Annotated in this window: 37 protein-coding genes; 19 read left to right on the forward strand and 18 right to left on the reverse strand. The window is 61.0% G+C overall.

Going from position 1 to position 44,652, the window contains the following annotated elements; genetic code table 11:
* Positions 1-1,026 precede the first annotated feature (1,026 nt).
* The 4 genes from J3361_RS25640 (at position 1,027) to J3361_RS25655 (ending at position 9,248) form a co-directional block, all read left to right on the forward strand.
* Positions 1,027-2,742, forward strand: coding sequence for a type I secretion system permease/ATPase (locus J3361_RS25640; RefSeq protein ID WP_207966896.1), 1,716 nt, complete (start codon positions 1,027-1,029; stop codon positions 2,740-2,742).
* A 19-nt stretch (positions 2,743-2,761) separates the two neighbouring features.
* Positions 2,762-4,072: an HlyD family type I secretion periplasmic adaptor subunit gene (locus J3361_RS25645; protein ID WP_243459019.1), complete on the forward strand. Its 1,311-nt coding sequence runs from the start codon at positions 2,762-2,764 to the stop codon at positions 4,070-4,072.
* 1 nt (position 4,073) lies between these two features.
* On the forward strand, positions 4,074-5,414 hold the full coding sequence (locus J3361_RS25650) for a TolC family protein (protein ID WP_207966898.1): 1,341 nt from the start codon (positions 4,074-4,076) through the stop codon (positions 5,412-5,414).
* A gap of 90 nt (positions 5,415-5,504) precedes the next feature.
* On the forward strand, positions 5,505-9,248 hold the full coding sequence (locus J3361_RS25655; protein ID WP_207966899.1) for a M10 family metallopeptidase: 3,744 nt from the start codon (positions 5,505-5,507) through the stop codon (positions 9,246-9,248).
* A 35-nt stretch (positions 9,249-9,283) separates the two neighbouring features.
* On the opposite strand, the gene J3361_RS25660 is transcribed toward J3361_RS25655, so the two are convergent.
* The 12 genes from J3361_RS25660 to J3361_RS25715 all read right to left on the reverse strand — a co-directional run bounded on the left by J3361_RS25660 (position 9,284) and on the right by J3361_RS25715 (position 18,527).
* Positions 9,284-10,108 carry a DUF4198 domain-containing protein gene (locus J3361_RS25660; RefSeq protein ID WP_207966900.1) on the reverse strand — a complete coding sequence of 275 codons (825 nt, stop codon included), beginning with the start codon at positions 10,106-10,108 and terminating at the stop codon, positions 9,284-9,286.
* A 7-nt stretch (positions 10,109-10,115) separates the two neighbouring features.
* A complete protein-coding gene (locus tag J3361_RS25665; RefSeq protein WP_207966901.1) occupies positions 10,116-10,439 on the reverse strand; it encodes a hypothetical protein in 324 nt (107 codons plus the stop codon).
* Positions 10,440-10,461: 22 nt separating this feature from the next.
* Entirely contained in the window at positions 10,462-11,250 is a 789-nt protein-coding gene (locus J3361_RS25670) for a zinc ABC transporter substrate-binding protein (RefSeq protein ID WP_243459024.1), read from the reverse strand.
* A gap of 182 nt (positions 11,251-11,432) precedes the next feature.
* Positions 11,433-12,338 carry a metal ABC transporter permease gene (locus J3361_RS25675; RefSeq protein ID WP_207966903.1) on the reverse strand — a complete coding sequence of 302 codons (906 nt, stop codon included), beginning with the start codon at positions 12,336-12,338 and terminating at the stop codon, positions 11,433-11,435.
* Positions 12,335-13,015 carry a metal ABC transporter ATP-binding protein gene (locus J3361_RS25680; RefSeq protein ID WP_243459020.1) on the reverse strand — a complete coding sequence of 227 codons (681 nt, stop codon included), beginning with the start codon at positions 13,013-13,015 and terminating at the stop codon, positions 12,335-12,337. The genes J3361_RS25675 and J3361_RS25680 overlap by 4 nt, the downstream gene beginning before the upstream one ends.
* A 14-nt stretch (positions 13,016-13,029) precedes the next feature.
* The gene (locus J3361_RS25685) at positions 13,030-13,962 is read right to left on the reverse strand and encodes a zinc ABC transporter substrate-binding protein (protein WP_207966905.1); all 933 of its coding nucleotides are present in this window, start codon (positions 13,960-13,962) and stop codon (positions 13,030-13,032) included.
* A complete protein-coding gene (locus J3361_RS25690; protein ID WP_207966906.1) occupies positions 13,959-14,693 on the reverse strand; it encodes a hypothetical protein in 735 nt (244 codons plus the stop codon). The genes J3361_RS25685 and J3361_RS25690 overlap by 4 nt, the downstream gene beginning before the upstream one ends.
* The gene (locus J3361_RS25695) at positions 14,693-15,181 is read right to left on the reverse strand and encodes a DUF2214 family protein (RefSeq protein ID WP_207966907.1); all 489 of its coding nucleotides are present in this window, start codon (positions 15,179-15,181) and stop codon (positions 14,693-14,695) included. Before J3361_RS25695 ends, J3361_RS25690 begins: the two co-directional genes overlap by 1 nt.
* A 36-nt stretch (positions 15,182-15,217) precedes the next feature.
* Positions 15,218-15,700 carry a DUF6644 family protein gene (locus J3361_RS25700; protein WP_207966908.1) on the reverse strand — a complete coding sequence of 161 codons (483 nt, stop codon included), beginning with the start codon at positions 15,698-15,700 and terminating at the stop codon, positions 15,218-15,220.
* Positions 15,701-15,721: 21 nt separating this feature from the next.
* A complete protein-coding gene (locus tag J3361_RS25705) occupies positions 15,722-17,218 on the reverse strand; it encodes an alpha/beta hydrolase domain-containing protein (protein ID WP_243459021.1) in 1,497 nt (498 codons plus the stop codon).
* Positions 17,219-17,308: 90 nt separating this feature from the next.
* On the reverse strand, positions 17,309-18,073 hold the full coding sequence (locus tag J3361_RS25710) for a hypothetical protein (RefSeq protein WP_207966910.1): 765 nt from the start codon (positions 18,071-18,073) through the stop codon (positions 17,309-17,311).
* Positions 18,074-18,143: 70 nt separating this feature from the next.
* Complete coding sequence (locus tag J3361_RS25715) at positions 18,144-18,527, reverse strand: DUF6152 family protein (protein WP_207966911.1); 384 nt, start codon at positions 18,525-18,527, stop codon at positions 18,144-18,146.
* A 236-nt stretch (positions 18,528-18,763) separates the two neighbouring features.
* On the opposite strand from J3361_RS25715, the gene J3361_RS25720 reads away from it, so the two are divergent.
* From J3361_RS25720 to J3361_RS25735, 4 genes are all read left to right on the forward strand, one after another.
* Positions 18,764-20,101, forward strand: coding sequence for a hypothetical protein (locus tag J3361_RS25720; RefSeq protein WP_207966912.1), 1,338 nt, complete (start codon positions 18,764-18,766; stop codon positions 20,099-20,101).
* 67 nt (positions 20,102-20,168) lie between these two features.
* Complete coding sequence (locus J3361_RS25725) at positions 20,169-21,053, forward strand: hypothetical protein (RefSeq protein ID WP_207966913.1); 885 nt, start codon at positions 20,169-20,171, stop codon at positions 21,051-21,053.
* The gene (locus tag J3361_RS25730; RefSeq protein ID WP_207966914.1) at positions 21,050-21,424 is read left to right on the forward strand and encodes a DUF6152 family protein; all 375 of its coding nucleotides are present in this window, start codon (positions 21,050-21,052) and stop codon (positions 21,422-21,424) included. The genes J3361_RS25725 and J3361_RS25730 overlap by 4 nt, the downstream gene beginning before the upstream one ends.
* Positions 21,425-21,429: 5 nt before the next feature.
* A complete protein-coding gene (locus tag J3361_RS25735; RefSeq protein WP_207966915.1) occupies positions 21,430-22,923 on the forward strand; it encodes an alpha/beta hydrolase domain-containing protein in 1,494 nt (497 codons plus the stop codon).
* Between the two features lie 38 nt (positions 22,924-22,961).
* Here J3361_RS25735 and J3361_RS25740 read toward each other — a convergent pair whose 3' ends face one another.
* From J3361_RS25740 to J3361_RS25750, 3 genes are all read right to left on the reverse strand, one after another.
* Positions 22,962-23,525 (reverse strand): cytochrome b, encoded by a 564-nt coding sequence (locus J3361_RS25740; protein ID WP_207966916.1) that lies wholly within the window; start codon positions 23,523-23,525, stop codon positions 22,962-22,964.
* A 99-nt stretch (positions 23,526-23,624) separates the two neighbouring features.
* Positions 23,625-25,085, reverse strand: coding sequence for an aldehyde dehydrogenase family protein (locus J3361_RS25745; protein ID WP_207966917.1), 1,461 nt, complete (start codon positions 25,083-25,085; stop codon positions 23,625-23,627).
* A gap of 39 nt (positions 25,086-25,124) precedes the next feature.
* Complete coding sequence (locus tag J3361_RS25750) at positions 25,125-26,498, reverse strand: aspartate aminotransferase family protein (RefSeq protein WP_207966918.1); 1,374 nt, start codon at positions 26,496-26,498, stop codon at positions 25,125-25,127.
* A 214-nt stretch (positions 26,499-26,712) separates the two neighbouring features.
* Between J3361_RS25750 and J3361_RS25755 the strand changes: the two genes are divergently transcribed.
* The 4 genes from J3361_RS25755 to J3361_RS25770 all read left to right on the forward strand — a co-directional run bounded on the left by J3361_RS25755 (position 26,713) and on the right by J3361_RS25770 (position 31,090).
* Positions 26,713-27,681 (forward strand): helix-turn-helix domain-containing protein, encoded by a 969-nt coding sequence (locus J3361_RS25755; RefSeq protein WP_207966919.1) that lies wholly within the window; start codon positions 26,713-26,715, stop codon positions 27,679-27,681.
* 29 nt (positions 27,682-27,710) lie between these two features.
* Positions 27,711-28,451, forward strand: a complete 741-nt coding sequence (locus J3361_RS25760; RefSeq protein ID WP_207966920.1) for an IclR family transcriptional regulator C-terminal domain-containing protein — start codon at positions 27,711-27,713, stop codon at positions 28,449-28,451.
* Between the two features lie 359 nt (positions 28,452-28,810).
* Positions 28,811-30,259: an APC family permease gene (locus J3361_RS25765; RefSeq protein ID WP_207966921.1), complete on the forward strand. Its 1,449-nt coding sequence runs from the start codon at positions 28,811-28,813 to the stop codon at positions 30,257-30,259.
* Between the two features lie 120 nt (positions 30,260-30,379).
* Positions 30,380-31,090 carry a haloacid dehalogenase type II gene (locus J3361_RS25770; protein ID WP_207966922.1) on the forward strand — a complete coding sequence of 237 codons (711 nt, stop codon included), beginning with the start codon at positions 30,380-30,382 and terminating at the stop codon, positions 31,088-31,090.
* Positions 31,091-31,164: 74 nt separating this feature from the next.
* Here J3361_RS25770 and J3361_RS25775 read toward each other — a convergent pair whose 3' ends face one another.
* Entirely contained in the window at positions 31,165-31,767 is a 603-nt protein-coding gene (locus J3361_RS25775) for a helix-turn-helix domain-containing protein (RefSeq protein WP_207966923.1), read from the reverse strand.
* Between the two features lie 163 nt (positions 31,768-31,930).
* Here J3361_RS25775 and J3361_RS25780 point away from each other — a divergent pair, with 163 nt between their 5' ends.
* Positions 31,931-32,626, forward strand: coding sequence for a B3/4 domain-containing protein (locus J3361_RS25780; protein ID WP_207966931.1), 696 nt, complete (start codon positions 31,931-31,933; stop codon positions 32,624-32,626).
* A 98-nt stretch (positions 32,627-32,724) separates the two neighbouring features.
* Complete coding sequence (locus J3361_RS25785; protein ID WP_207966924.1) at positions 32,725-33,279, forward strand: hypothetical protein; 555 nt, start codon at positions 32,725-32,727, stop codon at positions 33,277-33,279.
* A 12-nt stretch (positions 33,280-33,291) separates the two neighbouring features.
* Here the strand turns inward: J3361_RS25785 and J3361_RS25790 are convergent, their stop codons facing one another.
* Positions 33,292-34,206: a LysR family transcriptional regulator gene (locus tag J3361_RS25790; RefSeq protein ID WP_243459022.1), complete on the reverse strand. Its 915-nt coding sequence runs from the start codon at positions 34,204-34,206 to the stop codon at positions 33,292-33,294.
* Positions 34,207-34,463: 257 nt separating this feature from the next.
* On the opposite strand from J3361_RS25790, the gene J3361_RS25795 reads away from it, so the two are divergent.
* The 4 genes from J3361_RS25795 (at position 34,464) to pgm (ending at position 40,891) form a co-directional block, all read left to right on the forward strand.
* Positions 34,464-35,489 carry a zinc-dependent alcohol dehydrogenase family protein gene (locus J3361_RS25795; protein WP_207966925.1) on the forward strand — a complete coding sequence of 342 codons (1,026 nt, stop codon included), beginning with the start codon at positions 34,464-34,466 and terminating at the stop codon, positions 35,487-35,489.
* A gap of 679 nt (positions 35,490-36,168) precedes the next feature.
* Positions 36,169-37,659: a hypothetical protein gene (locus J3361_RS25800; protein WP_207966926.1), complete on the forward strand. Its 1,491-nt coding sequence runs from the start codon at positions 36,169-36,171 to the stop codon at positions 37,657-37,659.
* A gap of 96 nt (positions 37,660-37,755) precedes the next feature.
* Positions 37,756-39,153: a PLP-dependent aminotransferase family protein gene (locus J3361_RS25805; protein ID WP_207966927.1), complete on the forward strand. Its 1,398-nt coding sequence runs from the start codon at positions 37,756-37,758 to the stop codon at positions 39,151-39,153.
* 91 nt (positions 39,154-39,244) lie between these two features.
* Entirely contained in the window at positions 39,245-40,891 is a 1,647-nt protein-coding gene (gene pgm / locus J3361_RS25810) for a phosphoglucomutase (alpha-D-glucose-1,6-bisphosphate-dependent) (RefSeq protein WP_207966928.1), read from the forward strand.
* Between the two features lie 149 nt (positions 40,892-41,040).
* Here pgm and J3361_RS25815 read toward each other — a convergent pair whose 3' ends face one another.
* Positions 41,041-41,736, reverse strand: a complete 696-nt coding sequence (locus J3361_RS25815; RefSeq protein WP_207966929.1) for a pirin family protein — start codon at positions 41,734-41,736, stop codon at positions 41,041-41,043.
* 237 nt (positions 41,737-41,973) lie between these two features.
* Between J3361_RS25815 and J3361_RS25820 the strand changes: the two genes are divergently transcribed.
* Complete coding sequence (locus J3361_RS25820; RefSeq protein WP_207966930.1) at positions 41,974-44,442, forward strand: UvrD-helicase domain-containing protein; 2,469 nt, start codon at positions 41,974-41,976, stop codon at positions 44,440-44,442.
* The last annotated feature ends 210 nt before the right edge of the window (positions 44,443-44,652 follow it).

The following is a 44,652-nucleotide window of genomic DNA, read 5'->3' on the forward strand; positions in this document are numbered from 1 at the left end:
GGCTCGGCATGCCCTCACTCCGGCATTGCTCCGTGGGCCCGCCGCGAAGGGCCATCCATGGCCCAGCGCGGCTATCCCGGCATCCATGCCGGGATGCCCACTGCGCAATGCCTGCGTTCGGCCAGCGTGGTTAACGGGGCGCTCAGATCAAGATCAAGATCAAAGTCCAAAGCAAGAGCAAGAGCGGGGCAGAGGCAGGCATCTATGTAGCTGGGCTACCGATATCGCGAGCAAGCTCGCTCCCACACTGGTTTTTCGACAGTCACAAAATACACATGCGCCGCAGAACCCTGCGGGAGCGGGCTTGCTCGCGAAGAGGCCGGCACATCCAACATCACCGCGAACTGACACACCGCCTTCGCGAGCAAGCCCACACACTGGATTTATGAGAGTCACCAAATACACATGCACCGCAGAACCCTGTGGGAGCGAGCCTGCTCGCGAAGAGGCCGGCCCATCCAACATCACTGCAAGCTGACACACCGCCTTCGCGAGCAAGCCCACACACTGGATTTTCGACAGTCACAAAATACACATGCACCGCAGAACCCTGTGGGAGAGGGCTTGCTCGCGAAGAGGCCGGCACATCCAACATCACCGCAAACTGACACACCGCCTTCGCGAGCAAGCCCACACACTGGATTTTCGACAATCACAAAATACACATACGCCGCAGAACCCTGTGGGAGCGAGCCTGCTCGCGAAGAGGCCGGCCCATCCAACATCACTGCGAACTGACATACCGCCTTCGCGTGCAAGCTCGCTCCCACAGGACAAACGCAGTCCCATCAAGAACCAGGTCGGCTATCAGGCCGCCTCAGGGAGGACATTGATCTCGGGCGCCCACGCCGCACGGCCTACCCGCCAATTTTCCCTTAAGAACCGCACAAGCATGCCGATACAACGCGGTAGATCCGATTGCGCGGGCGCCCGAGCGGCATTCCGCCGAAAGATATCCCAGGCGTTCACACGCCTATGCCATGTGATTTTCAGGTTTGACCAGAATCGGACCTCAGGTGATAAACCATGTCAGCCCACACCAGGACCGAACTGGAAGGCGCCCTTGCCGTCTGTAAGGGCAGTTTTCTTTCCGTTGGTTTTTTCAGTTTTTTCGTGAACTTGCTGATGTTGGTTCCGTCGTTCTACATGCTGCAGGTGTATGACCGCGCGGTAGGCAGCGCTAGCTTGTCGACACTGTTGATGCTGACGCTGATCATGCTGCTATTGATGATCACCATGGGGGGCTTGGAGTGGGTCCGTTCGCGGATCATGGTGCGGATCAGTACGCGTCTGGATACGCTGCTGAGCCAGCGTCTGTTCGATGCCAGTTTCAAGCAGGCGCTCAATACCAGCGGCCTGAATGCCACGGCCCAGCCCTTGAGCGACCTGAATGGCTTGCGCCAGTTCCTGACCGGCAATGGCCTGTTCGCGTTTTTCGATGCGCCGTGGATTCCGATCTACCTCGCGGTCATGTTCATGTTCCATCCCTGGTACGGCTGGATGGGGATCGTCAGTGCCGCGTTGCTGGGGACGCTGGCCTTCGCCAACGAAAAGCTCACCCATGCGCCGCTGCAGGCGGCCAACCGTGAACAGATGGCCGCCACCGCGTTCACCCACAAAAGCTTGCGCAATGCCGAAGTGGTGGAATCCATGGGCATGCTTGCCAGCCTGCGCCAGCACTGGAGCGGGCGAACCCATAAGATTCTCGCCCTGCAAAGCCTGGCCAGCGACCGCGCCGCGACCATGACCTCGGTGTCCAGGACGTTCCGGCAAATCGTTCAGTCGCTGGTGCTGGGCCTGGGCGCCTATTTGACGATCAATCACGAGATTTCGTCCGGGCTGATGATTGCCGGCTCGATTTTGCTGGGGCGTGCGTTGGCGCCCATCGATCAGTTGATCGGCGTATGGAAAGGCTTCCTGGGGGCCCGTTCGCAATACGCCCGGCTGCACGAATTGCTGCTCAAGGTTGCCGCCGAGCCTGAGCGCATGCCGTTGCCGGCACCTGAAGGGGCAATTCGTGTCGAGGGCCTCTCGGCGGGAGCCCCGGACGCGCGCAAACCGATTATTCGCGGTGTCAACTTCCAGGTGAGCGCAGGCGAGGTGGTGGGCATCATTGGTTCCAGCGGTGCGGGGAAGTCGACTCTGGCCAGGGCGTTGCTGGGCGTTTGGCCCAGCCTGGCCGGCACCGTGCGCCTGGACGGGGCGGACATCAGCCAATGGCGTCGGGAGGAGTTGGGCCAGTACATCGGTTATCTGCCCCAGGACATCGAGCTTTTCGAAGGCTCGATCAGCCAGAACATTTCCCGCTTCGGCCCGGTGAACGCATCGGCCGTTGTCGGCGCCGCGCGCATGGCGGGTGTACATGAGTTGATTCTGCAACTGCCCGAGGGCTACGACACCTTGATCGGTGCCAATGGCGGTGGATTGTCCGGCGGCCAGCGACAGCGTATCGGCCTGGCCCGCGCCTTGTACGGCGAGCCGCGCCTGGTGGTGCTCGATGAGCCGAACTCCAACCTGGATGATGCCGGCGAAAAAATGCTCGCCGAGGCGCTGCAAAAGCTCAGGCAGAGCAGGGCCACGGTATTTGTCATTACCCATCGATCCGGGGTGCTGGCGCAGGTAGACAAGCTGCTGGTGCTCAATCATGGCGAACTGAGTCTGTTCGGGCCGCGGGACCAAGTCCTGGCACGCCTGCGAGACGCAACACCCGCAGCCCGCCAAGCCGCCGCGATTCAACCGTAGGAAACGGATGAGCCATTTCATGCAAAACACTCAGCACTCATCCGCCGCGTTGCCCGTCGATGACCGGCCGATACGCCGCGTCGGCTACCTCATGCTGCTGGTCACCTTCGGCCTGTTCGGCGGCTGGGCGGCATTGGCCCCGCTCGACAGCTCGGCACTCGCGCCAGGCGTGGTCACAGTCAAAAGTTACCGCAAGACGGTGCAGCATCTGGAAGGTGGCATTGTGCGCGAACTGCGGGTGCACGACGGGGATTTGGTGAAAACCGGTGATGTGTTGCTGGTGCTCGACAATACCCAGGCACGTTCGGAAATGGAAACGACCCGCAGCCAGTTGATCGCCGCGCTCCAATTGCAGGCCCGGTTGGAGGCTGAACGTGATGCGCTGCCCGAACCTGCGGCGGTGCCGACCCTGGACCCTGCTGACCCGCGCGTGCAAGAGGCCCGCGACAGTGAAGCGCGAATTTTCCAGACTCGGCGGACCTCGTTGCAAGGCGAAATCGGCTTGCAAGAGACGACCATCGGACAAATCGAGGAACAGATTCGCGGATTCAAGGCCATCATCGCCAGCAAGCAGATGTTGGCCGCCTCCTATCAAGAAGAAATAGTCGATTTGCGGGCATTGCTTGCCGAAGGCTACGTGGACAAACAGCGCCTGCGCGAGCAGGAGCGCAGCCTCGCTCGCCTGCAAACCGAAATCGCTGAAAGCCAGTCCGAGATCGCCCAAGCGCGGGTCCATGTCGACGAGGCAAAGCTGAAGATTCTGCAGTTGAAAAAGGCCTTCGCCAGCGAAGTCGCCGGCCTGCTGGGCGATGCGCGGACCAAGGTGTACGAATTGCGCGAGCGATTGGCAACCCTGCAGGACCGCGATCAGCGTACCGATATTCTCGCGCCCGAGTCCGGTATGGTCATGGGCATGACCGTCCACACCCTGGGTGCCGTGGTCAGCCCGGGCACTGCGCTGCTGGACATCGTCCCGGCCAACGAGGAACTGATCGTCGAGGCCCAAGTGTCGCCGATGGACATCGACCGTATTGTCCTGGGCAAGTTGGCGGACATTCGCTTCAGCGCATTCAAGAGCAGCACCACGCCCGTCATCGAGGGGCGGTTGGTGCAGATTTCCGCTGACCGCCTGATCAACAAGGACACCGGCGCAGCCTATTACCTGGCACGCGTGGCCCTGACGGACAAAGGGCGCCAGACGCTGGGCAACCTTACCCTGGTGCCGGGCATGCCGGTCGAAGTGCTGGTCAATACGGGCGCGCGGACGCTGTTGCAATATTTGATACAGCCAGCGAGCAACGTGTTCGCTCGTTCGTTGATCGAGGACTGAGATGAAGTGCTTGATCATGATGTGCCTGGCCCTCATGCCGTTGGGCGTTCTTGCTGACGACACTTATGTCGATCTGTGGCAATTGCACCAGGAAGCGCAGGGGGCCGATCCGCGCATCCTGCGGGCACAAGCCCTGACTCGGAGTGACGAGGGCAAGGAACGCGCTGCCCTTGGCCAGTTGCTGCCGCAGCTCAATGCCAGCAGCAGCGTCAACCGCAGCCGGCGCGACGATGACCTAAACCGTATTCAGTACAACGGCAAGCGTATGGCCGTGGTGCTTAATCAAGTGATCTACGATCCGCAAGTCTGGCGCAGTTATCAGAAGTACATCGAGTTGACCCGGCAGAGCGGCTACGAGTCGGACGATACCCGGGTGCAGGCCAGCATTGATCTGTCCGAGCGCTACTTTGCCGTGCTTGCAGCGGAGGACGAATTGTCGTTGGTGCGCAGCGAGCTGGAGGCGACGGAGCGTAACCTCAAGCGCGTCAACGCCTTGTACGCCCGGCAAATGGCGATGGTCACCGACGCACTGGATCTTGAGGCGCGGGTGGATGCGCTCAAGGCTGACGAGATCGAAGCCGGCAACAAGGTCCTGGTCAGTCGTGAAGCCATTTCCGAACTGGTGGGGCGCGATGTCAGCGAGCGATTCAAGCGCATTGGCGACAATCCAGCCTTCAGTCTGCCGGCGCAAGCGCAAGACTATTGGGTGCAGGCGGCGCTGGACAACAACCCGGCGCTGCACGCCCGCGAACACAGCGTCCGCGCCGCCGAGGCGGCCATCGCTGAAAACAAGGCGGGGCATCTGCCTCGGCTGGGGCTGAACTTGACGGCGCAACGCAGTGATATCGGCTATGAAGGCGCCGTGACGCCGCGCTCGGACAACCTCGTAGCCTCCCTGGACTTGCAAATGCCGCTCTACAGCGGCGGTTCTACCCGGGCACGGGTATCGAGTTCCGAAAGTGACAAGGAAGTCGCCCAGCAAGAACTGGAAGCCTTGCGACGCCAGGTCATCAAGGAAACCCGCACGGCTTATCTTGGCATGACGGCCGAACTCAGTCGGATCAAAGCAACGCGTCGCGCGCTGGAATCGGCTGAAAAGTCACGGGTAGCCACGGAAAAAGCCTTCGGCTACGGCGTCAAGAATGCGGTCGATGTGCTCGATAGCATCAAGGAAGAGTTTCGTGCGCGGCGTGATTTCTATCAGTCCCAATACAAGTTCGTGACCAGTTTGCTGGTATTGCATCGCTGGAGTGGACGATTGGGAGATGGCGACATCCGCAAGGCCAATGAGTGGCTGGTTGCGCCATCGTCGGTGGATTACGAAAGCAAAAATAGTGGCTAAGTGATGTCAAGGCTGCTGTTCTCATGCAAAATAACCCCTATGTAGCGACCGCATCCAGGAAGGTCCGCAGATAGCCCACAGGAAACACATATGCCCAGTCCATTAGGTTACTCATCCATTTCGTACGCAAAGCTGACCGGTAACGCACAGGTCAATAGCTTGCTTTACGGCACCTATTGGGCGGGCAGCTCGAGCACCACGTCCTTGACGTACAGCTTCCTGACCATGAGTTCATATTTCGCCAGCAACTACAGCAGTGAAAATGAATATGAGTACGGCTACGTCCTCTCGACGGCGCAAAAAAATGGCATCGTCAGCGCGCTAGGTGCATGGAGTTCGGTTGCGAACATCAAATTCCAACAGGTGAGCGAGACGGCCAGCAACGTCGGTGACTTGCGATTCGGCGGTTACCTCTACATGGACTACGACACCGCTGCCTGGGGCTATTTCCCAGGCAACACCCCCAGCGCGGGTGATGTCTGGCTGGGGCCCATCACGAACAATCCGGCTCCCGGCAAAGGCACTTACGACTACCTAGTCTTTATGCATGAGATCGGCCACGCCCTGGGTCTCAAGCACCCGTTCTCGACAAGCGCGTCGAATTCCAGCGTGCTGGCCGCTCAGTTCGACGACGTCCGCTACACGATCATGAGTTACAACACCGCATACGCGTATGAGCCCACCACGCCCATGTTGCTGGACATTGCCGCTATCCAGAGTCTCTATGGCGCTAACACTCAGTGGCAGACCGGTAATAACACCTACAGTTGGGCTGTCGGCCAATCGGTTTTCGAGACGATCTGGGACGCAGGCGGCGTTGACACGATCGACGCAAGCAATCAGTTAGCCGCGGTACGCATCAATCTGAATGAAGGCCAGTTCAGCAAGATCGGCCAAGCATTTCTGAAACACGACACCCAGACGGCCTTCAATGAAGGATTGGCAATCGCCTACGGTGCCAAGATTGAAAACGCAGTCGGTTCGGCCAATGACGACACGTTGATCGGCAATGCATTGGCCAACGTTCTGAATGGCCGTGCCGGCAAGGATACGATGATCGGCGGCGCGGGCAACGACACTTACGTCGTTGATAACGTCGGTGACCGGGTGCAGGAAAGCAGCACCTCGGCCAGCGAAATCGATGCTGTTATCTCATCCGTCAGCTACGTCCTGGGTGCCAACATCGAGACCTTGACGCTGAGTGCAAGCGCCAATCTCAACGGCACGGGCAACACATTGAACAACCGCATCAACGGTAACGCCGGCGCCAACACCCTGGATGGCGGCGGCGGTATCGATACCTTGGTTGGCGGGGCAGGCAATGACACTTACGTGGTCGACAACCTTAAGGATGTCGTCAGCGAAACCAGTGCCCTGGCCAGCGAAATCGACACCGTGCGTTCTTCAGTGAACTGGACGCTGGGTGCCAACCTGGAGAACCTGGTCCTGGCCGGTTCCGCCCACGTTAACGGCGTTGGCAATGCCCTGAACAATGTGCTGACCGGCAACGCCGGCAATAACGTGTTGAACGGTGGAGCCGGGCGGGACACGCTGATCGGTGGTGGGGGGAATGACACCTATGTGCTCGATCGGGTCGATGAACTGGCCTTGGTGCAGGAAGGCGTCAACCAGGGCCAGGATGGCTTGATCCTCACTTACGCCGCGAGTACGTCGAGCAGCGTCCTTAACCTGAACCAGACCAATCTGCGCAACGTCGAAAATATCGTCCTGAACGGCACTGGTGCGTTCACGGTGGTTGGCAACGACTTGAGTAACAGCGTGTTAGGCAACGCCTCCGTGAATAGCCTTCAGGGCGGGGCGGGCAACGATGTACTCGATGGTGGCGCGGGTGCCGACACCTTGATTGGCGGTCTTGGTAATGACACCTACGTGGTCGACAACCTCAAGGATATCGTCAGAGAAACCAGCACCCTGGCCGCTGAAATCGACACCGTACGTTCCTCACTGAATTGGAGCCTGGGTGCCAACCTGGAAAACCTTACGCTGACCGGCAGCGCTCTTAATGGCAGCGGCAACGCCCTGAACAACGTGCTGACCGGCAACTCCGGCAACAATGTGCTGAGCGGTGGGGCAGGCAGCGATACGTTGAACGGCAGCAGCGGTATCGACACCCTTGTTGGCGGCACTGGCAACGACACCTACGTGGTCGACAATCTCAAGGATATTGTCAGCGAAACCAGCACCCTGGCCGGCGAAATCGATACTGTGCGCTCCTCGGTGACCTGGACCTTGGGAGCGAATCTGGAAAACCTGATCCTGACCGGCTCGGCCCTGCTCAACGGTACTGGCAACGCCCGGGGCAACGTGCTGATCGGCAACGCCGGCAATAATGTACTCAATGGTGGCGCAGGCAGCGACACACTGGATGGCGGCAGCGGTATCGATACGCTTGTTGGCGGTACCGGTAACGACACTTATATGGTCGACAACCTCAAGGACATCGTCAGTGAGACCACTGTCCTGGGCAGTGAAATCGACACCGTACGCGCCTCGTTGAACTGGGCCCTGGGCGCCAACCTGGAAAACCTTATCCTGACCGGTTCCGCTCATCTCAATGGCACCGGCAATGCCCTGAACAACGTGCTGACCGGCAACGCCGGCAATAACGTGCTAAACGGTGGAGCCGGGCGGGACACGCTGATCGGCGGTGCCGGGAATGACACCTATGTGCTTGATCGGGCCGATGAGCTGGCATTGGTACAAGAAGGTATCGATCCGGGCCGCGACAGCCTGACCCTCACCTATGCCGCGAGTTCGTCGAGCAGCGTCGTCAACCTGAACCTGAGCAATCTGCGCAACGTCGAAAACGTCGTCCTCAGGGGCACCGGGGTATTCACGGTGGTTGGCAACGACCTGAGCAACAGCCTGGTGGGCAACGCCTCCGTGAATAACCTTCAGGGCGGGGCGGGCAACGATGCCCTTGATGGTGGTGCGGGTGCCGATACCTTAATTGGCGGTCTTGGCAACGACACCTACGTGGTCGACAACCTCAAGGACGTTGTCAGTGAGACCAGCACCTTGGCTGGCGAAATCGATACCGTGCGTTCCTCCTTGAATTGGAGTCTGGGCGCCAATCTCGAGAACCTTACGCTGACTGGCAGCGCCCACCTCAATGGCAGCGGCAACGCCCTGAACAACGTGCTGATCGGCAACACCGGCAACAACGTATTGAGTGGCGGCGCAGGCAACGACACCCTGGACGGCAGCAGCGGTATAGATACGCTTGTTGGCGGTACCGGCAACGACACTTATGTGATCGACAACCTCAGCGATGTCATCAGCGAAACCACCGTCCTGGGCAGCGAAATCGATACGGTGCGCTCTTCGGTGGGCTGGATCCTGGGAGCCAACCTGGAGAATCTCACGCTGACGGGGACTGGCTTTATAGGTATCGGTAACAGCCTGAACAACGTGCTGATCGGCAACGCCGGGCGTAACGTGCTGGACGGTGGCGCGGGCAACGACATACTGAGCGGCGGCCTGGGAACTGACAGCCTCACCGGCGGAGCAGGAGGCGACCGGTTTGTGTTCAACACGCTGGGTGAGTTGGGCATAGGGGCTACCCGTGACACCATTTCCGACTTCAGTAGCCTGCAGGGCGACAAGCTGGACCTGTCGAAACTCGATGCCAATCTCCTCACCGCGTTTGCCGACACGTTCAGCTTCATCGGTTCGAATGGCTTCACCGCAGCAGGACAACTGCGCTTCGTCGACCAGGTGCTGTACGGCAACGTCAATGGCGATTTGGGCACGGATTTTGAAATCCAACTGACGGGTGTCAATACCCTCAACGCCAATGATCTGATCGCTTGATTGGGCGGTGCCTGGCCCTGTGGCTCGGCACCTGGTCACTTCATGTCCCTGGCCTGCACCCACAGCACCGCATCCTGCGACAGGGGCTTGCCTTTGTGGGTTTTCGTCGCGCCGATGTCGAGCGCCGCAATGCCCCACCAGCCGGCCCGGGGCAGGCCAATCGTCACGATGCCTTGGGCGTCCGAGTACGTGCTCTGGGCTTTGAATGAAGCCTGGGGCGCCGTGACATAGTCCTGCTGGCCGAAGGCATTCTTCTCGAGATCAACGGAGTGGTTGACGTACTCGATCTCGACTTCTGCGAACGGCACCGGCTTGCCATCGGCCAGCACCACGGCGCGGAACACACCGCCGGTCCAGTTGGCATAAGGTTTGTTCAAGGGCTGGATCTCAACCGGCAGCCCTTGTGGTTCGGCCCAGTTGCTGGGGACGCCGCCGACGTTCACGATCAATTTGGTGAACTGTTGGATGTACATGTCTTCCTCGGTTTCCAGGTAGGGCTCCGGTTCGAGTACGAAGATATGGTCACCCAGTGAGCGCACCACCTCTCGCGGAATCGAAGCACGATAGGCCGTCGTTCGGTTGTCGCGACTCTGCCACTCGACGGGGCGCAAGTATTGGCGCAGGTCGATTTTTTCCGCGCCATGGGTGCTCATGTGGCTGAAGGCCCGAGGTGCATCCATGGTCATGGTGGGGCCGCCGGAAAACGGGTGGGTGAACACCAGGGCGAACTCGAGTTTTTCCGCGCGCTGCAGCGCGGTCTCTTCGAGGTAGATCATCTGGAAATGCGCCTGAGCAGCGCCGGTCAAACCGGTGAATGTCGTAGCGGCCAGGGCTTGGAGCAGCTTTCGTTTGAACGTCATGGTCGTTTCACCTTGAAATGTCGGAAGACTGAATGGTGATCTCATGGCCGGCTCCGCCAAGGAATACCACCGAGTAGTTTCCGGCCGGGGGCTGGAACGTGTAACTGTTGTCCTTGCCGACCTCACCTTGGAGCAACACCTTGTTGCTCGGGTCCTGGACATGGATTTGTCTGCCGGCGGCCGGACTGCCATCGGTGAAGCCCGCCTCGCACTTCACTCGGTTATCGCCCTCGATGTAGCAATCGAAGACGGGGCCGTGGGCGAAGGCTGCCTGGCAGACCAGCAGGGCGCCTGCCATCGGAATCCGCAGCGCTGAATCTATGAGTTTCATAACGTCTCGCCGTCAAGATCGATCAGTGGGGAGGCGACTGACTACTGTCGTTGTCAGTCGCGGCGAAGGCTGCCAACAAAGCTTCCAGGTTGGAGCCCAGGAGTGCTTCGTATCCGTTGGTTTTGTCGGCGAGTATTCCGGGGTTGCCCGTATCGAGTATCAGCAGCCGTGCGCCGCCGTCCTCGATGGCCTTGGCGATCCTGGCATCCGGTGCCCATTTGTGGACCACCACGCGGATGTCCCGCTCGCGCAGGTATTGGGTCAGTGCGGCGCGGTCGGCGTCGCTCCAGTCGATGTCCTGTCGAACGAACCAACCGTCGACAAAGACGCCGAACTCGCCGAACAGGTAGGTGAACTCATTGGCCAGCGACAGCACGCGCAGATCCGGTACCGCCGTCACCCGGGCGCCGTAGTCGGCCTTGAGCCGGCGCAAACGGCTTTCGAGCGCGGCGAGGTTGTGCTCTATGCGCGGCGCATCGGCGGGGGCCAGGCGTGCCAGGTCGGCGGCGATCAGCGCCGACATGCGCATGGCATTGACGGGGCCGAGCCAGGCGTACGGCGATGGGCCCTGATCCACATCGCTCGCGGCGGCCCAGGGAACGTCGTTCGCTGGCGCACGGGTCGCAGCCACGCCGGGCTTGATGCTGTCCCATGAGCGCGAGGCGTCGATCTCGACGATCCGCAGGTTGTGGCGGCGCGCTGTCGCGTACAGCGGATCCGCGCGCCAGAGACTGCTGAGGGTGACCACGGCTTCGGCCTGTTGGAACACCGCAGCGTCGAGGCGCGACAACGCGTTGGCCTGGCTTTCCATGGGCACGGCCGCGTCCGTCGGAACGCGGACGACCTCAAGGGTCGTGCCGGCGCTGAGCGCCGATGTGAGCGCATAGACGGCAGGCAATGCGACCAACACTTGCTGCCTGCCGGTATCGGCAAAGGCCGAACACGAGAGGCCCAGCAGCAGCGCCAACCAGGACCTGTATATCCCCTTCCTATTCATACGCTGGCCCCCCTGAACCGGGACGCAGTGGCACGCATGACGGTGGTGATGACGAACACCAGGGCGGCAACTATCACGATGGCGCCGCCCGTCGGTACGGGGATGTGGAATTGCATCGGCGCCAGGATGCCCACCACACAGGAAAAGGTCGCAATCAGAATGGCGCGCGCGACCAGCCCCGGCAGCGAACGGCTGATGTTGCGTGCTGCCGCGGCCGGTATGAGCAGCAGGGCTTCGACGAGTACGGCACCAATGATTTTCAGGCAGGCGACCGTCACCAGGGTGACCAGCACGACAAACAGATACTCGACGCTTCGCACCGGCACGCCGCGGGCATGGGCCAGGCTTGGATTGAGACTGGCCAACAGCATGCCGTTGTACAGCGGCAGCCCGAGCAGCGCACACAGGGCCGTGACGCCAAGCAGCACATTCATGTCAGTGTGATCTACCGCGAGGATGGAACCGAACAGCACGCTTTCCATGACGTGGGTGTTGATCTTCGCCGAGACGAACAGCAGCAATGAGGCTCCGACCGCCAGGGAGATGGACAGGAACACGCCGATCAGCGTGTCGTTGGCCAGCGAGGTGCGATGCTGGGTGTACTTCAACGTCAGGGCGAACAGCAAGCAGAAGCCGAACATCGAGAAGTAGGGAGAGGTATAAGACTCGCCGATCAGCACGCCAATGGCGACACCGGTCATCGCCGCATTGCCGACCGACTGACTGAAGAACGCCATGCGCTTGATCATCACCATCGAACCCAGCACGCCCAGCAGCGGGCCGATCAGCACGGCACAGAGCAGTGCATTGATCACGAACTCGTACTCGAACGGCTGCGGCAGCAGGCCACTGGCGGCGAGCGCCTGCAGGTGGTTGCGAATGAAGTCGTACAGGGCGTTCATTGGCTCCCCTCCAGCGAATACGCGATCTGGTCGGGTGCACCATGGAACAGCACTCGCCGGTTGATGACGGTCACCGATTGGGCGATGCGCCGGACCTGTTCCAGGTCATGGTTGATCCACAGGATGGTGACGCCCTGGCCGTGCAACTCGGCCACCAGCGCCTCCACCAGCCGCACGCCCGGTTCGTCGATGCCGGCGGTCGGTTCGTCGAGGATCAACAGCCAGGGCGCCGGGCTGATGGCCTGGGCCAGCAGCACGCGCTGGCGCTGGCCACCGGACAGGCTGCCAAAAGGCTTGGCGCCCATGCCTGCCACGCCGGTACGAGCCAGGGCCTCGGCATGGGTCGCCTTGGCGGCTCGGTTCGAGCCCAGGAACGCCGGCCGGCGTTGGCCGAGCAGGGCCATGAGATCGTTGACCGTCATCGGCACGTTGCGGTCGAGGTCCGGCAATTGCGGGACATAGCCCATGGGTGTCGTCACCTCCCCCTCGAAGCGGACCGTTCCCGTATGCGGCATCTGGCCCAGCAGCGTGCGCACCAGTGACGTCTTGCCGCCGCCGTTGGGGCCGACGAGGCAGTGCAGGGCACCGGCTTCCACCCGAAAACTGACGTCGTCGAGCACTTGCGTACGGCCCAGTTGCAGGCAGACGTTATCGAACACGATGGCGGGACCGCGCATGACCTGTTCCTCTTTCATCGCTGCGTAAACTCAATGGCTTCGGCCAAGGTCTCGAGGTTGTCGCGCATCGCCACCTCGAACTCGTCCGCGCTGTAGGTATCGCCGGTGATGTGCGACAGGGCGAAGACCTTCACGCCGGTCGCGGCTTCAATAGGTTTGGCGAGGTCGAGCGAGAAGTTTTTCTCGGCAAACAGCACCCGCACATTGGCCTTCTTGATCGAATCGACGGTGTTGGCCAACTGGCGCGCGGTCGGCGCGACGCCGTGACGAGGCTCGATCACGGCGCTCACGAACAGGCCGAACTCCTGCATCATGTAGTCGTAGCCGGCATGGGTGGTCGCGCAGCGGAACGCTGACAGATCCAGGGCGGCGAAGCGGGTCATGAAACCGGCCCGTAATGCTCGGATGCGCGCGGCATAGGCGAGGGCGTTTTGTCGATACGTCGCAGCGTTGCCCGGGTCCAGTTCCCCCAACCGGCGAGCGATTTCGAAGACCTGCTGTATCGCTGCGGTGGTGGATACGAAGGTGTGCGGATTGACCACCTTGGCGCCATCCTGGTCACCGCCGATGGGAATCAGGGCCACCGAAGCATTGGCCTGGATGATCGGCAGCGTCGCCTCTCGGCCGGCGGCCTTGACGATCTGGAAGGCCCATTCATCGTGGCCGATGCCGTTGACGACCAAGGCGTCGAGGGTCATCGCCCGGGTGATGTCGTCCGGTTGCGGCTGATAATTGTGCGGGTTCGCTTGCGCCGGGATGAGCGCAACGACCTCGGCCCGATCACCGACGATATTCGCCACGAAGCTGTAGTAGGGGTGCAAGGTGACGCCGATCTTGAGCTTTTTGCCCAAGGGTACAGTCGGGCTGGCGAGTGCGATGGCGGGTATCAGTACCAGCAGCGCAAGGCAACGGCGCCACACTGCGCGGCGCTTTGGAGAAACGGTCATGGCTGGTTTCCTTTTACGCGTTCGACTTCGCTGGCGCCGTCATAAGGGATGACTTGACGCCAACCTTTGCCGACCAGCGATTCGGGCTTGACGATGCCGGGATAGGGCGCGTTCGGGTCGGGGTGGACCCAGATCGTCGCCTGGTTGGCCCACATGACGCCGGCATGGGCGTGGCCAATGACCAGCAAGTAGGCGCTCTGGCCGGGTGCGCGGCCGGCGGAGCCGTAGTAGACCGTGGCGCCCTGGCCCTGGGTGGCTTGCGACACCTCGCTGGTGGCCGGGACCGCCGAGTCGTCCTCGTGCCCGTCGACGGAGCCGGCATGGGGCAGATGGCCGCCAGGCAGGATCAACTGCCAATGGACTTGGCCGTTGGTCTTCCAGAAGGCGTCGCGGTAGAAGGGCGGCAGCCAAATTTCCTGGGCACGCTCCAGGCTGATCCAACCGCCGGTGTCGTTGTTGTTCCAGATGATTTCTTCGCTGGCAGGCAGCAGCGCGCTGTGGATGGCCTGGTCGACCGCACCCAGCCCATCGAAGGAGCGCACCTGCCAGCCCAAGGCTATCGGCGGGCCGGGATGCTGCGGGCGCAGCAGCACGTAGCCTGTCACGCTGGCGATGATTGCCAGGGCCGCCAGCAGCAGGGCCAGCGATTCCCAGCGGCCGGAAGCCGGGCGCACGACCTTGGTCGCGCCGTTGGCGTCAGCGCCGGGCCAGGATTGCGACAGGCGCGCCATCAGACAAACCCGATCCAGCGCCCGAGGCCGATCACGCACGCCCACAGCGCCAACGAGCAGAAACCGGCCACGCGGGCCTGGCCGGGGGGCGGCAGGATCGTGTCCCATTCGTCGATCCGCCGGTAGGCGCCCAGGTGGAAGATTGCCATGTTGAGGCCCGCCAGCAGCAACAGGCCCATCTTCCACCAGAACACGCTGTTCTGCGCATAGGTGGTGGCATTGGAGGCGAACATGAGCAGGCCGGTAATCACGCAGGCTGCGAAGGCAACCCAGGTGTAGGGCAACAATTCCTGGATCAGCCGGAGCGCGCTTCGACGATGGGAGGCGATGCCGAGCAGGCGCAAGTCGACGACGGCGATGGTCCCGAACACAAGGGCGATGCCGATCACATGCACCGACTCCAGGTTTGGAAAAATCGAGCCCGACTCTCTGATCCGGGCCGCGACCGTGGTGTCCTCGAGGGCTTGCAATATCGATTGGATGTCCATGGCGAATACCTGAAAAAAACATTGAAAACGCTGGGATCAGTAGGCAATCCAGCGACCGCAGAAGATCACGACGCACCACAGGACAATCGACAGCCAGGCCAAAACCCTGATGGGCGGCTTTTCGTCGTCGCTTGGTGCGGGGTCGACAGTGCGCAGCAACGGACGCCGGACCAACCAGGTCAGCGTGAACACGGCGACGACCAGAAACATCTTCAGCCAGAACGTTGTGTTGACGAGCACGCGGTCGGGCTCGCCAATGACCATGACCAATCCGCTGAGGAGCAGGACGATGAGGGCGGCGCGCATCCACGGGTAGTAGCGGCGCACGACGCCACCCATGGGCTCATCGGTGGCGAATACGCCGGCGAGCCTGAGGTCGGAGATGACCGCGGCGCCGAAGATCACCGCGATGGCGACGATATGAACGCTCTGGACGGTGGGCACGACCCAGAACATGTCCCTGATGGCTGTGCTTAGCGGTGACGCGTAGATCCAGGCGATGATGAGTTCTGATGACATCTGCTTTGCTTCCGCGTTGGGTTAGAAGTCTTGAGGTTTCGCGATCGGACGCAGGCCCGTTGCATCTTCCGGAAGGAGAAAGCCTTGCTTGATCGAGAGATCCTTGGCGTCTTCGAACGCCTGTTCGTAGCGGCTGAAACTTCCATAGCGCTGGCCAAGCACGTCCTTGGAATAGGGCACCTTGGTGTCGTAGATCAGACCGCAGCCGGTCTCCTGGTCTGTGAGGTAGGTCGCACTGGGCACCTGGACCCACGGCGGGCGCACACCCCCTTGCAGGTTGCCGGTGGCGGGGTCGCGTACGGCGACGTTGCCCTCGCGCACGACTCGCGGGGCCTTCGGCATGGCTTTGCCTTCGCGCACCCATTGGTCCATGCCATCGAGGAGGGCCGAGACGACCAGTTCCGCCGGCTCGTCGTACAGCGTCCGGCACCGTGGATCGTCGCCTTTGCCGACGTCGGCAGCGAACAGTTCGGTATGTTCCGTACCGAGGTCGGCCAGCCGCAGATGGGGCATGCCGGTCACTTCGTAGTAGCGGACCTGCGGGCTGTCGGTGTCCGGCGGCAGGTCGATACCTTCGATGACGTCATGCATCAGTTCGGACTGGCTGTAGACGGTCACGAACGGCACGCGGTCGGGCATCTGCCGCGGCAGGCGGATGACGTCGCCACCCACTTCGCCATAGGCCATGCGCCCCGTCATATAGGCGTCGATCAACGGTCGTGCGTCGGGCATGCGCCATTGCTGGTGCCGGCCCTGGTCGAGGTAGTCCATCCAGACCTGCGCAGTCACCGCCCAGCTATTGACGTAGATGCGTTGCACATTCAGGCCTGCCAACGGGCCCTGCGCCGCGTTGGTTTTGAGCAGCAACGCCAGCTGCGCTGCGATCCCCTGTGACTGGGGCACGAACGGGTCGGGGCCTTCGCCACGGGTGAAACGCTGCGGGTCGTAGTAGGTGCCCAGCGGCGCATAGCGGGCGTAGTCGAAGCGGCGCATGAACTCGAAGTTCACGATCCGTCCGTATTGGGCAATCTGCTCCGCTTCGGCGGCCGGGGTGTCCGAGATGAACTTGGGATCGACGGCCGGCTTGTTCATGTTCAGCGTGTAGCCGACATACGCGTAGCCACGTCGCAGCAAGTAGTCACGGGTCAGGATCCAGCCGGCGCCACGCTCGCCAAACCAACTGAACGGCTCGATCACCACCGTGCCGTTGAAGCGCGCCGGGTCCGCCGGTTTACGTACCAGGATGCGCGTGGTGTAGGGCGCCTCGAAGAGGGTTTTACCTGCGGCGGTAATCGCCGGGGCGACGCCTTGCAGGTAAAACTCCTCCTCGACGTAGCCGTACTTGTCGAGATCGCTGTGTTCCGTGCCTGGCCGTTTCGCCGACGACAGCGGTGGCTCGCTGGAAGGTGGTATGGCAATGGCCGTGGGCATGCGCGGCACCTCGGCGAACGCGTTCGAGCTAAGGATCAGCGACAGCAGGACCCTTGGCAGCGCCGGCCGCAGGAGGCTGAGGGGCATCGGTCTTTCCATCCGGTCATCTCCAAGGGAGCAAAATCAGTCTGGTTTGGGGGCGCTTCGCACCCCCAACACTGGCCTCGCGGCAGGGCTTCACTCACGGCTCAGGGACGCCTTGCCCTCGCTGTCGATCACGATCTGGTTGTTCTCGCAGACGTATTCTTGAATGGCGTAGTTGGAGCGCTTGTAGTCGAAGGTGAAGCGATACGGGGTGTTGAGCACCTCCGGGTCCTCGATCACCACCTGGTTCTCCAAATGGTCCGGCCCCTTTAGCCTGATGCGCTCGGTGATCTTCATCGCCTCACTGTGGGGAACGTCATAGAAGGTCACGTCGGTTCGCACGCGTTGCGTCTCCACCACCAGCGTGTCGCCTTCCCAGTGGCCGCGGGAATGACCCTGGTACTTGGGGTCGAGCTTCTCTTTGGGCGGCATGGCTTGGTCCAGGAGAATCCGGCGCACCTGCTGGAGGTACTCGCCGAGGACAATCACCTGCTTGTCATCGTGAATGATCTGGATCGGAAACAGCGCCGCCATCATCGTCGGCATGCCTTCGGGCAGGCACTTGGAGCTCGTCGTGGCCAGGGGCGTGCCGGCTTCGTTCGCGGCGGCTTGTTTCTTTTTCAGCGCGGCGTAGTCACGGGCATAGGATTCCTTCAGATCCATCGGGCCACCCGGGTGCACCGGATCGTCCGGGTTCTCACCGAACCAGTCGTCCGGGGTTCGTTCCCAGGTACCGCTGATGTCCGGGCGCGTAGTTTTCTGGGATTTAGACGGCGCGGCGGTGCACACCCCGGCGACGGTCATGAGGACGACGCTGAGGAAGATCGTTGCTGCGCTCAAAGTTCGTGTCGGTTTCATTGAAACATCTCCACGCTGTTGGCTGGCTTGTTCGGTTTGGTTCAGTGGTCATCAGGCGGGGGGACTTTTCCTATCCGCCGCCGGTGAGCACGACGTCACCGACCTTGATCTCCACCAGCAGTCCGCCCGGGTCACCGTTTTTCAGGGGCCTGAAGGACACCTCGGCGCTCTCGCCGGCCTTGATCGAGTCAGCGCTCCAGCCAGCACGCTGCAATGCGTTGACGCTGCCTGTCTCGATCTTGAAGCGCTGGGGCGGTGGGCCGGGGGTATCGAGATAAATCGTGATGTGCGGATTGGTCCAGGCAAAGCGCTCGACGACGCCCTTGACCGTGACCGTCTTGGTCTGGTCGAAGAGTGCGAATGAATGGTGGGCAGTGGCCAGGGATGGCAGGGCACTGCAGGCGACGATGGTCAGCAGGCAAAGCCCCTGACGTAACAGCGGTATTGGGGTCATGACGGGTGCCTCGTTCTTATGCGTTCTTATGGCCCCAGCATAGGGCGGACGCATGAGTGGGCCGTAGCCCAAAACGGCAACCGTTCAACTCTCTGGACATGTTTTCCGCCGGGTGGGGGGAACGGCAAGGAAATGCTTCGCGGGTCCTCTCACGTGCTGATTTGGGCTACCGCACGGACGAGCCGAATCGGAACACTCATGACTCGCCTCATAAATATAAAAACAGGAGAGACGTCATGCGCACCCCCCATTACGCCCCATTGCTTTCGCTGGTTGCACTCTGCGCGTTCGAGCCGCAGGCGCAAGGCTATGAGCTTTACAACGAAAACGAAGGCGGAACCGTCCTGAACGCCGAGCTGTGGGCGGGATTTGGCTGGTTCGGCAGCAGCAAGAATTACCTCGGCGACCCGCAACGGGAACCCGGCAGCATGCGATGGCAGGAAGGGTTCGCCAAGTATGGAATCAGTGGCACGACGGATAAGATCGACGCCGGCTCTATCTACGGCGGATTCAGCATGATCAGTACCGGGTCATGGGGCGACGGCGACGCGGGCGCGATCACCGCGGGAAATGAGAGAGAAACCGCGGTGGAAGAGGCCTACCTGGGCTGGAAGTCAGGTGATTTGATTCCGGCCTTGGGCGTGGACGGCGTGGATTTCTCCTTTGGCCGGCAGATCGTGACGGTGGACGGCTTTCTGATTACCGATGATGGGTTCGCCCCCGGGAACGCTTTCAATCCCATCGAGGGCGTCGCGGATGGCCGGTTTAATCGCGGCGGTGCCTTTTACCTCGGCCCGCGCTTGGCGTTCGGGAATACGGCGGTCCTGAAGCTGGGCGGTACGCAGGGCCTTCACGGCAGCCTGATCTGGTTGAAATCGGACAATCCCGGGCAGTCCAAGACCGAAGTGGCGGCTGCCACTGTCGACTACACGACGCCCATCGGCTCGATCGGTTCGACGTACGTGCGCGGCCTGGATGTCGAAGAACGATACGTCTTTGGCGATCGGGGTGAGCGCAAGGGCATGGACATCTACAGCATCCGTGGCCAGGGCAATGCCGGCATCGAGAACGCCGATTTCGCGTTCGAAGTGGCGCGCCAGGAAAAACGCTCGGGGTCGCAGCGGGCGATGTTCTTCGACGCAGGCTACACCTTCGCCGATGTCAAATGGCAACCGACGGTGAGCTATCGCTATACGCGCTATTCCGAAGGCTGGGACTTCCTGTTCCAGGGCGGTTTTCGCAAACGCTACCAAGGTGAAGTCGGTGTGAATTACGCAGGTTCGGTGACTTCGAACATGCAGATCAATGATGTACTGCTCTCGGTCATGCCGACCGACAAGTTGACGCTTAACGCGATGGCCTTCGACTACCACCAGCTTTCCCGGCGAGGGGAGCAGGATTTCAGCGCACGCGAGTTCGACTTTTTCCTGGATTGGATGGTGACGGACAACATCACGCTCTCGCCCCTCGTCGGCTTCTACAAGCCCGATAAGTGGCTCGGCAATGGCGGCAACCAGAGTGGAAGCGCGTCGACCAACACCTACTTCCAACTCATCGCCTGGGTGAGTTTCTGAGGGCTATCCACGCCGCCAAACATCCTAAGCCACCTCCAACGTGTAGAAGAAGACGCAGGTCATGCCTATGAAAACGTTACCTCTCGTTCATGCAGTCATTGCGCTGCTGGCTATCCTGGCCGCATCCGCGAATCCCTTGTCCGCCGACGCCGCAACGCCCCCTGCAATGTCCAGCGCGGCCAAGCCGAAAGCCGCACCGCCCGACCTCAGCGGACTGTGGATGCCGGTGGGGAGTTCCGTAGACCCCCTTGTCAACAGCACCGGTGCCGATAACCCCGACACCAATGTCGGCCCCCCATTCGGCACCACGCCGGCGCTCAAGGGGGTCTACCTCGAGAGCGCCAGAAAACGGACTGAGGACCTCGCCAAAGTGGGCAGCGAGTTCAAGACGTCGTGCAAGGTGCTGGGCATGCCGACGAACATGGTTGGGCCTTACGCGGTAGAGATCATGCAAACGCCGACGCAGATCAACTGGGCGCAAGAGTTCCTGCGCGAGACGCGTCGCATCTACCTCGATGGGCGTGCCCACCCCAATCCCGAGGAGTCGCCTGCGACATTCGAGGGCCATTCGGTCGCACGCTGGGAGGGAAATGTGCTGGTCGTCGAGACGACCAACATCCGCCAGGAAACCACATTAGGCGAGTACGGGCATGCCGACGACGCGCTCGGCCACGGTCCGCGCATGATCATCAAAGAGCGGATCTTCATCAACGACGAAGGCCTGCTGCAGGTGGATGGCAGGGTCGAAGACCCGGATGCGCTGGTCCAGCCGTGGCAGTGGAAGCCGCTGACGTTCCGCCGTGCGCCCAAGGGGGTCGAGTTCATGGAGTTCGTCTGCGAGGACAGCAATAACGAGTCGATCGATCCCGTGACGGGCGCGGAAATCACGACGATTCCCGAGCGACGGAACCTGAATCAGACGGGCAACAACAATCAAGGAGACACCCAGTGAAGCTCAAATTCATGCTGTTCAGTCTGGCGCTCCTGGGCTTGCCGACACCGGCGGCTTTTGCCCACCACTCCTACTCAGCCTTCGACATGTCGAAGCTCGTCGCGATTGCCGGCACAGTGAGTGAGGTGCAGTTTAAGAACCCTCACGTTTGGTTGTTCGTCGATGTGCCGGCCGGGGACAAGACCGAGACCTGGGCGATCGAGGCCGGCGGCCCGAATATCCTGATGCGCCAGGGCTGGATGGCCAATACGCTCAAGCCAGGCGACAAGGTCGACCTGCAGTTCGCTCCGATGAAGGACGAGACGAAGACAGGAGGCGCCCTTCAAGCGCTGCGGCTGCCCAATGGAAAAACCATCGGGGCCTGGAAATGAAGCCTATGGGCGAGGTTTGGTTGCCCAGGTTTTCCATGGCGGCTTTGCTGGTGCTGACGACGGGCGAGCCCGTCGTCGCGCAAATCCCATCCATGCCGCAAATCTCCCCGGTGCCGCCCAGCGGCCGGTTGCCTCTCGCGTCCGCGTCGAGGCACGGCACCGAGTATGTCGACTTGGAGAGGTTCGGGTATGTAGAGGAGGAGTATTACCTGCTGGGGCTCGCGCCAGCGATCACCGCGTCTGGCGAGCACTTGTTCGACGCCCCCTACGTGACGCGTTTTCTGATCCGCAAACCCAAGGACCCTGGACGCTTCAACGGCACGGTCGTGCTGGAGCCGTTCAGTTGGATGGGCGAACGTGGCGCTGGCTGGATCCTCACCCGCCAGTACCTGATGCGCAAGGGTTATGCATTCGCCGGCTATACACTCAGCATCAATCGACCGGCGAACGATCCCAAGACACTGGATTGGGATCCTGAGCCCCGTAACTTGAACCTCGACTTCATGCGCCGCTACGACTACAAGCGCTACGCACCGCTCGGCAGCTACTACGACAGCGACCGGTTCCGACGCGGCGACGGTCCCGACCAGTACCCGCCCCAGGCGCAGGGCATTGCCGCGCAACTGGCCTTGCTGCTCAAGTCAAACCTCGTACACGGCCCCACCCAGGGGCTCGACGTCAAGCGCATCTACGTCAATACCTGGGCTATCAATGGCCAGCTCTGGCTCGATTATCTCGATCAGGGGCGTCATCAGCAGTGGCGCATGCCGGACGGCAAGCCGCTGATCGACGCCTACATGACGGGGCACGTGGTGTATGGCGACCTGGGGGGCGAGGTGCTCCGGGTTCCGCGCCAAATGCCCATGGACGCGCCTTTCGTGACGGTCTACAGCCAGGCCGAGGTGGTACACGATGCCACCCAGGCGGTCGCGCTACCGCCAGACACCGACCAACCGAAGCTGCGTTACTACGAGGTCACGGGCATGCCGCACCTGCGTCTTGCCGATCAAGGCACCGACGCGACGGAGCCGCATCCGGCTGACGGTGACAAGCGCAACGATCCGCAATGCCAGTCCCTTTATGACGAGCCGGTGGAGACGGTCGTATCCGCGATCCTCGACGCGATGGATCGCTGGGTGCGTGAAGGCACGCCGATGCCCAAGGCTGAACGGGTCGGTCGCGAAGGGAAGGGCATTGCCCGCGACCCGCGGACCGGCAACATGTTGGGCGGGGTACGTCCGCCGTGGATCAAGGTGCCGAGCGCCACCTACCTGACCGACCAGGAAACCGGCTGCGGTTCGGCCTACGACACGAAGGTGCCGTATTCCGCGCAGCGGCTGAAGGTGTTGTATGGCAGTCATGCCAATTATGCGAGTCGTTTCGAGTCTGCCAAACAGCAGACGATCAAGGAAGGGTATTTGTTGCCGGAGGATGCGGTACTCGTCAAGCCAGTCGCTTTACCGGCGGACTTTACCGGCCCTCTGCGGTCCGAGCCGTGAGTGAAGGCGTTGGCGTCTTTCGCCAACGCCTCATCAAGTCACAGCATGCGGCGCAGGACATCGTTTCGAGGGTCGCGGTCATAAAACCGATGCTTGAGGGCGCCGGCGACATGCACCAGGATCAGGCCGAGCAGGGTATAGGCGAGCACTTTGTGCAGCCACTGGAAGACGACGAACCAGTCGTCATTCTTGCCCAGCAGCTCCGGAAGGTTTACCCCAAAGAAAAACACGCCGTCGCTCATCGTGTAGGTGCTCGACATCGAGTAGCCCATCAACGGCACGATCACCAGTAGTGCGTACAGCGTACGGTGCGCAAGTCGTGAGGAAACCCGCTCATACCGTGCCAGTGTCTCCGGCGGTTGCGGTAGCCTGGCCGTTTTCACCCGTAGGCCGATCTGGATCAGGACCACCAGGAATGCCAGCACCCCGAAGGATTTGTGCCACGGGTAATAGAGCTCATATTTGCTTGCCACTTCGTCATCGAGCCCGGTCATGTGCCAGCCCGCCCAGAGGAGGCCGGCGATGAGCACTGCGCGCACCCAGTGCAAAATCCGCAGGGACGTCGGATACCGATCAATTATTGTTTGATTTGCCGGATTCATCGCGGTCTCTCCATCCATTATCAAAGCATCGAAAATGCGCGTTTGAACGGCCACCCTCTACGGCACAAGCGGCTTGGAAGGTGGCCGGGTCAATGCGGGTTATTTTGAGCTGGGCAGCAGTACGGTAATGACCTTCTCCTCGGTGTAGGCCAGCGCGCCGCTGAATCCGCCTTCTCGGCCAATGCCGCTGGCCTTGACGCCGCCCCAGGGCAGGTTGGCGTCCAGCGGGCTCCAGCAATTGATGCCCACGGCGCCGGCCTTCATTGCCGCCGCCACGCGATGCGCCCGCGCCAGGTCCCTGGTCCAGACCGTGGCTGCAAGGCCATAGTTGGAATCGTTGGCCAATGCGATCGCCTCATCCTCGCTGTCGAACGTGATCACCGTGCCGACGGGACCGAAGATCTCGTCCCGGGCGATCGCCATGTCGTTGCGGGCGTTGGCGAAGATCGTCGGTCGGACGAACCAGCCTTGTTCGGGGCTCGATACGCCGCCGGCCAGCAGGGTCGCACCTTGGTCGATGCCCAGTTGGATGTAACGGTTGACGCGGTCCAATTGGGCTTTTTTGGCCACCGGCCCCATCTGCACGCCAGGTTGGCGAGGATCACCCACTTTGACGGCGCGTGCGGCATCGGCCAGCGCCGCGGCGAAGCGGTCGGCGAGGCCGCGTTGGACCAGAATACGTGAGCCGGCCGCGCAGACCTGTCCCTGGTTGGCGAACAGGCCGAGGGAGCAGCCGAACAGCGCGTCATCGAAGGAGGCATCGTCGAAGACGATCTGCGGGCTCTTGCCGCCCAGCTCCAGGGCCACGCGCTTGAACAGCACGCCGGCGGTGCGCTGGATCTCGCGGCCGGCTTCAGGGCTGCCGGTGAAACTGATCTTGTCGACATGGGGGTGTTCGCACAGGGCACGACCCACCTCGTTGCCGTAGCCGGTCACGACGTTGATCACGCCGTCAGGGAAGCCCGCTTCCTGGGCCAGTGTTGCCAGGTGCAGGGCCGACTGTGGCGTTTCTTCCGAAGGCTTGATCACGACGGTGCAGCCTGCCGCCAGCAAGGCGGCGAGTTTCCACACGGTGATCATCAGTGGTGAGTTCCATGGAACGATGGCCCCGACGACGCCCACCGGCTCCCGCACCGTGTATGAGAGGGACTTGGTGCCGAAGTAGCCGCCGGAGGGAATGGTCCGCCCCTCAAGCTGGTTGGCCCAGCCGGCGGAGGCGCGCAGGTTGGCGACGGCGTTGGGTACGTCCAGCCGGCGCGGTTCCATCGGTGAGCGGCCGATGGCGTCGGCGTCCATGTCGGCCAGCAGGTCGGTGTCGCGTTCCACGAGGTCGGCCAGTTTCGACAGCAGCCGAGCGCGCTGGGCGCCATCAAGCTGGCTCCAGGCGCCACGTTCGAGCTGGTTGCGTGCGGCCGACACGGCTCGGTCGACGTCTTCGGCGGTGCCGCGGGCGCAACTGCCGTAGACCTGTTCAGTCACGGGGTTGACGAGGTTGATGCGGTCGCCGCCGGAGGCTTCGAAAGACGCGCCTGCGATGAAGTGTTTCAAGTGATCAGTCATTTTGAAGTCCATGGGTGATAGACAGGAGTCGGGGACATGTCACGCCTCGAGGGAGTCCAGAGCGTCGCCGAAGATGTCCAGTGCCTTGAAGAACAACGCCCGTGAAATGGTCAGCGAAGGCATGACGCGCATCACGTTGCTGTAGCGTCCGCAGGGAATCATCAGTACACCGTGGCTGAGCAGGTAACCCATGAGCTGGCCGATTTTTTCCGGCGCCAGGGGCGCCTTGGTGGTCGGGTCCGAGACCAGCTCGATGCCGATCATCAAGCCGCGACCGCGGACTTCACCGACCAATGGGCTGCCGAAGCCACGGATACGTTCCTGGGCTTCCAGCCCCAGTGTGTGGGCCCGGTTGAGCAGATCAAGCTCCGGGTCCTGTAGGATGCTGATGTTGGTCAGCGCCACTGCCGCGGACAACGAGTTGGCGGCGAAGGTGTTGGGCATCGATCCGTCCGGAATCGCCGCCGCCAGGTCCGAACGCATGATCAGGCCGGCCATGGGCAAGTCGCTGCCGATGCCCTTGCCGAAGGTGAGCATGTCGGGCTTCACGCCGGAATGCTCGACCGCCCACATCTTGCCGGTACGCCCCGCACCGGACTGCACTTCATCGACGATCAGCAGTGCACCGCTACGGTCGCAGGCCTTGCGCAGCAGTTGCAGGAATTCTGGCGAGGGGGGCACGTAGCCGCCTTCGCCTTGCACCGGCTCCACGATCACGGCAGCCACGTCGTCGGCGGCGGTGTAGGGGGTGTTCAGCAGGTAATCCACGTACTCACCGGCGATCTGCTCGGCGCTTTTGTGGGTGGTGTCGAAAGGGAAGCGATAGGCATAAGGGTAGGGCGCGTGAATGACGCCACCCATCTGGGCACCGTAGCCTTTGCGGTAAGCCGTGCCTGTGGTGAGCGCGCCGGACGCGTTCCACACACCATGGTAACCACCGTGGAAGGCGATGATCTGGTGCCGTCCGGTCACGCGCTTGGCGAACTTGATGGCCGCCTCCAACGCATCGCTGCCGCTTTGGGTGAAGAACGTGATGCAGTCGCCGCGCAAGCCGTCGGGTGCGATCTCGGAGAGCTTGGCGGCCAATTCGGTGCGCCGGGTGCTGTTGACCTCCAGGGCGTGCATCAGCACTTCGGACTGTTCGCGAATGGCCTGCACCACCTTCGGATGGCAGCGACCTACGCTGCTGACGCCCACGCCCGCGGACAGGTCGATGTAGGTATTGCCATCGGCGTCCTTGAAGGTCGCGCCGAACGCCCGGTCCATGGCCACCGGCATGCGTCCGCCGCCGCGGGCCATCGACTCGGTACGTGCCGACAGCGCCAGGGCCTCGGTGGTCTTGGGGCCGGGGATGGCAGAGGTTATCTGCGGGGCGTCCGCGAAATGGAGGGATTCAAGTTTGGCTTCACTCATGACGGTCTCTCAGGATGTCGGTTTCAGTGTCTCGATCATCCTCGTGGCCCGTTCCTGGCCGGTAGCCCGAATCGGCACATTGGAAGGCTGCCGCGTACCTTCCTTTCGAAGATCTGGCGATCATGAAAGAAAATTTGCAGAATTCTCTTAATGTGAGAATATCGGTCGTGAGGGCGATCTAAAAACAAGAATATTGGCCGAGGCTTTCGTCATCATGAAAAACCTGAACATCAGCCACTTCCACGACATTCATGTCCATGCCGCCACCGTCCAGGAGTGGAGCCAGGACTACAACCAGCTGACCGCTGGTTCGGCTGAGAGCTCATTGATTCAGTTGACGACGCCGCGCTGCCACGTCTTTCGCGAGCAGATCAACCAGCGTGTCGTGCAGCACGGCGTGGCCCCTCGGGGCAAGATGTGCTTCGCCGTGCCGATCACCGTCCCGGGTACGATCCGGATGCAAGGGCGGGAAGTGGATGACAGCAGCCTGTTCTTTCTTCATGGCGGCGAGGAGTTCATGTTCCACATGCCGATGGGCATGGAGCTGCTGGCGATCACCTTCGAGCGTGAGTTGTTCGAGCAAGCGTTGGTGCAAACCGCGTCGGCCAAGGAAATCGGTCAGTTGCTACGCCAGCCGGTGATCAGGCTTTCCACCCAACGCTACGCCGAGGCTCGCCGGCGAATGCTGGCGGCGTTCTCCCAGGCGCTCTTGAGTGAAGAACTCGACAACGCGCAAGACCGGGAAATGGCGCTGGAGCAGACCATGCTCGACGAATTGCTGCAGTTGATGACCGACCCCGCCTGCGACAAGCAGCAGCGCGCGCCCAGTTCCACGCGCAGTTACATTGTCGAAAAATGTCACCGCCTGGCGACCGCGCAATCGAACAACGTGCCCAGCGTGGATGAGTTGTGCCAGCGACTCCAGGTGAGTCGGCGTACCGTGCAGAACAGCTTCCGTTCGGTGACCGAGACGACGCCGGTCAATTACCTGCGCTCCGTAAGGCTCAACGGCGTGCGCCGAACCTTGATGTCCACCCCAGCGTCCCAGCTCTCGATTGGTGATGCCGCCGCCCAGTGGGGCTTCTTTCACCTCAGCCATTTTGCGGCCGAATACCAGGCGCTGTTCGCAGAGTTGCCGTCCCAAACCGCGCGCGCTGCCATCGGCGGTTGTGCGCTTGCTTGAGCATTTTCCTGCACAAGGATGTAGAAAAGATGAATAGCCTTCGCCGCCTGCTCAGGGTCTTCGACTTGTTTCGCCCTGAGCGGCCGGTCATTGATGTGGACGTCATTTGCCGGGAGCTCGGCTACACGCCTGCCACCGCCTATCGTTATCTGCGCGAACTCGGCGACGCGGGTTTCTTGAAGCGATTGCCACGGGGCTATGCGCTCGGCCCACGTATCGTCACGCTGGAGCATCAGATGACCCACTACGATCCATTGCTGGCCTGTAGCCGAGGCCTGGTCGACAAGCTGGTGGCCGACACCGGCCTGGATGCGCTGGTCAGTGAATGGCATGGTGACTCGGTGGTCAATGTGCTGATCCAGCGGGGCTCCGACGCCGGCCCGGAAGGGGGCGACCGGGGGCGGCCGATCGATCTCTTTCACAGCGCGACCGCTCGGGTCGTATTGGCCTATCTGCTGCCGCGTCAGATACGTCGCATCTACGACGTTCACGCCAATCCCACGCAAGTGCTGCATCAGGAACTGCAGTGGAAGCCGTTCACCAAGGGGCTGCTCGCCATTCGCAAGCAGGGCTACTGTATCAGTGAAAGCGAGCTGCACCCGGGACGCAGCGGCGTCGCGGCACCGATCTTCGATGAAAAACGCCGAGTGCTCGGGAGCATGACCCTGGTGGGGCGCAGCGAGCGGTTCCGCGCGTTTCAGCAGGGCTACCTGTGCGACCTGGTCACCGGCGCGGCGTCAGAACTGACGGCGCGCATTGCCCTGCAGTGAAGTGAGAGGGGCCACACGCCCTGATGCTTGTCAGTTAGGAGCAGACGGCATAAACCCTGTGGGAGCAAAGCTTGCTCGCGATAGCGGCAGAGTCGTCAATATCGTGGTCGGCTGGCTTACCGCAATCGCGAGCAAGCTTTGCTCCCACAGGTTTGCAGCTTGACTAACTGGCATTAGCCACACCCCAGGCTTTTTTGAGGCGAGCGCGGCGATTACCGATTTGGGCTAATGGGGCGTTCAGGGAGAGGCATAGGATCGAATCCAGCGTGCAACAAGAACAATAACGCTATTCGGTGACGGTGAGCGTTTGACTGCACCGATCCTACAGCGACTGCCTCATACAATAAGGTCAAGAAAACATGAGTGTACCTCTCCCGGTCAATAGCTCCACGGAACTCAAGCGTGGGGCCTTGGGTGTCGGCTTCATCATCTTCTTCGTGGTCTCTGCGGCGAGCCCCTTGAGTGTCATCGCCGGCGGCTTCCCCATTGGCATCATGTTGGGCAACGGCGCTGGCACACCGGCGTTGCTGATCCTGGCCTTGCTGGTGCTACTGGCGTTTTCGGTGGGCTACACCACCATGTCCCGGCACGTGACCAACGCCGGTGGTTTTTATGCGTTCACCTCTCGCGGCCTGGGTGGCTTGGCCGGTGGCGCAGCGGGAGTGTTGGCAATGTTTGCCTACAACATTCTCCAAGTCGGGTTGTACGGCATGTTCGGGGGCGTGGTCAGCGGGACGATGGAAAGCGTCTTCGGCCTGGTATTGCCCTGGTGGTCGTACTCGCTGATGGCAATGGCCAGTGTCGCGATCCTCGGCTATCGCAAGATCGACCTGTCGGCCCGGGTGCTGTCGGTGATCGTGATTGCCGAATACCTGGCGATCCTGCTCCTGGACTTTGCGATTCTGAGAACCGGCGGCGACAGCGGCGTCAACCTCGACGCTTTTGACCGCACTCACGTCTTCAGCGGCACGCCGTCCATCGGCTTGCTGTTCTGCTTCGCGGCGTTCATCGGCTTCGAGGCCACCACCATCTACGGCGAAGAGGCCAAGAACCCACAACGGACAATCCCGATTGCCACCTACTGTTCGGTGCTGCTGATCGGTGGGTTCTACGCGCTGTCGGTCTGGTCGATGGTCATCGGCGTCGGGGCGGACAAGATCGTGGCCACGCTCCAGGCCTTGCAGGACCCGACGACGTTTATCTATGGCATGTCCGACCACTTTGTCGGCCCGCAACTGACCCAGGTCATCCGCGTGCTGTTCATGGTCAGCATCTACGCCGGCCTGCTGGCGTTCCACAACGCCGCGGCACGTTACTTCTATGCCATCGGACGTGACGGTTTGCTGCCCAGCCGCTTGGGCACCACCCATCGCGTCCACCAGAGCCCGCACATGGGCTCGGCGTTGCAGAGCTTGATTTCCGCCGTGGTGGTACTGATTTTCGCCGCCATGGATGCCGACCCGATCCTGCAACTGTTCGCCTGGCTGTCCAACCTGGCGACGTTGTGCGTGATTCTGCTGATGGCGCTGACGTCCGCGGCGGTCTGGGTTTTTGCCCAGCGCCACCCGGAACTCAAGCTGGGGATCTGGCGTGGGCGGATATTTCCTGGTTTCTCTTGCGTGGCCCTGTTGGCGGTCCTGTTTATCGCGGTGGTGCATTTCGATGTGCTGACGGGTGCGAGCAAGGCTTTGTCATATGGCCTCTGCGCGATCATTCCGGCGGCGTTGCTGGTGGGTGTGTTTCTGGCGGCGCGACTGCGCAAGGCGGCACCGCAGCGGTATTTGGTGCTGGGTAGTCACAAGCTATAGATGCTCGCGCGGTGTCGATGGCACTTGAGAGAGATAAGGCTAAGCTCATTGAGTTCCCGCACTCCGATACCTCGGCAACTGGAGTGCCGGGCTGGACTGTAAAAGCACAGGAGTCTGGCGATGATGCTTCCACGAGCGTTGGCATTCGATGTATTCGGTACCGTGGTTGACTGGCATTCAGGCGTCGCGCGTGAGGCGAGTCCATTCGTGTCGACCTACCTGCCTGCGATCAGCCCCACAGAGTTTGCAATGCAATGGCGCCGGTTGTATGCGCCAGCGCTGCGCGAGTGCATCGAGGGGCATGGCGGTTTCGTTGTCCTGGATACATTGCACTACGAGACGCTGCTTCAGTTGTTGACGTCTTACGGCCTGCAGGTCGACAAGATTGCTCCAGAGGAATTGCACACGCTTGCCCATGCCTGGCGTCGCTTGGACCCATGGCCTGACGTGGCCGAGGGATTGGCCCTGCTGCGCCGACGCTTCGCGGTGGTGACCTTGTCCAATGCCAATGTGGCCTTGATGATCGCCATGAACCGGTACAACGGTTTGCAGTGGGACGCGCTGCTGGGAGCGGAGTTCGCGCAAACCTATAAACCGGATCCAGCCGCGTACCTGTCCACGGCAAAGGCACTGGGTTTGAAATCCAATGAGCTTTGCCTGGTGGCCTGTCACCACAGCGATCTTGCTGCAGCCAGGAATTGTGGCCTGATGACGGCCTATATCGACCGACCCATGGAATACGGTGGAGCGCCGGCCCCCGATGCCGCCGACGCCCAGGATTGGGATTGGCAGGCGGACAGTTTCATCGAGCTTGATCACAAGCTCCGGTGAGCATAAGGGGCGCAAAGGCCAGCGTTGCGTAGCCTTTGAGGATGTGACGCATAGAAGATCCTGTCTGCCGGGACCTACTGATGCATCTCCGTTACGGACATGGTGAACACCAACCTGGATTTGCCAGCGTTGGAGTAGGAATGGGGAACATCGGTCTTGGCCACTGCCGAGCTTCCCGCAGGGATGACCAACTCCGTTTCCCCTACCACGCATTTCAGCGTGCCTTTCTCCACATGAAACAGTTCAAGCGTGCCCTGAGGATGCCCCTGTGAAGTGAAAGATTCGCCTGGGTGCATTTCCCAGCGCCACAGCTCGATCATATTGGGGCCGGACGTTCCTGCCAGAAGTCGCGCTGTTCCTCCCAGGTCACCGGTCCAGAGCGTGGGGATGTCCTGGCTGTCGATGATATGAGCAGAGGGGGCTTCGGTCACATTGACGATGTCTGCAACAGACAGTCCAAGCGCGGCGGCGATTTTGCAGAGGATGCCAATGCTGGGGTTCGCCGTACATTTCTCTATTTCGACGACCATTCCTTTGCTCACCCCTGAACGACGGGAAAGCTCATCCAGCGTGATTTTCTGTGCCTTGCGCGCCTGTTTGAGCGTGCGCGCGACGGCCAGGCTGACGGCTTGAGCATCAGCACCTGGGGTCGTCGGCAGGCTGCTATTCGTGGTCATTGATGAGGTCATGATGGGAGGAAAAAGTGCTGGGATTCTCGGTCTTTACCGATAGGCCCGTCAATCGACTCATTCGCTATATTAGGTGATCATGGTCATTATATTGACTTTGTTGGTCGGCGCTGGATAGCATGAAATGACATTTGGATTCCTGGAGGTTTTGATGCTGTCCGTACTGCCGTTAATCGATCGAGCCGTTGCAGAGCTGGTCCCGGGGTTCAGGGCTCTGAGCATTGTGGTGCAAGCTGCGCCGCTGACCCATCCTGAGGTTGCTCAGGCCGCACTGGACCGGGCTTGCAAGGCAGTGCGGGAGGGTGGGCCAGGCTGGGGCGAAGCACATTTGACCGCGTGGGCCGATACATTCCGAAAGTTTGGAGCCAAGCCGCAGCGCACGCCTTGTTCAGCCGAGGCGTTGCGTAAACGGGTGTTGCGCGACGGCAGCTTGCCTAGCCTGGATCCCATCGTCGATCTCTACAACGCCATCAGTCTTGAGTACGCCATCCCTGTTGGCGGGGAAAATATCGAAGCTTATGTGGGCTCCCCACGGTTGGTAGTCGCCGATGGCACCGAGCCCTTTGACACCCTGAAAGAAGGGGTTCCTGCTGTCGAATATCCAGACGCCGGCGAAGTGGTCTGGCGCGACGACAAAGGCGTGACCTGCCGTCGCTGGAACTGGCGGCAAGGTGTCAGGACCCGTCTCGATGCGGAGGCGAAGTGCATGTGGTTCATTCTGGAAAGTTTGCCGGCGATGCCGCTTGAAGCCTTGACGGAAGCGGGGGACAAACTGATCGAAGGTTTGCAACGAATGATGCCTGGCGTCCAGATCGAAAGTTCGTTGATGGGGCCTGGGGCTAAATAGTCGACAGATAATCCTGGGCAAGTGAGCAGGCAAGTAAGCTAGGCTGTTCGCACGACAGACCGTCGGTATTCGACGGCCTGAAAACAAAGGCGCTATGAATGTCGAAGCATTTGCTGTTGGGCTGGACCCGCTCCTTGTGTGTGCTTGCTGCCTTGAGCGGCGCGGCCACCCTGGCAGTCGCTGCCTCGCCTGAACAAACCGCTACGGCGGCATCGGACACGCAATCGGTGTCCCTGGCAGGCGGCAAGCTGAAGTTCGTGCTCAACGGTGTCGAGACCCGTATCTTGAACAGCGAGAACGGCGGCACGATGTACTTCGATCCGAAAAGCGAGCGGGCCATCATTGTTACCGAAGGTCCGGCGCCGACTGCGGGGACTACCCCGGACGCTGCGTTTCGCCTTGCCGTGGATACCGTGAAGGAAAAGCAGCAGGCCGCGTCACCCAACTTTCGCATGACTAGCGAGAAGATCCTTCAGGTGAACGGCTTGAAGATGCACCGCCTGGACGGCACCGACGATTTCAATGGCCTGCAGCTACTGATGGCCTCGTTGATGACGATGAACGATCATAAGATCACCATCATCGAAGTGATGTCCAGCGTAAACGACCCGGCCGGCCATACTGCTGCGTTGGAGAACATTCTGGGCGAGTAAAGTGGAACTCTATTACAGGCTATCGGGGTCCCCAAAAAACATCTGAATCCGCGACCGCAACCAGCGCTCCCCCGGATCGTTGTCCTGGGACCCGCGCCAGGCCATGTGCAGCTCGAAGCTGCGTACCGGTATGGGCGGGTCTTCGGCGCGTACGCCACCGGCGGCGGTCAGTGCGTCGGCGGTGTAGTCGGGCACGGTGGCGATGATGTCGGTACCCGCCAGCAGCGTGCTCAAGCCGTTGAACTGCGGCACGGCCAATACGACATGGCGCTTGCGCTCGAGTTTGGCCAATTCCTCATCAATGAAACCGCTCAAATCCCCTGCGAAGGAGACCAGCGCGTGGGGGCGGGCGCAGAATTCGTCCAGGGTCAGTCGTCCCGGCGCGGTGTCGGCCCGCAGCACTTTGGGCATGCTGCGCCGCAAGACCTTGCGTTTGGCGTTGGCCGGCAGGTCGTCGGTATAGCTGACACCAATGGAGATTTCGCCGGAGGCCAGCAAGCCCGGCATCAGAATGTAATTGACCCGGCGCACCACCAGCACGATGCCTGGCGCTTCGGCCCGCAGGCGCTTGAGCAGCATCGGCAGCAGGGCGAATTCGGCGTCGTCCGACAGGCCGATGCGAAATACCGAGGTGCTGGTAGCCGGGTCGAACTCCGCAGCGCGGCTGACCGCCGTGGAGATCGAATCCAGGGCTGGGGAGAGCAGGGCGAAGATCTCGACCGCCCGGGCCGAAGGCTCCATGCTGCGGCCGGTGCGCACGAACAGCGGGTCATCGAACAGGCTGCGCAGGCGCGACAGCGCTGCGCTGATGGCCGGCTGGCCGAGAAACAGCTTCTCGGCCGCGCGGGTCACGCTGCGTTCATGCATCAACGTTTCGAACACGATCAACAGGTTCAGATCGACACGCCGCAGGTCATTTCGATTCATCTGGGGTCCTGGCAGATTCGGCAAGCTTGACGTGAGCGGCCATATGGGAACAATGGCCGGCATGAATCTTACGGGGAAAGGCTGGTACTCTGCATCGGGTAAATGCATTTTCTTGGGATAAGTCTTACAGGACTGGTTCGGTTTTCTTGCTGCGGAATCAATGACAGGCATGTCGACTATTAATAGCCACTGATGGTCTTGGCTACAAAGCCCGGATAGAGTTCATGGCATTAGAGGTTACTTTGACGAGGTTTGCGATGTCCCGCACGATCCGTTTTCACAAGTTTGGTGGTGCCGAGGTGCTCAAATGCGAAGAGCATGCGGCGGCTCTTCCTGCGCCAGGAGAAGTGCAGGTCCGCGTCGAAGCGATCGGCATCAGTTGGTACGACACCTTATGGCGTCAGAACCTGGCGTCGTCCCAGGCACGCCTGCCTTCGGGCCTGGGCCATGAAATGGCCGGCGTGGTCACGGCCGTCGGTGACGGCATCGATGACTTGGCGGTGGGCGACAAGGTCGCCAGTTTTCCGGCCGAAAGCCCGAACGATTATCCGGTGTACGGCGAAGTCATCGTGCTGCCGCGCACTGCGCTGACCCGTTATCCCGACGTGCTCAGCCCGATCGAAGCCGCCGTGCATTACACGCCGCTGCTGATCGCCTATTTCGCCTACATCGACCTGGCGCGGGTCAAACCGGGGCAATTCGCCTTGGTCACCGATGCCAGTCATTGCGCCGGCCCGTCCTTTGTCCAACTGGGCAAGGCCTTGGGGGTGAGGGTGATCGCTGCCACCAAGACGGCGGACGAGCGTGAATACCTGCTGTCGCTGGGTGCCGAGAAAGTCATCGTCACCGAAGAGCAGGACTTGCTGATGCAAATCAACAAGCTCACCGACAACCGTGGCGTCGATGTCGTGTTCGACGGCCTTGGCGGACCGCAGATGTCGTTGTTGGGCGATGTGTTGGCGCCCCGTGGCAGCCTGGTGTTGTACGGCTTGCAGGGCGGCAACCAGACACCGTTCCCGGCCTGCGCGGCGTTCCAGAAGAACATTCAGTTCTTCGTGCACTGCATCGGTAATTTTACTGGCAAGCCGGAACTGGGCATTATTCAGGACCAGGTGGCGCTGCAACGCGCCTTGCGTGACATCAATCAACTGACCGCCGATCGCGTGCTGTTGCCGCTCAAAACTCGGGTTTTCCCGTTCTCCGAGTTTGTCGAAGCTCATCGATACATGGGCGAATGCCCTTGCCGTGAGCGCGTCGCCCTTCAGGTCGTCGACCCCGCCTGATAGCTGTCTTGCGCAAGAGTCATCGCCCGGCTCTTGCGCCGCCTTCGGTTTGATCCCCACCCTCTCTTCCCCAAGACACCCGCTGGCTAGTGGCGGTGTGTACGTGCGTTGCAGCATCCATCAAGTGGCCTGTCCGAGTTTGCTCAGGACCGAAACGCCCGGCCGGTTAAGATCTGAACTGGTTTTTGCCCGCAATCTGTATCTTCTAATCATTATTTAAGTCCTGATAATTGAACGCTTGATTTCCATATCAAGGAAGAAGTCGTGGTGCGGTATAACTTTTTCGAAGGTCTTCATCCTTCAAGGCACATTCAAGGTGCAACGAGCTTTAATTGGAACCGGGCTATCTATCGAACCTTGGGGAGGCAGGGCGGGATAGAGGGTCGATTCAAGTTGGGCAAGTTCCTTATTTCGCGTACTCATTGTCTGTGGGACGTTGTCGGAATTCTCCTAGGACGTGCCCCTTGCTTGGCGAAGCCCAGTATTTACGCGGCCCGCGGCGGGGGAGCCAAGGCGTGTCGGGTGGCTCTCTGCGTATGTATCAAATAATTACGACAAGCTCCGCTTGAGCGTATTGCTAATACTCTTTGAGTACTAGAACGATCCATTCAGATCAACACGTCGCGCGGTCACGTTGGTGCGGGTGCGGCGCCGATAGTTGAATTTCAGGTAAATGGCTATGAGTGCAATTCATGAGCAAGCAATGACTCACGTGTATCAACAGATACTTCAGCGATTGTTAGGTTTTTATTCGCGGGCCGAACGGACCGCGTTGCAGCTTTTGATCCAGCGATTGATTGTCGCCGCCGGAGGCATCGACCGGATTGGCGATTATCGGGTGTTGACGGTGCAGAACGGCAGCCGGGAGGGCTTTTACGTGCTGACCGCTTTGCGGGCCGCGCAGCTCAGCATCGCGGGCCGGCATCCGGTGACCTTCGCCTTGCGCGTCGCCACGCCACGCCTGAGCGAGACCACCCAGGCGACGCTGGAGAACATTCATCGCTGCTACAGTGCGCTGTTTGTCTATGACGACCCCCGGGTCGAATTGCTGATGGCGGATAACCGTGAGGTATTGCCGTTCAATCACCGGCAGCCCTTGTCGGTAGCCGGGCACGAGGCCAACCGCATGGACCTGCTGGCTTTGGGGCACCTTCGCTCGGTCGACAGCCCCCTGGAAATCGGTGGAGAAGGCTACCTGGCGATGACCGAATTCTATCGGCACATGGCCCGCTGGGAGCCTGGCGTGGATTCGATGGTCAGCAGCGATACGCCGCGCCAGCAAAAACTGTTTATTTCAGGGTTGCGCCGCGCTGCCCGCAAGATCGGCCTGCCGATCGACAACATTGGTTGTTTCGACAGTCTCTTTGCGCACCTCGATACCCTGAACAACGATCTCTACGAGCATTTCTACGGTCCCGAGCGCCTCGGCGCGTGGAAACCCGAGGGGCATTACGAGGCTTGCCGGCGGATGAGCCACATTGGCATCGACGACCTGATCGTCGATCGCCAGGAAGGCACCAATTGGCCGCTGTTCAACGAATTCCTGCGGGTACAGACCGATCACCTCATGCCCTCGACGAGCGAAAACGAATACCTCAGCCCGTTGCTGTCGGCCCATTTGCATGGGCTGCAGGCTTGCTACGTGCAGGGACGCAGCTACGAAACGGGGTACGGCGACTACGTGGAGCGGGCGATCATGATCATGCATCGCAAGCAGTTGCCGGAACATGCCTGCGAGCAGGCCCGGGCGCTGTTCGGCTTACCTTCGTCGATTCCCGAACGCCGCGCCTACGCCGCCCTCCAAGCGCAAAAGACCCTGGGGCTCAGCGAAACGCAACTGGTGTGCATGGTGTTCGCTCCGTTCGTGGGGCAGGGCGCGGGCCTGGAACAGTTCCTGCGCTGTTGCCACCCCGGCATGCTGGTAGCGATGCCGGACCTGCACAAGGCCATGCAGGGCGCGCCCGTAGCCGATCAAATCGCGCAATGGATGGTCGACGTCAGTGGCCTGCCCGTCGGTGTTCTTGGCAAGCTGTACCAGGCGAGCGTGGCATTGCCGGACCAACCGGACACGGCTCCGGGAGTAGATCTGCAACAGGTCCTCGACGACATCGACACGGCAGAGGCCGGGCAGGCTGCCGATGAGCCGCACGAACACTCGGCAAGGCATTGAGGAACGAGGTTTGATGGAGTCGTCTACCTCCTACCTGGTTGTTACGCCCGGCGTTGCGACCTGGCCGGCTGCAATCCGTTCTCCTGGCGTGATCCGATGAAAGGTTGCCGGGAGACAGGCTTCGCCTACCAGGCGGTTTATCGCTACCTGACCACGCTGATCAACGAACTGGAGGTCGATGCACGGGTGCGCTTGCCCTCGTTGCGGCAATTGGCCGAGCGCTTGAATGTGTCGATATCCACCATCCAGTACGCGTATTCGTTGCTGGAGAAGGAAGGGCGGGTCTACTCGATCGCCAAGTCCGGTTATTACGCACTGCCGGCGCCCAGCACGACGACCCTGGACGGTGGCGGCGATCTGCTCGAAACCTTGTATGTCAACGCCCGACGGCCAGGCATGCTGGTGCTCAGCGCGGATGAACCGGCGTCGATGCAGCCATTGGACAGTCCGATGTTGCTGCTCGAGCGCGAGCTGCTGCGCCAATATCCACGTTCTTCGCAGACGCCCTCGCAACCCTGGGGCGAGCTGGAACTGCGCACCGCGCTGGCGGCCCGCTACACGTCTTCGCCGGCCCGTTGCTGGAATGCCGATGACGTCTACATCGGTGCCGACCTGCGGGGTGTCCTGGAGATCCTGATTGCCGTACTGGCACTTCGGGGCGCCACGGTGCTGATCGAGTCGCCTTGTGACTGGGCCGTGTTGCGCCTGCTGCAGGCCGCTGACATCAACATCATAGAGTTGCCATTGCTGGTCGGCGGGGAAATCGATATCGAGCAGTTGGAGCAACTGTTGGAAAGCGAAATGGTGCGCCTGGTGATGTTGTCGTCGGTCCTGAACATGCCAACGGGGTCGTTCGTTCCTGAAGAAAACCGTCGTGCCGTCGCTCAGTTGTTGGAACGGCACGGCATCTGGGTGCTGGAGAACGACAGCCATACGGACCTGGCGTTCGAGGTCGGGGCGACACCTTTTCGGGACTTGCTCGACCCGGATCGGTTGATCGTCTATTCCACGTTCGAGAAGACTATCGGCCCAGAGGCGCCGTATGGCTACCTGTTGTCGCGCCAGTTGACCCTGCAACTGCAACGACATTTCCTGCTGCGTGCGTTTCGCCTGTCGCCGATTCGCCAGAAAGCTATCGCCCGGCTGTACAGCAACGGGCGGATTGACCAGCATTTGCTGGTGTTGCGGCGCCTGCTGCGCGAAAGCGCGGTTTCGACCACGCAATTGCTGCGCGAGCGGCTCGGGGATAGCTTGCAATGGGTGGAACCCCAAGGTGGCGCGACGATCTGGATGCGCTCGACGCGACGGGTCGATTTGCGGCGGGTGTTCCATCGGCTCCTGGCCCAGCGAATCGTCATCGCGCCGGGCGAGCTGTTCAGCCTTCATGGCCTGTATGGGCAACATATGCGCGTGACCCATACGCTCAGTGGGCCACAGGACCTGGACGCGGCATTGTGCGCGTTGGCCGACGCCTTGAGGCTTGAGCAATCGTAATCGGCGGCGATGGATCGAACCCATCGCGCCATGGTCGAACTGTCAGTAAACTGCACCCCATTTCCCGAGCCACTCCACCCAGAGGTTTTGCATGACAGTCAGTCCATTTGCGGGCAAGCCGGCACCGGCAGAGTTGTTGATCGATATCCCGCGACTGGTGACGGCCTACTACACCGGCCGACCCGATGCATCGGTTGCGACCCAGCGCGTGGCATTCGGCACTTCCGGCCACCGTGGCAGCTCCTTTGACCTGGGCTTCAACGAGTGGCACGTCTTGGCAATCAGCCAGGCGATCTGCCTGTATCGCGAAGCCCAGGGCATCAACGGCCCGTTGTTCGTCGGTATCGACACCCACGCGCTGTCGACCCCGGCGGGCGCCAGCGCATTGGAGGTGTTCGCGGCCAACGGTGTGACGGTCATGATCGCCGAGGGGGATGAATACACTCCGACGCCAGCGGTTTCCCATGCCATTCTCTGTTACAACCGTGGTCGCACGTCAGGCCTGGCGGACGGCATCGTCATCACGCCGTCCCACAACCCGCCGCAAAGCGGTGGCTACAAGTACAACCCTACCAACGGTGGCCCGGCCGATACCCACATCACCAAGTGGATCGAAGCCAAGGCCAACGAACTGCTGGCCAACCAGCTCGCCGGCGTCAAGCGCGTCAGTTACGAGCAGGCCCTGAAGGCCGATACCACCCACCGCCACGACTACGTCAACAGCTATGTGGCGGACCTGATCAATGTCATCGATTTCGATGCCATCCGCACCGCCGGGTTGCACCTGGGTGTCGACCCGTTGGGTGGGGCGGGCGTGCGCTACTGGCCGGCCATTGCCGAGCATTACCGCCTGGACCTGGAGGTGGTGAATACCCACGTGGATTCCACCTTCCGTTTCATGACCGTCGACTGGGACGGGCAGATCCGCATGGACCCATCCTCCAGCCATGCGATGCAAGGTTTGATTGGCCTGAAGGAGCGTTTCGACGTGGCCTTCGCCTGCGACCCGGACCATGACCGCCATGGCATCGTGACGCCGTCCGGCGGCCTGTTGGCGCCGAACAATTATCTGGCAGTGTCGATCGACTATTTGTTCCAGAATCGCCCGCAATGGCGCGCCGATGCTGGCGTGGGCAAGACGGTGGTCAGTAGCGGCCTGATCGATCGCGTCGCCAAGCGCCTGGGGCGCCGCCTCTATGAAGTGCCGGTGGGCTTCAAGTGGTTTGCCGACGGCCTGTTCGATGGCTCCCTGGGCTTTGGCGGTGAAGAAAGTGCCGGTGCTTCGTTCCTGCGCAAGGATGGCGGCGTCTGGAGTACCGACAAGGACGGCCTGATTCCGGCGTTGCTGGCCGCAGAGATGACGGCGCGTACCGGTCGTGATCCGAGCCAGGCCTACCGCGCCTTGACCGACGAACTGGGCGAACCGTTCTCGGTACGCGTCGATGCCAAGGCCAACCCGCAGCAGAAGGCGCTGTTGAGCAAGCTGTCTCCGGATCAGGTGACGTCTACCGAACTGGCTGGAGAGAAGATCCAGAGCATCCTCAGTCATGCGCCAGGCAATGATCAGGCCATCGGCGGCTTGAAAGTCATGACCGAAAACGGCTGGTTCGCGGCGCGTCCGTCCGGTACCGAGGATATCTACAAGATCTACGCTGAAAGCTTCATTGGCGAGGCGCACCTCAAGCAGTTGGTGGCTGAGGCGCAAACGTTGGTGGATGGGGCTATCACTAGCAAGTGATTGGCTGGCAAGTCTTGCTCCAACCTGTGGCCAGGTGACCCATGTGGGAGCAAGGCTTGCCCGCGATACAGACGATGCGGTATTTCAGAAATCGAGGCGCCCATTCGCGAGCAAGCTTTGCTCCCACAACCCTCTCGCCACAAAGTTAATCAAGCCAGGTCCACGAGCACGATTTCGCTGTCTTCGATCGCTGTCACTCGCAATACCTGTTCAGCTTCAATCGCAACACCGTCTCGAGCTTGTGCGCGTAAGCCATTGATTTCTATTAATCCTGTGGCTGGCACAAGATAAGCACGTCGTCCGGCGTCCAGCCGGTACTCCGCACTTTCACCCGCTTTGAGATTGGCCGCTACCAACCGCGCGTTGGCGCGAATGCGCAGGCTTTGGTCATCGCCGGCCTTGCCACTGGCCAGGGTCACGAAGCCTTCGCGCGAGTCCTTGGGAAAAGGTTTGGCACCCCACGACGGTGCCAGGCCTTCTTCGTTGGGAATGATCCATATCTGGAAAATGCGCGTGGCCGTCGATTCCAGGTTGTACTCGCTGTGCGCAATCCCGGTCCCCGCGCTCATGACCTGTACATCGCCAGCCTCCGTACGGCCCTTATTGCCCAAGTTGTCCTGGTGACTGATCGCGCCTTCGCGCACATAGGTGATGATTTCCATGTCTCGGTGCGGGTGTTGAGGAAAGCCGCTGCCGGGGGCGATGACGTCGTCGTTCCAGACCCGCAGGTTGCCCCAATGCATGCGTTGCGGGTCGTAGTATTCGGCGAACGAAAAATGGTGGTGGGCATCCAGCCAGCCGTGGTTGGCGGCACCCAAGGTGGCGAAGGGCCTGAGTTCGAGCATGTTCGTGTCCTTTTCGCTGAGAAGCAAAGCCAGGGGTTGATGGGGCTATTTTCGCCAGGCAAACCATCGATAAAAAGCGTAAAAAACGCGTCAATCCTATCGTCTATTTAGATACAAAATCGCGAGGTGACTTTCACTTCATCGCCTAAACCCATGACTTAAAAGCTTTTGGGTGGAACCTGGCGGCAAATACAGACACCATAGCTGTCATGGTTCATGAACACCGGAGTCCCCAGCGTGTCGCAACACACTCCCGATATTCCCCCCGAGCTTTTGCCCCTGGCCCAGATGCCGTTGCTCAAGCGCCTGGCCGCGCGGTTCTTCGGCCATGGCCTGACGCGCCTGCGTGCCCAGCACCGGGCATCCTGGTTGCACGGCCAGGCCGACGGTTTTCGCAGCGGCCATACCGCTGGTTTCGACTATGGCTATAAGGAAGGCAGGGCCGAAGGGCTCGAAGAGGGCCGTCAGGTCCTGTTGATCCGCGATTCGCGCAGCACGGAGCATCCGGCACCCCAAGTGGATGATTTGTTGTTCGACGACTGGCGCCTGCCGCTGACCGCCGAGCTGAAGAAACGCATCAAAGCGGATGTCGCTCGATTGCTGCCAGCGCATGCACAACCCAGTGCCGCGCAATGGAAGATGATCTTCAGCGACACACCGTCTACGTCGGTGGTCGCCGGGGCGGGTGCGGGCAAGTCCACGACCCTGGTGTTGCGTATCGTGCTGCTGTCCCACTACTTGGGCTTCGAGCTGGATTCGATGACCGTGGTGACCTTCACCCGGGAATCGCGCAAGGATTTCATCCAGAAGCTGATCGAAGTGTTCCGCCTGTGGGGGCGAACCGTCAGCCTCAAGGAGGCTCGCGACCTGGTGCGGACCTTTCATTCGCGTATCTTGCCCATGGTCCGCAGCCTGCCTGGGTTCGAGCGCCTCCAGGCCTTCGAGACCCTGAGTCATCGCGGCGAAGCGGACGACGACGGTCAAGGCAATCCTTTTGACTTGCGCATCAATGACGTCCAACGCGGGCAACTCAACGCCTGTTATTACAGCCTTTACCAACGCGACGCACGCTTCCGGGAACTGATCCAGCCGCTGTCCCGCCACGCCTTGCAACTCAAGGAGCTGGAACGCGAGCATCCGGATGTGCAAAAACGGGTGGCCGTCACCGAGCTGGCGGCCCAGCGCGACGAAGAATTGTGCGACGCCGTCGAGGACCTGTGGTTTCGCGCCGGCGCCTGGCCCATCAAGGGAATCGAGCCAAAACGACAAAGGTTCGAAATCAACGGTTCGACGTTCCACTGTCATGGCTACGCGCCATCCCTGGATGCCTGGGTAATGCTGGGTTTCGATCCGCGGGAAGATGCCCGCCTCAGTCGCCCGGGTGCCAAGTTGAGTATCCGTGCGGAGTGGGCCGTAAAGCGCACCTTATTTCAAGCTTTCTGTCGTAAGCCACTGATTTGGCTGGAAAGTTATGAGGCGTCAAAGCGTGTGGTGGCCACAATGGCTGGCGACGCCAGCGCGGGGCCCGGGTTCGACTACAAGGTCAAGGGCGAGCTGGCTTCGGCGCCATTGCTGGACTGCTTTGTCGCGGCGGCAGGCTTTATCGAGAACCTTGGCCTGGACGTCCCGGATGCAGTGGGCCGGATGTCCTTCGCCCGAGATGACCCTGATCGATATTTTTTCGAGGCGTTGAGTCGCTACTGGCGGGCCTTCGAAGACCATTTGCTCAATCAATCGCCACCGGTCATGACCTACAACCGTATGTTTGCCTTGTTCAGCGAACATTCGCCGGAAAACTTCAAGTTGCTGGGGGATGCCTTGCTCAGGCCGCTTTCGCACTTGATGATCGACGAGTTCCAGGACGTTTCGCCGCAGATCGTTTCCTGGCTTCGCGCCAGTCTCCGGGAAGTCCGTAGTCGTGGTCCTGCGCTGCATGTGGGGCGCGGCGCCCAGCGTTCTTCCTTGTTGTGTGTCGGGGACGATTGGCAATCGATCTATGGCTGGCGCGGCAGTTCGCCGAGCTATTTCATGGCGTTCAACAAGCAATTTCCGTCACCCGCGACAACGCGGGTCATGCTTACCGACAACTACCGCAGCCACCAGCACATCATCGACGCTGCCGAGCACATCGTGCGCGCCGCTGCGGCTATCCCGGGTAAAAAGGCCAAGGCCAGCGGCATGCCTCGTTCGCTGAGTCCGGTCAATGTGCTGGATCGAGACGATGAAGGCCTGGCCTTGCGATTGGAGGAGCATTATCGCAAGGGCGATTCCATCTTGATGCTGTATCGAAAAAGCAGTGATAAGTTATTGATAGAAAAGAATATTCAGTCAGTAGTTAATGTGGATTCTAGCTTGCCTCACGAGGCTCGGCGGCTCAGGCAGATGACTTACCACAGTGCCAAGGGGCTCCAGGCTGATGCGGTGTTCTTGTTGGGTGATTGCCAGCATCTGAGTAGTTCGCCCTACAAAAATCAGGTTTATCGAATGGCTGGGCTGGGGCAGGACGGGGATGCTGAGCCTTACGACACGGCGCAAAAAGATGAAATTTTGCGTTTGGCGTATGTGGGGATTACTCGTGCGGTGCAGCATTGTTATTGGTATGTCGATGGGCTGGATGGGCAGGCGGCCAATGGGCCTAAGGCTTCGGATCGTGTTGCTGCGGATAAGCCCTTTTTTGCGGATCATCGGCGTCTTCGTAAGGGGTAAGGCTTCTGTTCCTGGGTATGTGTGTATATCCGTTATTTAGGTAACGGCGGCTTAGGGTTCCGCCCTTACGGCGGGTCACTTTTGAAGAGCGCCAAAAGTAACCAAAAACGCTTTGCCCCACCACTCGGCACCTCGCCTAGGCTCGGTGTGCCCTCACTCCGGCATTGCTCCGTGGGCCGCCGCGAAGGGCCATCCATGGCCCAGCGCGGC

This window comes from Pseudomonas sp. OA65 (genome assembly GCF_017498305.1).
Taxonomy (GTDB): domain Bacteria; phylum Pseudomonadota; class Gammaproteobacteria; order Pseudomonadales; family Pseudomonadaceae; genus Aquipseudomonas; species Aquipseudomonas zanjanensis.

What these genes read in the sequence shown, in the direction of transcription:
- J3361_RS25640 (WP_207966896.1), top strand. Translation starts at nt 1,027, where the DNA reads ATGTCAGCCCACACCAGGACCGAACTGGAAGGCGCCCTTGCCGTCTGT.
- J3361_RS25645 (WP_243459019.1), top strand. Translation starts at nt 2,762, where the DNA reads ATGCAAAACACTCAGCACTCATCCGCCGCGTTGCCCGTCGATGACCGG.
- J3361_RS25650 (WP_207966898.1), top strand. Translation starts at nt 4,074, where the DNA reads ATGAAGTGCTTGATCATGATGTGCCTGGCCCTCATGCCGTTGGGCGTT.
- J3361_RS25655 (WP_207966899.1), top strand. Translation starts at nt 5,505, where the DNA reads ATGCCCAGTCCATTAGGTTACTCATCCATTTCGTACGCAAAGCTGACC.
- J3361_RS25660 (WP_207966900.1), bottom strand. Translation starts at nt 10,108, where the DNA reads ATGACGTTCAAACGAAAGCTGCTCCAAGCCCTGGCCGCTACGACATTC.
- J3361_RS25665 (WP_207966901.1), bottom strand. Translation starts at nt 10,439, where the DNA reads ATGAAACTCATAGATTCAGCGCTGCGGATTCCGATGGCAGGCGCCCTG.
- J3361_RS25670 (WP_243459024.1), bottom strand. Translation starts at nt 11,250, where the DNA reads ATGGAAAGCCAGGCCAACGCGTTGTCGCGCCTCGACGCTGCGGTGTTC.
- J3361_RS25675 (WP_207966903.1), bottom strand. Translation starts at nt 12,338, where the DNA reads ATGAACGCCCTGTACGACTTCATTCGCAACCACCTGCAGGCGCTCGCC.
- J3361_RS25680 (WP_243459020.1), bottom strand. Translation starts at nt 13,015, where the DNA reads ATGCGCGGTCCCGCCATCGTGTTCGATAACGTCTGCCTGCAACTGGGC.
- J3361_RS25685 (WP_207966905.1), bottom strand. Translation starts at nt 13,962, where the DNA reads ATGACCGTTTCTCCAAAGCGCCGCGCAGTGTGGCGCCGTTGCCTTGCG.
- J3361_RS25690 (WP_207966906.1), bottom strand. Translation starts at nt 14,693, where the DNA reads ATGGCGCGCCTGTCGCAATCCTGGCCCGGCGCTGACGCCAACGGCGCG.
- J3361_RS25695 (WP_207966907.1), bottom strand. Translation starts at nt 15,181, where the DNA reads ATGGACATCCAATCGATATTGCAAGCCCTCGAGGACACCACGGTCGCG.
- J3361_RS25700 (WP_207966908.1), bottom strand. Translation starts at nt 15,700, where the DNA reads ATGTCATCAGAACTCATCATCGCCTGGATCTACGCGTCACCGCTAAGC.
- J3361_RS25705 (WP_243459021.1), bottom strand. Translation starts at nt 17,218, where the DNA reads ATGCCCCTCAGCCTCCTGCGGCCGGCGCTGCCAAGGGTCCTGCTGTCG.
- J3361_RS25710 (WP_207966910.1), bottom strand. Translation starts at nt 18,073, where the DNA reads ATGAAACCGACACGAACTTTGAGCGCAGCAACGATCTTCCTCAGCGTC.
- J3361_RS25715 (WP_207966911.1), bottom strand. Translation starts at nt 18,527, where the DNA reads ATGACCCCAATACCGCTGTTACGTCAGGGGCTTTGCCTGCTGACCATC.
- J3361_RS25720 (WP_207966912.1), top strand. Translation starts at nt 18,764, where the DNA reads ATGCGCACCCCCCATTACGCCCCATTGCTTTCGCTGGTTGCACTCTGC.
- J3361_RS25725 (WP_207966913.1), top strand. Translation starts at nt 20,169, where the DNA reads ATGAAAACGTTACCTCTCGTTCATGCAGTCATTGCGCTGCTGGCTATC.
- J3361_RS25735 (WP_207966915.1), top strand. Translation starts at nt 21,430, where the DNA reads ATGGGCGAGGTTTGGTTGCCCAGGTTTTCCATGGCGGCTTTGCTGGTG.
- J3361_RS25740 (WP_207966916.1), bottom strand. Translation starts at nt 23,525, where the DNA reads ATGAATCCGGCAAATCAAACAATAATTGATCGGTATCCGACGTCCCTG.
- J3361_RS25745 (WP_207966917.1), bottom strand. Translation starts at nt 25,085, where the DNA reads ATGACTGATCACTTGAAACACTTCATCGCAGGCGCGTCTTTCGAAGCC.
- J3361_RS25750 (WP_207966918.1), bottom strand. Translation starts at nt 26,498, where the DNA reads ATGAGTGAAGCCAAACTTGAATCCCTCCATTTCGCGGACGCCCCGCAG.
- J3361_RS25755 (WP_207966919.1), top strand. Translation starts at nt 26,713, where the DNA reads ATGAAAAACCTGAACATCAGCCACTTCCACGACATTCATGTCCATGCC.
- J3361_RS25760 (WP_207966920.1), top strand. Translation starts at nt 27,711, where the DNA reads ATGAATAGCCTTCGCCGCCTGCTCAGGGTCTTCGACTTGTTTCGCCCT.
- J3361_RS25765 (WP_207966921.1), top strand. Translation starts at nt 28,811, where the DNA reads ATGAGTGTACCTCTCCCGGTCAATAGCTCCACGGAACTCAAGCGTGGG.
- J3361_RS25770 (WP_207966922.1), top strand. Translation starts at nt 30,380, where the DNA reads ATGATGCTTCCACGAGCGTTGGCATTCGATGTATTCGGTACCGTGGTT.
- J3361_RS25775 (WP_207966923.1), bottom strand. Translation starts at nt 31,767, where the DNA reads ATGACCACGAATAGCAGCCTGCCGACGACCCCAGGTGCTGATGCTCAA.
- J3361_RS25780 (WP_207966931.1), top strand. Translation starts at nt 31,931, where the DNA reads ATGCTGTCCGTACTGCCGTTAATCGATCGAGCCGTTGCAGAGCTGGTC.
- J3361_RS25785 (WP_207966924.1), top strand. Translation starts at nt 32,725, where the DNA reads ATGTCGAAGCATTTGCTGTTGGGCTGGACCCGCTCCTTGTGTGTGCTT.
- J3361_RS25790 (WP_243459022.1), bottom strand. Translation starts at nt 34,206, where the DNA reads ATGAATCGAAATGACCTGCGGCGTGTCGATCTGAACCTGTTGATCGTG.
- J3361_RS25795 (WP_207966925.1), top strand. Translation starts at nt 34,464, where the DNA reads ATGTCCCGCACGATCCGTTTTCACAAGTTTGGTGGTGCCGAGGTGCTC.
- J3361_RS25800 (WP_207966926.1), top strand. Translation starts at nt 36,169, where the DNA reads ATGAGTGCAATTCATGAGCAAGCAATGACTCACGTGTATCAACAGATA.
- J3361_RS25805 (WP_207966927.1), top strand. Translation starts at nt 37,756, where the DNA reads ATGAAAGGTTGCCGGGAGACAGGCTTCGCCTACCAGGCGGTTTATCGC.
- pgm (WP_207966928.1), top strand. Translation starts at nt 39,245, where the DNA reads ATGACAGTCAGTCCATTTGCGGGCAAGCCGGCACCGGCAGAGTTGTTG.
- J3361_RS25815 (WP_207966929.1), bottom strand. Translation starts at nt 41,736, where the DNA reads ATGCTCGAACTCAGGCCCTTCGCCACCTTGGGTGCCGCCAACCACGGC.